The following is a 57,671-nucleotide window of genomic DNA, read 5'->3' as shown; positions in this document are numbered from 1 at the left end:
CCCAGGAGATAACCCTGCATATCCTGAAGGAACTACTGGTGATTGGAGTGACCACGCTCCATTTAAAGCTAAGGGAATTCCTTATGGTTATTTTGAAGCAACCAATTGGGCACTTGGAGACAAAGATGGATATATTCAAACGGTTGAGTACGGCCCTATCTTCCATACAGAACGCGACAATTTAGATTTTCTTGAAAGTGCATTCCCAGGAAGAGTGCAGGAGCATTTATCGAGCTTTAGCTTGTTATTGCAGGAGCTTTTGAAGTCGTTGGGCAGTAAATAAGTTTGATAGTAATAAAAACTAAAAGCCTACACGGAGGGATTATATCCGTGAGGCTTTTAGTTAACAATGTTAATAAGAGAATAAACCCACAATTTAAGTAGGTTTATTTTTTTTTGCAAATTATTGGGACTGTTAATATTACTAGGTTTTAAAGAACCTATCCCCTGCTCCCACTGTAATAATTTTAGTGACATTCCTCCTAAATTATTTATAATTAGGGGAATTAAGTAAATAGAACTAATGTTGACGGATCGCCGTATGCAATGAAAGTCGCCTGTCCGGTGAATACTCGTGATAAGCCCTTCTGGTATAAAGCGAGAATAGCGATAAAGAAGCACCAAGTTTAACGAATGCAATATCTGTGAGTGTACCAGCTTATGGTGGAGCTGCTGAGATCATTGCAGCTTTTGATGAGAAGGTTAATGGATTTAGACTGCAGTATGTATCTCCTAACGGTGCTAAAAATGATATTCATATTACTGACTTAGCAACTGGAACAGGTAGTTATACATGGGTAAATCCGGGTGAGACAAAAGAAAATACTACATCATTATTTACTAGAACATTCGATGATCATTACCAGGCTTATAATTATTCATTTATGCGAAATGATGGCACTTTCTATGAATTAAGATTAAAAGCGGGAATTGACAACTCTATCTCCATTGTTTTTCTAAACCCTGGTCTAGATGCTGATGATGTTTATGCAAATCAAGTAAGATTCTTAATTTCACAGACTACTTCTCACCTATATGTGACTGATGCAGCAGGAAATGTTTCCACTGATTTACTTCATATTGGAGAGTAACCAATAAGAAACAGAAACATTCTCTAATTGAGCATTAGCATTACGACTTAGAAATGCAAAGTTCTGGCCTCACCCTTAAAGCGGTGAGGTTTTTTCTTTAATTACATACCTCCTTTTCAATGCTCCTTATTGCTGATCTAATACTGTTAGAAACTGCAGCTACAAAGTTGCTTTGCTGAAATTAAATAAACCCGCCATTAGGCGGGTCTATCTTTATTATCAGATTGATCTGTTGTTGGGTTATGGAACCTGTCCCTCATTACCCAATTGGGTCAAAGAACCTGTCCCTATGACCCACCTAAAATCAACTCAATCCCAAATAGATTCCGCCCATTCTGGGTGGTCAATAAATGGGTTGCGGTTGCCTTGGATTTCGTGGATTTTGTCGTTTCTGCGCTGTTCGATTTCGTCAACTGGGTCTTGCTTGTGCCATTCAAGAAGTACGGAAAGTTTTCCGTGGTATGGCGCACTTCCGTTATTTAGTTTTTCGTTTAATTCTAAGTCGACTCGGTCTCCAGCTTCGTAGCGTGTTGCCATGTAAAATAACATTCTTGCTACGTCACCTTTTACGCGATCTGGCGGCTCAAATGAGTTTGAACTTCTTTTGCAGCCATCACAATTGTTCACAGGATTTCCGCCATAATCGAAATCTAGATTTCCTCTTGAGCTATTCACTTGCACATCCGTTGGGCGCAGGTGGTGAATATCAGTACCAGGACCATTGCTTGTTCCGAAATTTCCGTGAGATTTTGCCCAAACGTGTTCACGGTTCCAGTCCCCTACGTTTCCGCCATTGCTGGATTTAGAACGTGCTTTACCAGAATAGAATAACAATACATCATTAGGACTATCAGGGTGTTCATCCGTTACTTTTAAAGCATCCCAGACTTGAGAATAAGAAAGAACTTTTTGATCTGAAATAATATCATGAAGAGCTGATTTCAGAGCTTGGCCTTCTTTGCCCATAGCGGCTTGATAGTAATCGTTATTTTCATCGTTACTAGCTGCTGTTATTGTTACACTAAATCTTTCTGTTACACTTAATTTCCCATCAGTTGCAGTGACTGCAACTAGATGTGTTCCTTCTGCCAACTCTAAGGTTAAAGTATTCCCGTTTACTTTACCAAGTGTCGAAGTAAAAGAGAGTTTATCTTTGTCTGGATCAGAGAAATGCTCTGATAAATCAATTGTAACCGTTTCTCCTGCTGCTGCTGTTTTGTTCGTAATTTCTTTCGATACTACCGGAGCATGGTTCTCACTCGGTAAAGGAAAAGAAGGACCTTGAATAAGGTCCCCCTCTAAATTATAGAAATCAATTTGTTCAGGATCGGCACCGTTGATATATTCAATGCTCTCGATATCTAAGTTGTCTGCGCCTCTGATTTCACTTACATTTGTTCCGTCAATGATTAGCTTCTGTACTCCATTACCTTTGAAGTCAACGATTGCTCCAGCTTTTGCAGGGTTAATCGTCACATTATTTGTCTGGAAGCCTTCACCATGGAATTCCGCATATTCCCCTGTAAAGAAGATGCCATTTTTAATAGCGGAAGCAGCATCTAATGTTAGAGAAACACTTGGTTTTGTGATTGTCAGTTTGCTTGTTTTAAAGTTTTTGAAGTTGTATTCTTTTTCTGCTTTGATTGGCTCTAGCCCTGGCTGTTCCTCATCTTGATTTTTCAAATCAATTTGAACCATTACCGGGTCATGGTCACTTGCACGGCCAGCCATATCTGTAAAGTCTGCATTGATGTGCAGAATATCCACTTCTGTGTTTGCTGCTAGGTTATTAGATACTAAAATATGATCTAATACTTGAGAGTTACCTTGGTATAGATATGTGTAACGATCAGATGTTTCTACCTCGTTAATCATGTTGGTCATTAGTTCACCTTCATGAATTTTAAGAGCATCTGCAAATTGGTAGTCATTAAAATCTCCAAGAGAAACAATATTTGCTGATGGATTCTTTGTTTTCACATCTTCAATAAAGTCATAAATCACATTAGCAATTTGTTTACGCTGGATTTCACTATCGTATACTGGCGGTTGAATCGCACCAAATAATGGTGTATCACCCGATTTAGAATTCCAGTGGTTAGCAATAACAATTACATCTTCACCATCAAAAACAAATTCTGCTGCTAATGGTTTACGGCTATCATCAAATGCTGCATTGTTTGGATCGATTCTGCCTGGGTTAAGTGTTAAAGAACCATCTTCGTATCCTACTGCAGTAGTAGCATCTCCCGCTGGCTTACCTTCCTTCATTTGGACACGCTCAGGATTGTAAAGGAAACCAACACGAATATTTGCATTCGGTGCTCCGCCATCCTGATTGTTTACAGGGTCGATATTTGCGTATTCGTACTCTACGCCACTTTCAGCTTTAATTGCTGCAATTAATCTCTCATAACTTTCATTTGCAGCTGAATTTCCTGCAGATTCTCCATTGTTGTCTTGTACTTCTGTAACACCAACAATATCAGGTGTTTCCATATCTGTACCGATCGCTCTTGCTAGTTTGCGGGCTTTATCATCTGAAGAAGATGATCTGTTATTTGAGAAGTTTTCCAGATTATAAGAAGCAACTGTTAACTTGGCGTCATCTTTTACAATCTTTGTTTTTTCAGGTACTACTGTTCCTTTTCTATGTGCAGCTTCCATCTCATTTAATGGTACATAAATCTTATAGTTTTGGTATGAGTAGCCAACAACACCAGTGATCGGCCCTTCAAACGTATCGCCAGTTGCTACTTCGAAATCACGAGCAGCTCCATTTGGCTCCATACGGAAATGAATGCGGTTTGGATTTGCATTATCTTCTTCATATAATACGCCGCCGTGAAGAGAATTTGTTTCTTCGCTTTCAAGAACTGTAATAAGGTCGCCGTGCTCTTGTGGTGATACTGCTTTAACCGTATCCAGTTCAACGCGCATGCTTTCAATGCTTTCCCAGAAATCGATTGCATCTACTTCAGGGTTAAAGATTTCAAATTGGTCGCTGTCAATGTGATCAAAGTTGATATTTGACTCATCAAGCTTAATTGGTTTTGGCAGTTCAACATTCTCATCAATAACTTCTACTACTCCGCCCTGATCATTGCGAACATTGATTTGAGTAGACTTTAAATCTGTAGTTTGTCTGTCGCTATACCCATCGTAAGCATACTCAGATACTCTGCCAGTAACAGAAACTAAATTCCCCACTTCGATCGGCCAATTTCTTGTACCACTATAAAGCAAGATTCCTTCTGAAGTATTCGGGTTATCATCTGCTAGCTCATCTGGTGTCTGGATCGTATAATAGTAGCTGCCGCTTAATGTAAATGAATTTGTTACAATACCTTGGATCCCGCTTACTGTTTCATTCATGAATGGTGAATCATGTCCCTCACCTTGTAAATCATGAATTTGCAGTGCATCTGTGATCGTATACTCATAAGTAGCAACTTCGCTGAACTCACCTGTTGCTGCTTTAACGATTGCTTTTAAAACAGTATCTTCAGTAATTTCAATTGGAGTTTCATACTTAGTGCTCTCATCAGTTGGATTTGTCCCATCTAACGTATAGTAGATTTCAGCATCAGCAGTCGTCGTGCTGAGTGTAACTGTAGTCCCATCAACATATGTTCCTGTTCCTGGAGAAGCAGTTGCTTCTTTTAAAATCGTGCTGTCAGCCACAATATCTTCTTGGGAACGAGGAATAACTTGGTAATCATTATCGAACTGCTGCACAATACCCGTAATAGACTCATATGTTGTTCCAACTGCTAGATCAAGTGAGCCATTTTCATCGCGAACAATGAAGGTGCTGCCATCATCAGCTGTATAGTTTGCCCAGCCGCCGCCTGAATTTACAGCAGTCAATTCAACATTTTCTACAGTAACAAGCTGAGATTCATTATCTTCATTAACCTCTGCACCTGTCACTTTTTTAGCTGTTGGGGCATCACCAGCCGTTTTTTCTACAACTGTTGCACTATCTAATTGCAGAAGTCCACGGTAATCCGCTAATTTACCTGTTAACGTTACTTCATCCCCAACAGATAAGCCTAAGCTTGTTGGGCGTACTGCAATTCCGCCAGTTTCATCTTGAATCGAGATTGTATTTTTCAATCCAGCTGCTACTACACCTTTTACCGTAACGGTTTCACCTAAACTCATTCCACGAGCTGCTTCAATCGTGATTGTTTCAGGATCTGCTGGCTGTTCCGGATCTGGATCTACTGGTGGGTTTACATCTCCACCGGACATTTCATGTGTGCCTAGGTTGCTGAAGTCATCTTTCGGGTTTGTATTCCACTCTGTTGCAGCGTCAAAGCTATCAGTAGAATTTTTATCACCGGTTAGAATATTGCTTTTACGAACTAAAGTTACATCTGTTCCGTAATTTGCCTTGACTCCAACTTGTCCAAAGGAATCAATCACCTCTGAATCCTTTACTAATTCTAAGGCATCATCACCATTAAAGTTAACTGCCCCACTAGCTAAGTCTCCCTTACTCTTTAGATCTGCACTTATCTGGTTATGGTCATTATAAATGACATATGTCTCACCATTTTCTAAGGCACCAGATAGTTTTTCGCTAGTAGTTGTTGTTGTATTACCATTTGAATATAGTTTCAGTGTGTACTGACTCAAGTCAACCGACTTACCAGTCCCATTGTATAATTCAACTGCTTTATTGTATCCGCTGCCCTCAATATACTCCGAAATAATCAAATCCGAAGCCACTGTTTCTGCTTTAGCACTAATCGGTAATGCCGGAACTGCTGCACTGACTAGCAATGCAGATGCCAATAGAGCATTTACTTTGCTTCTAATATATTTTGTGCCCATTAAGTCAAATCTCCTTTTCTGCTATTATGTCTATCTACTTTAAAGGAAGAAGGCCCTCAACCTTAAGCTGAAGGCCTCTGCTAAACTATTGATTATAAAATTGTGTCACCTTCAACATTGATTCCATCAAGAATGACATCGCCGCCAAAGTCAGTTAGATCTAGATCACCTGTTACTGTAATATTTGAGAATGTTGCTTCTTCAGATGGTGTACCTGTTAAAACTAAGTCACCATTTACAATAGCATTACTTAAGGAATCGACGTTTGTCGTATCAACAGTAACGTTCCCCTTATATTCTTTTGGCTCTTCAGTTGTACCAGAGAAATCTGCAGCTGGAACTTCTTTAACTAAAACATCAACGATTCTGCCTTCAATTTCACCTGTAACTGTTCCAAGAGATTTCAAGTGCTCTGCGAAGTTTTCCCAGTCAGATAAGCCAAGGTCTGTTACGCGTCCTTCTTTATAGATTTTCTCGAATACATCATAGCCGTCTCCGCCTTTAGCAGTAAAGGCATTTGTAGCCACTACATATTCTTCACCATCTTGAACTTCAACGTATTCACCTTGTTCATTCTTGTAAGATACACTTACAACACGCTCGCCTGCTGGTTTCGAAGAATCATATTCTACTTTTCCGCCCGAAACATGAAGGAATCCTCCATTTTCTCTTGGCAGATTTCCTAAGCTGATTTCAAATGCTTGTTTTAACTCAGCACCTGTGATATCCATCGTTGCTAGTGTGTTTCCGAATGGAAGAACTGTGATCACTTCACCATTTGTGATAGGACCAGCTTCAATGCCAGCACGGATACCGCCGCCATTTTGCAGCGCCATAATTACATTTTCTTCATACTGTTTTGCTTTTGACAGCATACCATCTGTAATTAAATTACCTAGAACCGTTTCATTTTTACGAACGCTCTCTTTTGTGTTATCTCCATCAGTACGCGGGTTAGCTAAAGCTTCCGTTGCAGTTGCACCAATTTGAGTGTTAGATACTTCATCTACTCGATCTTTATAAGGCTTTAACATTTCTAATGCTTGTGCATCTTCAGGGAGATCACCAACTTCAATTAACTCACCTTGGTGTTCAACTACTACCCCATTTTCATCAAATGTTACATCTAAAGTACCTAGGTATTTATGATACTCTTGACCTTGTACAATGACAGTTGGTTCTTTAGCTTGTCCACTTCCATTTTCAGAAATAACAACAGGCTTTTCTAATTTTGTATGGCTGTGCCCGCCTACGATCACGTCGATACCTTCAACAGATTCTGCCAAAGTTAAATCGTTATCATATGCTGGATTATCATCATACCCAATGTGTGTAAGAGCGATAATTTTGTCTACGCCTTTGTCTTCAAAAGCTTTAACAGCTTTTTCGGCTTCTTCTAAATAATCCTCAAATTTCACATCGCCAGGTGAAGAGATATCAGCCGTTTCAGCCGTTGTTAATCCGAAAATCCCAACTTTCTCTCCATTCACTTCTTTAATGATTCCGTTGTAGATTTTTCCGTTCTCTGGATCACTTGATTCTAGGTCTGAGAACAATCCTTTAAGATTATCATCAGCTGAGAAATCAATATTAGAAGAGACAAATGGGAATTGAGCACCCTTGATAAAGTCAGCTAACGCTTTATGACCTTCTCCATTTGAACCAAGATCAAATTCATGGTTTCCAAACGTCATTGCGTCATATTTCAATAGATTCAAGAATTTCAAGTCAGCTTGTCCTTCGAATTCATTGAAATATAATGTACCAGAGAATACGTCCCCAGCATTTAGCAATAATGCTTCTGGCTTATCAGCTCTAACCCCCTTCACAGCTGTTACAAATTTTGCAACATCATCTAAATGTGCATGTGAGTCATTGTTATGCATCAATGACAATGTAAAACGCTTTGGTCCGCTATTCTCGTTTTATACAGAGCCATTCGCTCTGACTTATACCGAGCCTTCACCATACAGGCGGCTTTCACCGCATACGGCGATCCGCCAACAGCAGACATCTTTCTACTTATTTCCCCACTGACTATTGTAATGTATTTCATATATTTTTGAAATGTTTTTAATATTAACTCTTTGTTAATAGTTGGTTAAAGTTTGGTTAATTGTAGTTTACAATCCAATTTTTGAGAGTATATATAGTTACTCTCCAAGATAAAAAAAAGAACAGAGGGACATCGCTGTCCTCTCTGCTCTCTTCATTTATAAAACTTACTCAAACTCGTAAACTGCTACTGTACCTGAAACTTCATGTGTTGCAGCGAGTAAAGCTTTGCCTGTTGGACTTTGGTTCGCAGGGATAAACTGCAATCCTTCAGGAGAAACATCTCCAGCAAATTTTCCGGCATCATCGCCTTCAAGATCTCCAGCAAATTCTGTTACTGAGAAATCACGGCTGGAAAGCAATGATACAAAGTTAGGTGTAGCTGGGTTTGATACATCATAAACCATAATTCCGCCGAAACGCTCTAATGCGATAAATGCATAAGTTTTACCATTAATGACGCCTGTAACAGCTGTTTCCGGCTCAGGACCTTTACTGTTGCTTCGGTCATCTTTCGCTACTTCTTCATTGTCAGAGTTGAAGTATTCTGGAGCAGCTTCTTTTGTGATTGTTTCAAATTCATTGCCGCTGTCATATACCAATTCCATTGTTTCTGCATTGAAAATGGAGAAGCTTCGTCCGCCAAAGCCATATAATGCTTCATACTTACCAGTTTCCTCATTGTATCCACTTTCAGTTGTTACTTTAAAGTCTTCTAATAGATCTACATCAAATGTATCCAATTCTTCTTGTGTATAACCAGCATAGTTTTCTGCTTTTAATTCAATTTCCCCTAATTTGCCAACTTTCTTTTCCTCTGAGTATGCATCCCAATCGCGAGTATCGCCTTCGTTTGGAGTGATGATATACTCAGTTCCACCAATCGTAAACGTGCTAATGGCATCTGGTAAATGGTATGTTAAGATCGGTTGTTTTTCAATTTTAATCTCACCGTCTTTGATTGCGTCCATTTCATTTCCTTCGACCGAGTGATCAATGAAACCTAGCCCTTTCACACTTACAATCTTTTCTTCTACTAAATCAATTGTAGCAATTGCATTGTTTTCTTGCATTGCAACATAAGCTGTCTTGCTGTCTGCTGAAACTGTGATATATTCAGGCTCTAATTGCTCTAGCTTTGTTCCTCTTGAAGAAACACGAACTTTGTCATCAATTAAATCTTCTGAAAAAGTTAATTCTTTTGCTGTAAATTCAGCAGGAGCACCTGTTACATCAATCACTGAGATAGATCCTTCTGGGTCTACACTGTAATCTTGACTTGGTTCACCTTCATTCGCTACAAGTGCTTTTGTACCATCTGGAGTAAATGTAACCATGTCAGGTAAAGAGCCTACTTGTACACTTGAAAGGAATCCGCCATTCTTGTTTACAAAAACGATATAGCCTTTGTCTGTCTTATCGTTTCTTGCGGCAGAGATCGCTACGATATCCTTTGTAGGATGTACAGCGATGCTTGTGATATCTTTAACATCTTCTACTCCAAAATCTGCTAATAGTAATCGTTTTTGTGATTCCACTTCTGTAAATTTACCAGATTCTAAATCAGCAAATGATAGAATATCAAATCCGCTGACTGCTCCGTTTGTTACAAATGCTTTTTGTGTTTTTGCATCATAAGCCATAATTTCTGTTCCAGCTGCACCTTTTCCGCTATCGTATCTAGCAATTTGAGATACTTTTAAAAGGTTGCCATGCTGTAAAGTAAGTTTTAAAGCTGGTCCTTTGCTATTCCCGTCTTATACCAGTCTACTACCTGGCTTTCGTTTCGGGCCTACACCATACAGGCGACTTTCATCGCATACGGCGTGCCGTCAATTGTACTATCTCTTATTTCCCCAGGATTATATTACCACTTTGCAACTGATGTATTTTGGACGTGGAGTTAAAGTAGTGTAAATATTATGTAAAATTATTAATATACTGCGATTAAGGAGGTTTTTAAATATCATAAATAAGATTTAAAAAAAGGACTCCCAGCAATGGAAGCCCCTTTTATCTATCACTATAAAAATTTATTGAAACAGCTTATCTTTATCATTACCACCAATAAAAATATCACTTCCTGATACTTGAGAGGTAATTTTAAATTGAGTTATGTTCATTTTCTCTGCTGTAGCTTGTACTCCGTCTGTGCTTAATTTTGAGTTTATTAGAGTTATGATTTGGTCTATGCTGGTAAAGTTTCCTGTCAATTGAATAGTTGATGTTTTTTCTCCAACACTCACCGTAAAGCTGCGGTTTTTAGATGTATCCTGATCTTTACCAATGCTTCTATTTTCATCGAAAAAGTAATCCCAATCATTTCCTTCTAAGATAATAGAGGATGCGGAACCCGTCTTAAATGATTGAATAAAGAATGTATCACCAAACCCCATAGCATAAAGCGGTCTAGTCATGATTCCATTACTGCCGCCTTTTTTGAAATAGTAATCTTGTATAGCGCTTTCTACAACAGAACCCATTGCTGCCCCTCTAGAAAAATCGGTAGAAAGCTGCCAATACACATTCACTGGTATTCTATCTTGTCCATACACAATCGTAAAACTTTTTGCATTATTGGTAAAATTATCTACAGTAACTGGCTTACTATCAAGTTTTGCTGTTGTTGCTGCTACAGTCGAAAAATCAAGACTTGTTAACATTTGACTTTCTACTGATGAGTGTACTGGCGCTTCTTCTACTACTACCTCTATCGTAATAGAGTGACCATTTAAATCTACATCAGCTGGTACTGCGACAATCGCAGTAAACGTATAAGATCCACTCGCTGCAGGATCATATTGATCATTATCAGTCCATGAAGTAATATCAATCATACGTGTTAATCCATTTGCCAAGGTTACCTGCGCTTGAGCAGGCAATGAACCTTTAACATCTTCAGGTGCATTTCCGGCTTTGCCCACTATAATAGTATTTGAGCTGCCTACAGATGAAACAAGAACTTTTAAATTATTTAATGCATCCTGAATAGCCTGCGTTTTTACGATCACTTCATCATTCGTTGTTTCAGGTAAATTTAGCGCATTTATTATTGAATTAAAACTTTCTTGAGAGTAGTGCTCTTTAATCAGTTGATCTACTTGGCTTTTCACAGAATCCAATAATGATTGATCTGCAAAAATTAATTCTGCTATAGCTTCATTAATTGCCTCTGTTTTTGCAACCATTTCCGCATTGGTTGCTTCTGACATTTCCATTGCTAACTTTAAGGCGTTAAAGCTCTCAGTTGTGTAGTCAGCTTCTTCCTTTTCCTTAGCTTTAGCTTTTGCTGCGTATAGGGCTGATTGGCCTGCAAATTCTAAGCCTGCTAGGGCTTCCTGGATCGCTTCCGTTTTTGCTACTACTTCTGCATTTGTTGTTTCTGGCAGTTCTAATGCTGCTTTCAATGGGCTATAGCTTTCAGATGTATAGTCGGCTTCTTTCTTTTTCTCAGCTTTTGCTTTTGCTGCATTTAAAGCTGTTTGGCCGATAAATTCTAAGCCTGCTAATGCACTTTGGATGGCTTCTGTTTTTGCTACTACTTCACCATTTGTTGTTTCTGTAAGTTCTAACGCTGACTTTAGTGCATTAAAACTCTCAGAAGTGTAGTCAGCTTCTTGCTTTTCGTCAGCTTTTGTTTTTGCTGCATTTAAGGCTGATTGACCTGCAAATTCTAAATTTGCTAGTGCACTTTGGATGGCTTCTGTTTTTGCTACTACTTCACCATTTGTTGTTTCTGTAAGTTCTAACGTTGACTTTAGTGCATTATAACTCTCAGAAGTGTAGTCAGCTTCTTGCTTTTCGTTAGCTTTTGTTTTTGCTGCATTTAAGGCTGATTGACCTGCAAATTCTAAATTTGCTAGTGCATTTTGGATGGCTTCTGTTTTTGCTACTACTTCACCATTCGTTGTTTCTGGCAGTTCTAATGCTGCTTTTAATAGGCTATAGCTTTCGGATGTGTAATCGGCTTCTTCCTTTTCCTCAGCTTTTGCTTTTGCGGCATTTAAGGTTGTTTGGCCCGCAAACTCTAAGCCTGCTAACGCTTCTTCAATAGCTTCCGTTTTTGCTACTACTTCTGCATTTGTTGTTTCTGGCAGTTCTAATGCTGCTTTTAACGGGCCATAGCTTTCGGATGTAAAATCGGATTCTTCTTTTTCCTCAGCTTTTGCTTTTGCTGCATTTAAAGCTGTTTGGCCGGTAAACTCTAAGCCTGCTAGGGCTTCCTGGATCGCTTCCGTTTTTGCTACTACTTCAGCATTCGTTGTTTCTGGCAGTTCTAATGCTGCTTTTAATGGGCTATAGCTTTCAAATGTATAATCAGATTCTTGCTTTTCCTCAGCTATTGCTTTTGCTGTATTTAAGGCTGATTGGCCTGCGAATTCTAAGCCCGTTAGTGCTTCCTGGATCGCTTCTGTTTTCGCTATTACTTCTGCATTTGTTGTTTCTGGCAGTTCTAATGCTAATTTTAATGGGCTATAGCTTTCAGATGTATAATCAGCTTCTTTCTTTTTCTCAGCTTGTGCTTTTTTTGTATCTAATGCTGACTGACCGGCAAATTCTAAAATTGATAGTACTTGTTTGATTGCTTCCGTCTTTGCTTTAACTTCTGCATTTGATGTTACTGGAAACTCTAGAGCTGTCTTTAGCCAGTTATAGCTTTCTGTTGTATAGTCTTCGGGTGATAGAGCATATGCACTTTTCATGATTTCTTCAAGTTCTTTTTGGCCTTCAAAAGCTACCTGACTGTCAATCGGGATTTCTAAGACTCTTCCACTACCGCTTATATCTACGACTTGGCCTTGTGAAACTTCTAATTTCTTAATCGTTCCCTGAACATTAAGAGTAGTAGATTTTGTTACCACTACTTCATCAATAGTTCCTCCTACTGTCACTTTGCCAATAGTATCAATTGTTAGCAATCCACTAGTTCCATTATTGATAAATCTGGTACCATTTGAATCAACAATTCTGACCTTGCCTATTACACCGTTATTCGTAAATGTAGAAGCTGCTACATCTTCTATAATGGTAGTCCCAGTAACGTTTACAGATGAATCTAATACAACTGAAGCATTTGGTGTATTTATAATTAAATCTCCATTGATCGTGAAATTCCTGAGTTGTATTGTTGATGAAATTTCTCCATTTATGGCGACATTTCCAACAATGGTGCGAGTGTTATTTTCTGGTCCGTAATTAATAGGGTCTGTGCCTTGGGGATTAAGATTTAAGTTCCCCCTATAAATTCCCCCAGCGCTTATAATCTCTTCAATGCTATTCTCACCTTATAACCATAATGGTCTTTCGGATAAGCCTTCACCGTGCGAGCGACTTTCATCGCACACGGCGATCTGTCAATAATAGTTAACTAGTCCTTAGACCTAGTGCTTTTATCCCAATAATTCCCCATAAAAAAATGACCTATCAAACGATAGGTCATTATCAAACTTATTTTGGGGAAATAAGTTGTTTAAGATACTACTATTGACTGGGTTTCTTCGCTCCTGCTAGTTTTCTCCTCCCAACATGTTACCATGAAGGTGTATACGGCTAGCGATCAACACTACTACAAACCCGCAGCCATCTTGTTATCCTCATAAGTGCTAACTCACCTCTTATAACAAGACTTCAAACGTTCCATTACTGTTATCCCTTATTTTAATGGCCTTAGGTCCCCACTATTCAGGTGTGAGAAAGATCAGGTTAATAGTCAATTCTCTGATCTCCAATTAATCATTTCGGATTAATGGAAAGGCATTAAACTCCTAGCAATTCTTAATACCTTCTACCTCACCCTGCCTAAACATGGGTTCGTCTCCTAACCATAGCCACTTTTTATGGAGCCCCGCCTCAACTTCATGAGTACGACTTCACCTGACTTCACCCCTTCAGCTTGTTAGAGCCTCGATGGATGCAGGAGGATTAGGCACATGTTCCTGACTATTTAACATGCATGGGAATTTCACCTTTGTATTAACAGTAACAGTTCAAAGGTTACCCCATGCCCCAGATGGAACATAAGGTAACTGTTTTGACTTTTTTCACATAATCAAGAGACTATGCTTATAAAGTAACGTTTCGTTTAGTTTTATTGAGGAGTAACAACTTTTACTTTAAGATCTTTAGTTGCAGAACCAACTTTGATTTTCAAAGTAACAACTGATTCTTTAACACCATCACGTAATTCTACTGTTGGAGTAGCTGTACCATTACCAGTGATTTTAACTTCTCCAGCTTTTTCAGGTACTACAGTAACTGTATCTGCAGAGATAGCTGCAACTACTTTGTTACCGTATTGGTCAACAGTTGCTACGTTAACTGTATCTTCTCCTGATTTTAGTGAAGTTGCAATTGCGCTACCAGAAGCAAGTGTAGCTTCAGTAATAGCTTTTGCATCTGCATATTTATCAGTAGTTTCTGCAGCTGTGAAGAAGAAATCTTGTACAGCTTTATCTTTGTTAGATACTACGAATTTTTGCTCGTAAACTTTACCAGTAGCTTCAACAGTTACTTTTAAAGTGAATTCAGTATCGACTGGTTTGCCATCAGTAGTGTTTAAGCTAGTTTCTGCAACAGTGAACTTACCGTCTGTTACAGTTACATTTCCTTTTCCACCAGTTACAGTAGCAGTATACTCGCTATCATCTAGAGCAACTTTACCACCGTTTAATAATCCATTAACAGTGATAGATTTTTCGCTACCTGCTTTAGTTAAACCAATTTCAGCAACTTCGTAATCGCTGTATTGAGTACCATCAGTAACTTGTACTTTTACTTCAACAGCAGAATTAACGTTGTCTTTTTCTGTAACAAGAGAGATTTTCAATGTAGCTGTACCATTCTTTTCAGGTGATACTACGTTGCCTGCTAAAACATTAACTACATCAGATTCTCCAACAAGTTCAACCTTTACAGGTGCAGCTGAATCTTTAATTACACGGCCATATTGGTCTTCAATCACTAAGTGATCTTTAGCAGTAACAGTTACATCACCTTTAACAGTTGAAAGTACTAATGGCTTCTCAAGTCCGCGAACAAGAGTTGGCACAGCAGCTGCTTTCACGCTAATTGTAACTGTAGCTACTTTGTAAGTTGAAGATTGGAATACTAATGCTTGAGTACCTTCAGCAAGAGTAGCTTTGTAGAATACTTGACCGTCTTTTACTACAAGTTTATCTTCAGCTACTGGATTAGAGCCAACTTTGATACCTTTTGTAGGGTTAGATAATAATTTTTTATCTGTGATAACATTACCAGATTTATCAGTAACTGTTACAGGAATTAATGTTTCTTCTCCAGCTACAGCGATTTCTGGTTGAGATACAGAAATTGCATCAGACGTAGCAGTTTCTGCAACGTTAACTGTATACTTAGCAGATTGACCATTAGTTGTAGAAATTAATAATACGTCAGTGCTGCCTGCTTTTTTGATATCAGCGATTTTAATAACTAATTTATCTTTGTCACCAATTTTAACTTTTTCAACTGCATTAGCAACTGTTAAGTTAGTTGGGTTCGTATTAGTGATTACTAATCCAGAAGCTTTAGCAGCATCTGTGATTTCTTTGCCGTATTGATCTTTAAGGTTTAATACGATGAATGCTTCGCTAGCTTTAGAAGCATCGTTTAGTGCTACTTCTTCACCTTTAGCGTTGTAGATTCCAGCTACTTCAATAGAAGATACTGTAGATTCAGCTGATAGTTTAACAGTTTTAGAAGCAGATGTACCTGTTGCAGTATCGATTAATACCACTGGTACAATATCTCCAACTTTTTTGCCGTTAAGGCCGCTTAGAGTTACAACACCCTTAGAAGCTCCAACAGTCTTACTATCGTTAGTTGTTAAAGAGATGTTATCAGAAATATCAGTGCCGTATTGGTCTTTAACTTGGTAGCCAACAGTTGCTGTTGCACCATCTGGTAAAGCTCCAGCAGAATTAGAAGCTGAAACAACTGCTACTTCATCAAGGATTTCAATAGAAGCTACTTTTTGAGCTTCGATCTTTACTGAACCTGTTAATGTTTTTTCAGTTAAACCTGAGATATTAACTGTGTAATCAGCAGCTTGGAAGTTTGAAGCTCCAACTAATTGAACTGATTTCTTATCTTCAGACCAGTTGATTGTTGCGTTTTGCTTGAAAGCGCCACGTAGTAATTCAACTGAAGCTTTAGAAGTATCTTCTACAGCAGTGTTGAAGTCAACTTCGATTGTTTTAGCGTTGATTGCACTAACTTCTACTACTTCTAGCTCAGCATCAACGTTGCTAGCTCTGTGTAAGAAGATAGCGAAATCGCCACGCTTAGCGTTTTGAGTTACTCCGAATGAAGTTGCAGAAACACCATTAGTGATTTCGTTAGCAACTAATGCTTCAACAGCTTCTGCATAACGATCAGCAACGTCAGTGAAGTTGTGGTCAGCAGAACCTTCTAGGTTGAATGCACGGTCGATCCAGATAGCAAGTTCTCCACGAGTGATAAGATCTTGCGCACCGAATGAAGTAGTTGATTTACCAGAAGTGATTCCAGCAGCTTTAAGTGCGTTAACAGCACCTTGAGCACGAGCTGGTACATCTGTGAAGCCTGCAGCAGGAGCGCTTTCAGTGTCTAAACCGACAACTTTAGCAACCATAACAGCAGCGTCAACACGCTTGATGTTTTCGCCAGTTCCGAATTGAGTATCAGAGAATCCTTGGATTCCTTTTGATACTACGAAATCTACTGCATCTTGGTATCTTTCTGGTACATCTGTGAAGCTAGCAGCTGATACAGCTGGAGCTAGAACACCTGCTACTAAAGTAGCTGTCGCAGCTGTAGCTACGAACTTACGGTAAGACTTTGGTTGGTAAGCCATTGTAATATTTCCTCCCCGTTTTGTGAAAAAAGTTTGATTTTTCTAAATCGATGAGAATTCATCGCTTAGTAATGTAATTAATGTTTAACTCCTATCCGCTCTTTTATAGGTAATAAATTCATTATAAGAACAATCTGGCAGACTTGGAAAATTAAACTTGTCTTTATTCTACCAAATTAGTACTATATTTCAACCATTTTTTACAACCTTTGCGGTTGAAATTATTACCATATGTATCTTGGCGAATCATGGAGTTAAATATTCAAATAGTTTCCTATTTGATTCCACCTTTTTCATTATACATACTAGGTTCATAAATTGGAAGTTTTTTTATAAAAAAGTTAACGGATTCACAATACCCGTTCATTAACATTCAGGTAGGTTAATAGCCACAGCTATTTGTAAATTTTCTGTTAAGAAGACGCTTCTTTCCCTATTCTCTGAATATCTTATAAAAATCATAGGGGCAAATAGCTTATATTGAATTGTAACATCATGGAAACGGGGAGGCACTATTATGCTTCCAAATCCGAATAATTTGGCTATTTTTGTTTAAATATACATAAACGCGGATCATTATCTGTTTTAAGCTCGATTAACACGGGTATCATTTTTACGTTAATGATTATTTAATCATTAGGAAGTGTTACAAAAGGCACTCTTCTGCACAGTAGTTTAAAAACAATAAAAAAAAACCCAGCACACCATGTGCTGGGCATCTACCTTAAGCAACTTCCTTCCGATTCTTAGCTAAGAATGCCAGGACAAGACCTGCTGTGAGCCAGAAGATCATGTTCAGCTGCGGAATGAAGATTAGGTTGTTGGATAAGTTTTGGACCATATAGCAGACGCTTCCGACGAAGAGGCCGACTGCCATGACTTTACCTAATACATTTTGTTTTTGATCAAGGTATAGCTTAATGATCGTTAAGAAGTACACGATATAGATAAGAAGGAATGAGATTAGGCCAATAAAGCCTGTTTCTGCTCCAACCTTTAAGTAGGAGTTATGGACAGAGTAGCTGTCATGCCCGATGTATAGCTCCGGGTATTTTTCTACATATTCCTTGTAGTTCGCTGTGTAGTTTCCGACACCAAGTCCTAGAACAGGGTTGTCTCTCAGCATATACCAGCCTGTTTTCCATAGAGTAGTACGTGAGACAACAGCACGGCTTGTTGTGGCGTCCTCTTCTTTTACCTCTTCATCGACAACATCGTCCACATCACCCGTTTCGGGATCAGCTGGATCGCCTCCTAAGCTGATGTTTGAACCTTTTGGAAGAAGCTGTTCAATCGCGTAAAGCGCTGAGCTAGTACGGGACTGCACATCCGGCATAAAGTATACGACAGTAAATAGGATTAAGAATGATAATAAAATATGCGGTTTGATCGCATTTTTAATAAATAATTTTGGCATTAAGATAATCAGTAAGATTAATGCACAAGCCATTGTGACCCAAGCTGCACGTGTATAGGTTAAAACAACGTTCGCAACGTAGATGGCAAACAATGCAAACATAAGCAGCTGTGCTGTGCGGTTTTTGAAGTAAACAACCGCAACCAGCAGAATGGTCGGAATTAGATAGTTTAAGTAAGCAGAATAATAGTTTGGATTGACAAGGGTAGAATCAACACGGCCCTTTGCTTCCTGCAGTGCATACAACCCTGCCTTGTTCAGGGAGAAGTTAAATACATATTGCAGGACACCAAATACCCCAACAATAACAACTGCGGCACCAAACCACTTAGCAAAGCTCAAATATTGCTTCTTTGTAAAGTCTACTTTCGCCACAATTAGAAACAGCACGACGTACGATAGATAACGGGCAGTCTCCATAATCGCAGATTTTAAATCGATCGCATTGACAATGGAGATCAGCGATACAAGTAAAAATAGTGCAAAAGCAGCCGTAAGAGGCCAGATTTTAAGATCATTCAGTCTGATTTTGCCTTTGAAAAATTCATATATAGCCGCAAGTGTAACAAGCGGAACGAGAATAACCTCAGCTGATAACGGCAGCGGACCAATATACGTTTTGAAATATAATATAGGAATAAAAAACAGGCACGCTATCACGAGGTAATATGTCAGTGTATTTTTATTAGCCATTTTAAAGCTCCTTTTTCATCTTAAATCACGCTTTTCCTGTATAAGGTTACAATATTCTGCGGCATGTGACAATTTTAATTTTTTCCTGCTGCTAGTTTTTTATAATAATTCATCGTTGAATCTGCCAGCTGCTGCAGGGAAAAATGGCTTGATGCAAAGGAATAAAGCTTCGTGCCCATCTGCTTCAGCTCGCCGCTTTCCTTTTTTTCACAGGCAGATGCAAAGGCGGTCGCAAGCGACTTGTCGTCTTTAATCGGTACAATCCAGCCAGTATGCCCTGGTTCCACCAATTCTTTAACGCCGCCAACGTCGGTTGTGATCAATGGGACATGCTGATTGGCTGCCTCCAGCAGGGCAAGCGGAAAGCTTTCACTGTATGATGCGAGCAAAGCGACGTCTGATGCTGCGTAAATGCTATCTACATCTTGGCGGAAGCCCAGGAATGTTACTTGATCCTGAAGCCCCTCTTTTGCTGCCAGCTCTTCCAATTCTGCTTTGATGGGTCCGTCTCCTACTAAAATCAGCTTCATGTCCGGGTTATTAAGAGTTTTGATCGCCCTAAACACCACTTCATGTCCTTTAATCGGATGCAGTCGGGCTACCATTGTCATCACGAAGTCATTTTCATTGACGCCCAAGCTTTCTCTAGTAAGCGGTGCTGCCTTGTCTGCTGTAAACTCAATGCCGTTATAAACGGTCTGAACTTTAGCAGCAGGAATGCCAAGACTTACTAGATTTTGCTTAAACGTTTCAGAAACAGCAAAATATCCGTCCATTTTCTTTAGTGCAAACATATTCAGCTTCGTAAAGGCCCTTCCTTTCATACCCGTCTTCATAAAATCAAGCTTCGGATCACTGTGCACCGTTGTTACCCAGATAATATCCAGCCTGCTTTTTAAATACGTTCCAAAGAGGTTGGCGCGCGGTCCATGGGTATGCAGGATGTCAAAAGAGTTGTCCTTGATAAAACGGATCAGTTTATTTAGAACACTGAGGTCATACCGGGAGGATTGCTTAAACACATGCACATCGATGCCAGCTTCCTCAGCTTCCTTTGACAGTGCACCTTCCTGCAAAACGACGAGTGAGACAGAGTCTTTAGGAAGCTTGGAAAGCAGCGTAATCACGTGCTTTCTTGAACCGCCTGTTTCTCCTCCGCTAATAAAGTGAAGTATCTTCAACTTTGCTTCACCCCTTCTGCATTCCGGCTTTTCTGATACCATTCTTTTTTCAGATCTGCATTCTTCATAATGCCCCACAGTAAGGTTGCGGCTTTATTGACCTGTTTAAAGATACTGCTATATGAATGGCCTTCTGAGTCAATGACCCTGTATTGAGCCGGGAAGTGCTGCGCTGGAATCTCAAGAAAGGTTTCCACCGCCGCCACCCCAGAATCTTCCAGCATGTTCGTTTTTATTTTGCTCAGCTCGATAAATCCATCAAAGTCGATTGCCTGCGATTGAAAAATATCAACTGCTTTTTCCTTCACAGCTGATTCAGAAGAAATATCAATCACCGTATTAATCGCATTTGGCGAGATCGGGCAATTGATTTCGTATAAGCGGATGACCCCTTCATAGGAGGTGTCTGCAATCACATCAGCCAGAATTCTGCCTGTTGCGACATGGTCCCGGTGACAGTCAATAAAGGTTGTACAATAAATGATGCCTGGTTTTGTCTCATCTATGAGCTTCTCAAATGCCGCTCTTGTCTGCGCATTGCTTTCAATCGCTCCATCCGGAAAATCAAGAAAAACAAGGTTTTGAAAGCCCAGCAATTTCTGAACTTCACGGGCTTCATCTTTTCGCTTCTGCATCAGTTCGCTTTTGGAAAGGGAGGAAACACTACCAGCTCCATCTGTGATATAAGCAACCGTTACTTGCTGGCCGTTTTTCACATGCTTTAAAATCGTGCCGCCAAGACCAATCGTTTCATCATCCACATGCGGAGCAAGCACAAGTACATTTCCGTCGCCAAGTTCGGCAGGTTTCAGGCTGTTCTGATAAAAGCTATTCAGTTTTTTGCGTGTATAGGGAAGGACAAGCGGCTTTGCCGCATTCAAAACAGTCCTTTTTATATTCGAAGCCATAATGTCACCTCTAAAATGAATCTACATCTGCGGGCGTAATGTACCAGTTTTCGATTGAATCATCTTCATTCATCGAGTCATCCGCTGGTTTGCCGACGAGTGGCATCGGGTTGTCCTTATGAATAAAACGAAGTTCTCTTAATTGTTTAAAATAATTCGTATGCTCTAAAGCCCAAGTTTGGATAATCCCGGCTTCCTTCAGCTGCTCTAAAGCGGCATCCAGTAAAGCTGTTTGGACTTCCTCACTGTTTACACTGAGAAAATCTACAATCGTTCCGTTTTTCACGGTGCCGCGGCCAAAAGACTTTTCTTCAATAGAAGTAACGGCATAGCCGACGAGTTCTTCATTATCATAAAGGGCAATCATGTTATACTGCTTGTCCGGATGATGATGGAATCTCCAGTTCAGATAAGCTGCATCCCTTTTTAAAATAATCGGTGCAATGGTTTTTGCTTTTTCCCAGAGCATATCGAATTCTTCTGAGCAGTTTGTGATTTGTTTTACGGTATATGAACTGTCTTTTCTCTTTGCAGGACGATGTTTAAATGGAAGGTCCACAATTGAGAGGAGAGGTTTCACGAAGGAAAGAAACGGGAATTTCCCAAGCGCTAAGCTTGAGGGGCGATTAAATTTCATTAAGCGCGGTATTCTCGCGATCTCCTTTGCACCAGTGTAGCGAATAAATAACTGCTTCGCTTTTTCAGCTGGGTATCCATATAAATAGTTCATTCCTCTTTCATTGGCTTGAACAAGCATCTGCTTGTTCAGCTGCTTGTACAAACCTTTCCCCTGGTGTCTGGGAGAAACCATTGTGTCTGTTCTTGCTCCAAAGAGAACTTCCCTGCCATGCCACATTGCTTTTGCCGGCATAAGGGCGACATGTCCTGCCACCTCACCGTCTTCATCAGCAATTTTCATGACAGATTCTCCTGCCGGGTTATGCTTATATTTCCATTCCCAGTGATGGGCACTGCGCTCTTTCCCAAACACTTCATGGAACAGTTTATTGATTTCTTGCTCATCATGTTGTTTGTATGGACGAATCATCCTAAAAAACAACTCCTTAACGGCTTCTTAACACCTTTAATAAAAAGATTGGCAAATTCATTTGGCGCTTAAGCCTTTTCGGCTCTTTCAGCAAACGATACAGCCATTCGATTCCAAACTTGCGGAAAAATGCTGGAGCTCTTTTCGTCTTGCCGGAAAAAACATCAAAGCTTCCGCCGACTCCCTGAAAAACCTTTACGTTTAAAGAGCTCATATGTTCTTTGATCCACAGCTCCTGTTTCGGACTGCCCAGAGCAACAAACAAAAGCTGTGCACCTGAATCATTGATTTTTTTGACAAGTGCTTCGTTATCCTTCACATAACCATTTTCATAGCCGGCTACATTTAATGAAGGAAAACGATCTTCAATCTTTGTTTTTGCCTCTGAAACAATCTCTTCTTTTGCTCCATAGAAGAAGACCCCAAGGTCCTCTTCTGCAGCAAAACGCAATAGCTGTTCCATCATATCAATGCCCGTTACCCGTTCAGATAGGTCTCCGCCTTTGATTTTAGAGGCGAGGATCATGCCGATGCCATCGGGAATTTGATAGGTGGAATCATTGATCAGTTCTTTGACAAGCGGATTTTGATTGGCTGTGATGACCTTTTCAGGGTTTACAGCAATCACCGTTGACTGTTTTCCATCTTTGATACGCATGCGCAAGTCGTCTAATATTTCGCTGTACGTCATAACTGAAACGTTAACGCCTAAATATTGTTCTTTTTTCATCACGTATTCCTAGCTTTCTATTCTTGGATCGATTTAAGGTTCATTAAATTACCAATTCGATAAACCGTTAACTGTTCTTCGTTTAAGTTCGTGCAATTCTTCGTATCAAAAACAACTGGTGTCTTCATTAAGGAAGCTAATTCTTCGCTGTTCAATGACTTAAATTCATTATGATCGGCTAAAACAACAACCAGATGCGCATCTTTCACGGCTTCTTCAAAAGAAGCTAGAGGGAATTCTACTTGTTCCTGCTGCACGTGCGGATCATAAACCTTCAAATCATAGCGTTTATTGTCTAATAGCATTTCAACAATCTCGAGTGCCGGGCTTTCACGGACATCATCAATATTGCCTTTATACGTTAATCCGAATACAGCCACTCTTGGCTGATCCAGTTCTGCTGTTAAGCGATGCACTTGTGTTGTCACAAAATGCGGCATTGAGTTGTTAATATCGCGGGAAAGCTTAATCAGCTTCGCTTCCTCTGTCGCTTTTTCCACGATAAAGTACGGATCTACTGCCAGACAGTGTCCGCCGACTCCTGGTCCTGGGTGGTGAATATTCACTCGAGGATGCTTGTTGGCAAGCTCGATGACTTTATGGGCATCAACGCCAAGACGCTGTGAAATTTTTGCCAGCTCATTTGCCAGGGCAATATTTACATCACGGAACGTATTTTCCATTAGCTTTGACATTTCTGCTGTCACAGCTTCCGTTTCAATTACATCACCAGTGACAATTTTGCGGTATACATCAGCAGCTTGCTTCGCCGCTTCTGGTGTTGTACCACCAACGATTCTTGTATTTTCAACAAGCTCAATTAAAATGCGGCCAGGCAATACGCGCTCAGGACAGTGAGCTAAGTATAGATCTTTCTCTGTATCAAAGCCTTGTTCCCTTAGGATTGGAGCAACGACATCATCCATTGTGCGCGGAGGAATGGTTGATTCTACGATGACAATATTGCCTTTTTTCAAGAATGGCGCGATCGCTTTTGTTGCGCTGATCACATAATCTACATTGGCTGTTAAATCCTCATGAATTGGTGTCGGCACAGCAATGATGAAGACATCCGCTTCTTCCGGTGTAACCGATGCACGAAGTTTGCCTTCATTTACCACCTGTTTCACGATTTCCGGCAGCCCAACTTCTTCAATATGAATTTCACCACGGTTCAGCTTTTCGATAACGCGTTCGCTGACATCTACACCAAGCACATTGTAGCCTGCGCGTGCAAAAATCGCAGAAGTTGGAAGACCGATGTACCCTAAACCGACAACACAAATTTTCTCCATTTATAAGGACCTCTCTTTAATATGAAAATTTCTACATTATAGGAATTAATTTTGTTAGCTAATGAACATAGTAAAACATGTCATAGTTCGACACAAGTGAAGGTGGACTTAGTTCCAAATCACTCTCAGCCTGCTATAGTTTTTGCGTGCTGCAATACGCAGAATGTACATCATGCCTGCATTCCAGCAAAAAAACAGCGAAGCTATGCCGAAGTTCGACATAATCCTAACATAGTATAACAAATTCAACCAAACGTTGCACCAATTACATTGAATGTCCACCATGCTAATGTTAAAATAAAGTTTAGCTTTTTTATACTAACAAGCATTCTAACCTAATCAATAAGGAAGAAATTAGAATGAAGGTAAAGGAAAGCTATTTCCGCATGGATAAAATGACACAAGGAGGAAATACTTCTTTGAAAATAGTGATCTCTGGATTTTATGGACTTGGCAACACAGGTGATGAAGCGATTCTTGAATCAATTGTTGATAATTTAAAGGATGAGCTCGACCACCCTGATTTAACCGTCTTCTCTCTATCTCCGAAAAAAACGGCTGAAACGTATGGTGTTAAAAGCGTTTATAGAGGATGGCGCCATGATTTTAAAGGAAAAGTGAAAGCGCTCCGCGAAGCTGACTTACTAATCAGCGGCGGCGGCGGTCTTCTTCAAGATACGTACCCAACGAAGTTTTTGTTCGGCCCCCTTCCTTATTATTTATTAATTGTGTTTCTTGCCAAGCTTTGCGGCACTAAAGTCATGTTCTTCTCGCAAGGTATTGGTCCCGTGAACTCAACTTGGGGGAAATTATTAATGAAAGTATTTGCCAATATGGCAAACTTTATTACGGTTCGTGACCAGCACTCTAAGGACCTTCTCTATAAGCTCGGCGTGAATCGTCCTGAATCAGTCGTGACAGCTGATATCGTGTTTGCGTTTCAGAAAAAGGAGGATACAGCCTGCATCGATTCTCTTCCATTAAAGGGAGATGAAAAGCTTGTTGCTGTCTCTGTCCGTCCATGGTTCCAGCATACAGACCATTACAAACAGATCGGCATCGCACTTGATCAGCTGATTGAGGAAGAAGACATCACACCGGTATTTGTGCCGATGGAAGGTCATCATGATGTGAAAGCTTCCAATTTTGTATTGGAGCATATGCAGCATGGCGACCACTGCTATGTATTAGGACCAGACTTCTCGCCAAATCAATACTTAAACTTTATCAGCAATTGCGACCTTACAATCGGGCTGCGTTTGCATTCGCTTATCTTCTCCGCTCTTGTTGCTGTTCCGCATATCGGGATCAGCTATGATAAAAAGGTGGAAAGCTTGTTAAAGCGTTCTGGCATGTGGACATACTCTTTTCCGCTTGAAACATTGGATGCTGCACAACTTGTAGATAACAGCAAAAAGGTTCTTGCCAATCATGCAGAACTGAAGGCAATGATTGAAACAAATGCACAGGGCATGCGCAGGGATGCTCTTGAAAATATTGACTTGATGAAGGAACGATTTTTGAAATAACGCAAGGGAGAGGGCATTATGAAAATCCTAATTACGACTGTCTTCGATTACCCTCATGCTGGGGGATTATCGACACATGTAACGACATTAAAAGCAGGCCTTGAAGCAAGAGGACATGAAGTCGATGTTCTTTCCATCAGTGACGCGCCAGGCTGGCAAAAGAAATTTTATGCGCGCGGACCAAGTTTTGTGTTAAACAAAATGAAAAAAGGCAAAGGCATCATTTGGAGCCGAAAAGCACGTCAAAATATGCTTCACAAGCTGATTGTGGAAAATAAATCGAAAAACTACGACATTATCAATGCCCAAGACGCATTTGCTACCTTTGCTTCATTGGAATCTGGCATTCCGACGGTTTCTACTGTTCATGGCTATATGGCTTTTGAAGCTGTCAGCGCCGGTTCTGTTGTGGAAGGCAGCGAAGAAGCGAAGCTATTGCAGGAGATGGAAAAAAAGGCATATAGCTCTACTCGCAAAGTCATTACGGTTGATCAGCGCATTAAAGACTATGTGAAAAAGCAGGCAGGAGTGGACGGCACCGCGATCCGCAACTTCATTGATATTCACGACTTTCAACCGGCAACTGATAAGAAAGCTGAGCTCCGCAAAAAGCACGGCTTTTCTAATGATGACCTGGTTTTCTTTGTACCGCGCCGTTTAACAAAGAAAAATGGCGTCATCTATCCGACCCTTGCTTTCCCAAAAGTATTGGAGAAATTCCCGAATGCAAAGCTTGTTTATGCAGGAATGGGCGAAGCGTTTGAAGAGCTGAAGGCTCTAATCGCTGAAAAAGGACTTGAAAATCAAGTACAGCTGCTTGGCGCCGTTCCGCATGCGAAGGTAAAAGAATTCTTCGCGTTATCGGATGTTGTTCTAGTGCCAAGTGTGCACTCTGCTGGTGTAGAGGAAGCGACCTCTATTTCCGCGCTTGAAGCGATGGGTTCAGGGATTCCGCTTATTGCCTGTGCAGTTGGCGGTTTGAAGGAAATCGTCAACCATGAGCATGACGGCTTATTGGTAGAAGAGAAAAATGTGGCAGAGCTAGAAGATGCGATGCTGTTTCTGCTGGAAAATCCGGAAACGGGTGCACAGCTTGCGAAAAATGCCCGCCAAAAGATTGAAGACGAATACTCTCATTTGGCAGCAGCAGAAAAATACGAAAGCATCTATTTATCAGCATTAGAGAAAAACTAATTCACAGATCTTTTTATCAACTGAGACGTGCAGAGAATATGCTCTGCACGTCCTTTTATGAAATCGTCAGGAAGTGAAAAACGTATGGCTTCATTAAAAAAATCTGCTATTTTACTCACGTTATTAGCAATTGTCGTTAAGCTCTCAGGCTTTTTGCGCGAAAGTATCATGACAAGCCAATTCGGCGCCAGTCATTATACAGACGGCTATATTATGGCCTTTTCTTTTATTACCCTTGCCCTTGCTATGATCTCGGGCGGATTCAACAATGTGTTTCTGCCCCTATACGTTAAAAATAAAAAAGAAGATCCGAAAAAAGCAGAACAAAGCGCCAATGGCATTATGAATGCTACGGTCCTGATTTTCCTTGCTCTGTCTGTGATCGGCTATTTTATTGCTCCTTATCTTGTTCCGCTTATCTTCCCAAGTGCGCCAGCTGATACAGAAGCAATTGCAATCAGTATTACGCAATTCTTTATTCTTTTTATCAGTGCAATTGCGTTAAATGGAATACTGGACTCCTATTTGCAGGGAAGACGAATTTTTGTTCCTTCGCAAGTATCAAAGCTTGTCGCTACCATCATGGGTGTTGTGTTTGTCCTGCTCTTTTCTGAACAATGGGGCATCAACAGTCTCGCTTACGGATTTATCGCAGGAACACTCTTAGGTTCAGCCATTCAATTTTATTATCTGCGGAAAAGCGGCTATCACTGGCGGCCTACACTAAAGATTGAAAAGGAATTCGGCAAGACATTGCTCGTGCTGCTTGTTCCTTCTTTGCTGAATTCAGTTGTAGGCCAGATTAATATGTTCGTCAATAAATCCTTTGCTGCCAGTACAGGGCTAGATGGAGTTGTCACCTATTTAAATAACGCTTCGATGCTTGTGACCATTCCTCATGCGATTTATGGAACAACGATTGCTGTCATTATCTTTACCCTTTTATCTGAGCAGCTTGATAATCCAAAGAAATTTCAATCGACCTTTTTTACCGGCATGCAAATTTCGTTTGTCACATTAATGCCTATCGCTGTGGGATTACTGCTTGTTGGTGAACAGACCCTTTCCTTTATATTTGAAAGAGGAAAATATACTGCAGAAGATACACACAATGCCTATCTGGCTTTAGTTTTTTATGTGCCTATGATTGTCACACAAGGCTTACAGTATATCGTTTCAAGATCGATGTATGCCCGCGGCAAAACAGCCATCATTTTCCGCATCAGTGTAACGACTATCATCTTAAATGCTTTTTTAAACTGGCTATTATTAAAACCATACGGCTATACCGGCCTTGCTTTATCCAGTTCCTTTGTATCGGTTTATTATTTAGTGGTTTCAGGCTTTGTCGTGTATAAAGACTTTGATCGTTCTGAACTGTTCAAACTGCTGAATCTGATTGTCCGTGTCTTAATTCCAACCGTGATTATGGCCGTTCCCCTCTATCTGCTGCAGAAATTCACGGCTATTACGGAGTTATATTCGCTTGTACAATTAATGATCTTAATTCCATTAGGAGCTATTTTATATACGGGCGGATTATATGTATTTTATAAGGACGGCTTCAGACAGCTGCTTGCGATTGTGAAGAAAAGGAAAAAAGCGTAAAAGGAGGCATAACAGATGAGAAAATTAATAGCAGCTCTTATCCTCCTGATTGTTCTTTCTGGGTGTGAACAGCCAGAGGAACTGGAAGATTTTCGTCTTTCACTTGGAAATACAGATTTAACGGTAGCATCTGTTGTAAAAGAACAAGTAGAGGATTCCAGCCTGCTTCCGGTTTATGATGATCAAACCTATACACTCCAGCTTGAAGAGGCTGGAACACTCGTTTTAAAAACACGCCGTATCGATAACGGTGACTTTCTCGTCACGGCCCAGCTAACAGGTGATGAATCCGAGAAAGCGGCCGCGAGCCTAAAGCTATCAGTAGACGAAGCCAATCGGATTGAACTGAATGATTGGGATCAAACCTTTATTGACCGTCCTCATGATAAAAATACGGGCGAGGATCTAACCACCCAGCCGATTGGTTTATTTACTTCCAGTTCTTTTGAAGAACAGCGCAGTCAAATTGTGCTGGGCAAACAATATGTCTCTACTGCCTTAATCACGGATTATGAGAATGATCATAAAAGTACGGTTCGGGTGTTAGAGAACGAAACTAAGAATTACCAAGTACAGCAGACTGATGAATCAGTTGCGGTAGAAATCGAGTTGAAAGCGGAGCCTGGTGAGATCGCAGAGAGCTGGTTTATGGTGTCTGACGAATCATTCTTTTCCAATGCAGAAGAGGAAGAAAGCTGGATCACCTATATGCTTGAAGATTATAAAGAGGCAAACGGCTGGCTTACGCTTGGAGGACCGATGAAAAAATTGCCTTGGTCCATAGAGCCTTATACAAAGGAAGGTTATGGCCGCAATCTTGGAGTCATGGTCGACCGGGAAGCCATTGACCGCTTTGGTGAAACAGGCGAACGCTATTATTATAATTTGATGATTAATAGCGCTGCAGACCTTTATGAATACCGGAAAGAAAAAGGCACAGACGTATGGGAAACTGAATACACGAGCACGTGGCTAAAGGATGCATACGGTCTGACAGCGCCTTATATTGATACAAGACATAATGAATTCATCGGTCTATATTTAGCAATGATTGGTGATTATGCGGATTTACCGGATTTAAAACAGGCTCAATTGGATTATGCCGATTACCTGCTGGAGCAAATCGCGATTGACAATGTGATTCAAACAGAAAACGGCTTCTATATTGCTGATTATTTTTCGCCGTATGATATGAAGCAGAAAACACATGCTTCCATGAATCATGTGCTTGGCGGAGCCAATCTGCTGCTTGATAGTTATATAGCCACAAATGATGAAAAATATTTAGAGGCCGCAAAAAAAATCCGTACAGCGATTGAGGATCTTGCGGATGAATGGATACGTGATACAGGCGACCTCTGGTATCAGGTTAATCCGGATCTAACCTTTTCCGGCAATGACTATGAACAGCTTACTTTACTGGATTTGCTGAAACACCAAAACAAATGGGAAGCTTCCGGCGATACAAAAAGTGCTGTCATTGATGACTTTATCACATCAAAAACAGCGTACTTATTAGAAAATGATGTTGTGCTGATTGATGAGGTGCAGGAGCTTTTAGAAGAGCAGGGATTTGCCGCAGAACTGGGGATTTAGAAATTTCCCTCTATAGACAAAAAAGAACCAGATTCCCTTTATTGGGATCTGGTTCTTTTCATTTTAGTACGTTTCAATTTTATCTGCTAAGTCAGAGCGGATATACGCGTATGGATTTTTTCCAGTCGTATCTGCATCAGATAAAATTTTATACCAGACATAGCCGTCAGCTGCTTTTTCTTCATCAACGATCACAATTGGCATTTTTGCCGCTTTGTACGTATATACTAAGTTTGCTGTACCTACAGCTGATGATGGTGTGCTGCGAATATTTGTACCAGGTGTATTTGTCAGCGCCACTACTTGCTTGTTATTGTAATCTTTAAAGCCTAACGCTTTGTCGATTCGGTACATATGGCCAGCTAACTTAGAGCCCCAGTAAGCATCTGTTGCGTATCTTACGTTAAAGCCCATTCCTTTGTTTCCTGGTGCAGCACCGTTGCTTCTCCAATCGCCTTGGACTGCATATGCTTTGTTTAAATATTTGCTAACAAGCGCATCCACACTGTCAGTCGCCTTTGGATAAGCCTTCGCTCCGGATGGATCGCTGTCATACGCTTCAATTCCAAAGAGATTATTTAATCTTAATGCATTATTACTCATTCCGTACTGGCTTTCATGCATTGCCCATCCAAGAACTAAAAGTGCATTAATATTCGATTCAGCTTCAACCTTTTTCAGATATGAGCCAAGTCCTTTAACTTTGCTTTTTACTGTAGCATCTTTATAGACTGATAATCCCGTAGCTTCTAGTTCTGCTAGTTTATTATCAATGAAACGATCTAACTCTGCTGCCGTATAAGGTGTTTTTGTACGTGCAGATAAATACTGATAGTATGGGTAAAGTTCTTTTCCTACATAAGAAGTAGATGTGCCTAAATTGTTGGTATAGAACTTTGTGCCATCCCAGCTATAATATCTGACTCCTTGCTTTAGCGCTGAAGGAGCTTTGCCAATTTCATAAGAACCATACTGGTTTGTTCCAGGATTATAAATGCTGTGAACAAGCTCAACTCTTGCATTGACAGTATAGTAGTTTTGATTCTTAATCATTTTGGCAGGGACAAGATGGATATCCGAGTGTTTCACGTAAGCTGTTCGGCCGCCAATATATACTTTAACAGCTTCTTCAGTTGACTCAATATATTTTAACTCTTCCTGAGCTGGCACCGCAGCTTGAACAGATCTCAAATCTGATCCGCTGTATAAGCTTGTCGTAGCATTTCCGATTGAAGGACTCGCATATGCCAAGCCTGAAGCCATTTTTATAACTTTGCCTTTGAGGGTAATAACCTCTGAAGAAGAATTCCAGCTTGCTTCAGCTTCTGCAAAGGTTTTATATTTTTTAGCTGATTCTACTAATTCTCCATTTTGATCAATAGTAGAAATCACATAAGGTTTTTCTTCAATAGGCTGTCCAGGTTCGCCAGGCAGCTGATTTTCAAAGTCTTCCATTGCATGAATCATACGAATGATAAATGCAGCTGCTTCTGCTCTGGAAGCTTGTCTTGATTGCTCAAAACGATATGTTTTACCATCACTGTTCGGAAAACCAATTGTAATGTTAAGTTTTACGCTTGATGCAATCGCAAGACGTGAAGCTGATGATGTAACAGCATCAAAATCAGTCAAAATAGATGGTTTTTCAAAAGGCACGTCTATATTTTTATAATCAAGAGCATTTTTGATCATGATGACCATTTGCTCACGTGTGATTTGGTTGTCTGGCTTAAAGTTTCCATCTGTACCGCCTGCAATGATTCCAGCTTCTGCAGCCGCGTTGATCCCAGGTGCCAGTTTGGATGTTACAGCAACATCGGAGAATTTATGTGGTGCTTCCGGAAGCTTTAAAGCACGTGCAAGGAAAGTAGCAAACTCGCCTCTCGTTACTTTGTTGCCCGGTTTATATACACCTTCACTATATCCAGTCAGAATTCCTTTTTGAATCGCTTCTCTCAATTCAGTTTCGAGCTTGATACCCGTGATGTCATCCGTGGCAGCCTGTCCAATTCCTGCTGGCAATAACGACAATATAAGAGCGACGGCAAGCAACAGAATCTTTGCTTTTTTCAAAAGTATTTCCCCTCTCTTTTCCGTTGTAAAGTGGCAATCTAAAAATCACTAACTATCATTCTACCAGAAAATTTCCGTTTCATGGTCGTTTTCGGCTATTTTTTTATAGGGAAAATATCCTATTCTATTTTGAAACTTTTTTGCTTCTTCATACGTCTAATATAATAAGAAACAATCAAGTGAACTTTTTAAAAGAAAAAAGCTGACCTTAGCAGTTGCACTGCCCGAGCCAGCTTACAAATAATTATTTTTTAACATTCATAGAATTGAAGATCGCTGCTGTAAAGAAAGCTCTTGTCGCACGATGTGTTGCATAATAACGATCTGTATCAAAGATTGTCGTGCTATCGATACTGCTCATCGTTACGATTGCATCATGAGCCCAATATGCTGGAGTGATGTCACTATATGAACTCGTATTTGCTTCAGCAATTTTCATTTCATTCAATTTAAATGCGCCTTCAAGAATGACAGCCATTTCCGCTCTAGTCATGTAAGCATCCGGACGGAAAGTACCATCTTTAAATCCATTGATAATGCCTAATTCTTTTATAGCTGCAATATCTTTTGCAAAGCGTGAACCTTTTGGAACATCCTTAAATGCGCTAATATTCTTTGGAGTCTTCTTCAGTACGCGGTTAATGATTGCTGCAGCTTGTCCTCTTGTTACAGCTTGGTCTGGACGGAAAGTGCCATCTTCAAACCCTTGGATGATTTCGCTGTCGCTTAATGCATAGATTGCTTCAAAAGCAAGATCCTTTTCACTAACATCAGAGAATCCTTCATCAGCTAAAATTCTTGTTGCACCGTAATACTTTGGTCCCCAGTATGAGCTGCTTAAAGAATCAATCTTAATGCCGCTGCTTGAAGTTGCGCTGATAAATTCATTATTTCCTATGTATATGCCGGCATGTGTGATGCCTGCTTTGCTATATGTACGTTCAAAAAATACTAAATCACCAGGCTGCAGGTTTTTCTTCGCTACTTTTGTACCTGCATGATACTGACTTGATGAAGTACGAGGCAGATCATAGCCTGCTTTGCCGAATACATATGTAACGAATCCTGAGCAATCAAAGCCTCGTGGTGTTGTTCCTCCATATAGGTACGGAACTCCCAGCTGTGCTTTAGCAGTTTTAATGATTTCTTCTTGGGATGATTGTGCGAAAGCTGTCGTGAATGGAAGAACCGAAAATATCAATACTAGAAGGATCACCTTCGAAAACTTTTGTCTCATCTTGCCACCTCTGCTCATTTCATTTCATATTTACTCGTAAAATATCAAATCTTGGAGTATGTAGTTACATTCTACCAAATGAGGAAGGTAATTTACTTTACTATTCTATTACAATTGTAGTAGAGGTGTTTTTTTGTATGGCGAGTGGGTAAATACCCGTTAGGATAAGGGATAAGCGGATTTAGAGGATTTATTTTCTGAATTTATATTACAATTGTGTTACAGAAAGATCATACATGAAAAAAGATGCTGCCAAAGTTCTGCAGCATCTTTCTATTTTAGTAGAGTCCTTCTGCTCTCGCGATAAAGACGGAGAATGTGGATCTTGCCATTTTTTCGTAAGGTCTGAATGTGCCGTCGCTGTATCCTTCTGTAATGCTGGCGGCAGCTAAGCGGTCAATCGCCTCATAGCCTGTTACTTTTTCATTTACGTCTTTAAAGTTCATAGAGACTGAGTCTTGCAGGTCGTAAGCATTGGCAATGAGGATAGCCATTTCCGCTCTTGAAACCGGCTCATCCGGACGGAATGTGCCATCAGGATAACCTCGCAGAATATTATTTTGTGCTGCTGCTTCTATATATCCTGAAGCAGAATTGCCGCTCGCCACATCTTTAAATCTTGTTGATCTTTTCTCACCATCGTAGCCTAAAGCACGGCCAATCATGGCAACAGCTTCCGATCTTTTTACAAGCTGTGATGGACGCAGTTCATTCTGATCGTATCCTAATAGAATCGACTGATGATTTAAATACATCATATACCTGCTATACCAGACAGAATTATCAATATCTCTATATGTCGGCTTTGCTACATCGACATTCACAACAATGCCCGCTTTTCTTTGCTCAACACCGTTTTGCAGCGGAATAATGGTGTATTCAATGCTTCCTTTTAAACCATAGTCTTCGAATGTGTGATGAGATGCTGCAGCATTAATGACTTTATCAAAGCGCTGCACTTTATATTGACTATATTGCTTAAGAATTTCGCCCATCTCTAATGTCACTTTTCCTTTTTGATCGACATTATAAGAGATCGAATCAATTCCGCTGTTATCTTGCTCTAATTGTGCTAAACCAAAACCATAAAAACGGTCACGCCCTGTAGGTCCGAGATCTTTTGCTGTTTCTTGAAGCAGCTGTCTCATTTCAATATGTGTAAGAAGCGGATATTTTTCTTTATATAATGCAGCTAACCCCGTTACAAACGGAGCAGCCATTGAAGTTCCTGTCATTTCTGCATATCCATCTGCCTTAAGCGCTGTTGGATATGTACTATAAATATAATCTCCCGGAGCCGTCAATTCCACTTCCATTCCGGTGGAAGAGGTTGGGATTCTCGTCTGATTTTTGCCGATCGCTGATACAGCAATGACATTGGAGAATTTAGCCGGATACATGACCGTTTCACTTGTCCCTGATTCTGTTCCTTCGTTCCCTGCTGCTGCAATTACTAGAATTCCCTTCTGGTAAGCCTTATCAATCATTGCCTTAATTCCCAGGTCTTCCACATCTGTTGTTAAGCTTAAATTGATAATGTCTACATCTTTGGATATTGCCCAGTCAAGCCCAGCCATAAAGGTCGATGTCGTTCCTCTCCCTCTAGAGTTCAATGCTTTAATCGTATAAAGCTCTGCATCAGGGGCAACCCCCACAATACCAATGTAATTGTCCTTTGCTCCGATAATGCCAGCTACATGTGTGCCATGTCCATTATCATCGTTATAGGAATCCGTACATTGAGATAGAACACATACGCCATCCGTAATATTTAGATCCGGATGATTTAGATCCACACCTGTATCAAGAATTGCAATCTTAATGTTTTTCCCTGTTAAAACAGTGGACTGTCTTTCTGGGATCTGCATTGTTTCATGTCCCCATGGTGTTACTTGGGCACTCGTTTGAACAGGCTGATCGGGTTCCGCTTTCGTAATCATATTTTTATCTGTTAGTTCCTGGATTTGCTCCGACGTTGCTTTAACCGCTGCAGCATGTATGTTCTCAAAAGATCTAATTACGGTAAGACCTTCTGCCTCAAGTTGGGATTCTTCTATATCAGCAGATAAGAAAACAATATAATTTTCATAGCTGGTCTCGGCAGACACAGCAGCCGTGCTTGAAGCAAACCATACTGCCAGCAGCAAGCCAGCCAGCATTCCTACCCATTTTTTCTTCAAAGTCCAGTGCCCCCTTTTCTATTACGCTTATAATTTATAATAATAGCATATTTGTATCACTGCATTGGTCTATCAGGCGATGATTTTGATTTCCATTTGCCAAATCGCTGCTGCCTGATATGAAAAAAAACAAAAGGCTATCCAGTTGCCTAGAATAGACCCCAGTGGATAGCCTTTATTTAGAAACGTTTATTCACTTTTATAAAGGGTAGATTAATATAAATTAGAAACGTCGAAGCCTTTTGCTTTATAGTAATCTAGGATCCCATAATAGATCGCTTTTGCTGCTGCATCTCTCCACGAAGGAGATGCAAGCTTGGCGTTATCTCCCTTATTATCAATGAAACCTAATTCTGTCAGAACAGCTGGCATGCCGTTTTCGCGAAGAACATGGAAGTTGCCGTTCTTCACTCCTCTATCACTTAGCTTGCCGGCAGCAATAAGTCTCTCTTGAATTTTTGTAGCAAGCAGTTTGCTGTCTGCAGAGTTCGTGTTTTTCGCCGCATAATAATATGTCTCAGAACCTTTAGCTGAACCGTTGAATGCATTCGCATGAATGCTGACAAATACATCTGCGTCGGCATCTTCAGCAATATCAACACGCTCATCTAGAGTAAGGTACACGTCGGTATCTCTCGTCAGCTTATATTGGAACGGAGATTTTGCTAACAATGCTTTTACCTTAAGAGCCGTGTTCAGGACAACATCTTTCTCTTTCAATCCATATCCTATCGCTCCAGGATCGTGCCCGCCATGACCAGCGTCAATGACGATCATTTGCTGACTTAATATGTTATCAGCCGGATCATTTCCTTCATTTCCTGTATCAATGTCGGCATCCAAGTAAGCTGAATGTACTAATCCTTCCGTACTGCCCGAGCGAACATATACCCATTGGCCAACTGAATAAGCCACTTCAACTTTCGTTCCTTTTACTAGGCTGCCAACTGCAGGATAGGCAGTTGAAGGACCAGAGCGTACATTTAAAGATGATGCTGTAACTGTTCTCTCAAGACTGAAATTTTCAGTCGGGTTCAGTCTCAGCTTGTAATTGATGGCTCTGGCAAGAAATACAGAAAAGTCTGCACGAATCGTTGCTAATTCTGATCCAAACGTACCATCAGCCATACCTCCTGAAATTCCGCGGGTCATTAAGGCCTTAGCTGCTCCAGATAAGGTGCCTCCAAAGTTATAGTTAAACGCTTTGCTTAGGATGACGGCCATTTCACCGCGGTTTACTGGATTATTGGGCTTAAAGCTTCCATCTTTGTATCCAGTAATGACTTTGGCATCTGCTGCTGCTTGTATGTAACCAGAAGCAAAATATTGTGAACCCACATCCGAAAACTGTGTGCTTCTTTTGGTCCCGTTCAGATTAAGGGCACGGCCGATCATTGCTGCCGCCTCACCTCTTGTTACAACCTTCCCAGGGTTAAAGTAGCCATCAAGCGATCCAGTGACAATTTTACCATCGAACAGATACTTAATTTCTTTGTAAGCACGGTGGCCAGTGCTCACATCATTGAAGGATGAAGCTGCTTTGGACACGGTTTCTGACAAAGGTAGAAACAGCAAAGCTAGCACAACCGCGAGAACAATTTTCCTCATTAGCTTACTCCTTTCGGCATTTTCCTACATACTATCATACTATTATGATATTTTGAATCACACAAATTGGCTAGTTTTAGTAGAAATTTGTCTAATTCAGTCTCTATCTATATCGACATTGTTTTTAAGAAATTTATAGGTATAGTGGAAATAAGTAGAGTTATTTCCATATGTAATATTTTCCATCTTCATTTCCCTCTAAATATATGACAGGTAAAAAAAGTGACTGTGATAAATCTTAAAATAATATTTTTATAATCTAAACATTCAAAGTTATGGTTTGGGCAACAAGTCCGTTGCATTGCGCTGCGGACACTCGCTTTCCGAGGGGAGGAAGCTGAGCCTCCTCGGAGCACGTGCACTGGACCCATAAAATTGGACACTTATATTTAAGCTTAAGCAGCTACTACTTCAGTACTAACCCGATAAGCTACTGGACTTTTCCGATTTAATCTTGATTTAATTCTCAAGTGGTTGTAGTAATAGATGTATTTTTCTAACTCGGCTTTAAAATGCTCGATACTTTCAAACTCTTGTAAATAAAGAAACTCTGATTTTAAGATCCCAAAAAAGTTTTCCATGACAGAATTGTCAAGACAGTTTCCTTTTCTAGACATGCTTTGTGTAATCTTATGTTCTTTTAGCGTCCTTCGGTATTTGGGCATTCGATAGTGCCATCCCTGGTCGGAATGTAGTAAGAGCTCATCGCCTTCTTTTACGTATTTTAATCCTTGGGCCAACATCCTATCGACCAAATCAAACGTCGGCCTTGATTGGAGTGTATAGGTGATGACCTCGCTATTAAATAGATCTAAAATGGGAGAAAGATAAAGCTTCTCTCCAAACACTTTAAATTCTGTAATGTCCGTCACCCACTTTTGGTTCGGTTTCTGGGCACGGAAGTCACGGTTAAGGATGTTTGGAGCTGCTTTTCCAACTTCCCCTTTATACGATTTATACTTTTTCATACGCACCATGCATTTAAGCCCTAGATCTCTCATTATTCGAAGTACTTTCTTTTTGTTGATCTGATATCCTTTTTCCTGAAGCACGTCCGTAATGCGGCGATATCCAAACCGACCTGAGTGTTTGCGGTAAATGAATGAAATTCTTCTTTTCCATTTGCGGTCAGGATCTGGTTGATTCCACTTTTTTATGAAGCTGTAGTAAGTGCTTCTAGGCATCTTGGCTATTTTGATCATTTTAATCACCGGGAAGTCCTTCCTTAGTTCATATATTACTTTCGCTTTATATTGGTTGGTGATTGTTCTTTCTGAACTAAGGCTTTCAGCTTTTTTAAATACGCGTTCTCCATACGAAGGTATTCCAGTTCTTCTATCAGCTCTTCTACCGATGGATTCTGAGAGTTACTCTTGTCCTTATTTTTCCTCTGATTAGATGTCATAATAGAAAGCCCCTTTTCTTTTGGTTCAAGGGCACCTACTCCAGCTGTCTCCCACGTTTTCTTCCACTTGCGAAGCATAGATGGATCAGGGAGATGGAAAATCGCGGATGCCTCTCGAATGGAGTAATTCTTTTCCGTGATAAATTGAATTACCCTCATTTTAAAGGCAGAAGGATAGTTTGTATAGGGAAAGGAAAAAGCCTGATCCCCATGGTAACGAACGAGCAGCACCCAGTAACGGAGAGTGGAATGATCTACGCCCACCTGATTCGCTAGTTCTCGATAACTAATCATTTCGTTTAAATAACGTTTAGCAATTTGAAGTTTCTTTTCCTTGGTAAGATGAGTCATTTATGAGTTCGCCTCCTATTGTTGGAGTGTCCAACAATAGGGGGGCAGTGCAGATCAAGCTGCTGCAGTTTTTCTAGACATTTTTCAACACTGTCAGCAAATAATGTATGTTCCCAGTTCATCTGAACAAATTTCTCTAAAATTGCTTGCACAGTCTGCTTTAGATTTTGCCTTATTTGACTTGCCCAAAAATAATCTTCCTCTTCAAGATAATCAGACTTATATAAATCTAGGATTTTTAGCATATTCTTTTCTGCAGGTTCAGAATCATTCAGCAGTTCCTGAAGCTCCTGCCTGTCGCTTTGAAAATCAGCAGCCAAGGAATATGTATCATTAGCCAATATGATGGGGTTTGTTTCAAGACCTGCTTCTTTAAGTGTTTTGCGAAGCTGATAAACAGTGGTATGCAGCAATGTCATCGCCTTATCAGCATGGATATCAGGCCAAAACTGATCGATTATTTTTGCTTTATGAACTGGATTCCCGCTATTTGACCATAGATAAGCAAAAAGCTCTTTCACTTTTTTAGTCCGCCATTTAATCTCCATTCCGCTATTGTTCACTAAACGCAAGGATCCAAAAGAGGAGATATACATTCTTTGACTTTGAGGCTTTGTTTTTATAAATTCTTTGTAGATTTGTATTTTTTCTTTTACTCTTGAAATTGCCTTTTCTAAGCGTGCTTTTGAGACAGGCTTTAATAGATAATCAGCAGCATTCACCTCAAAGGCTTCTAACGCGAACTGAGGATGTGCAGAAACAAATATAATTTCTATTGGCAATTGCTTCTCCAGTAATTTTTCAGCGAATTGCAGGCCATGTTCTCCGCCTAACTCCATATCGAGGAAAATGACATCCGGCGGGTTCTTCCGCATTTCAGAAAAAGCGGCAGCTGGATCAGTAAAACTGCCTATACTATCTATCTCTTTATAGGATTTCAGCATTTTTTCAAGCATTTTAACAGCATACGTTTCATCATCTATTATGAATGCTTTCATTTCTTCTCCTCCCGCCGAGAATCATTCTCATTTTCTACTATTATACTATATTCTTATGAAAAATTTCCTTAATTTTCTATAAAAATAGGGGTTTTTTCGCAAAAAAAAGAGGAGAGAACCCCCTCCTCTAAATCAGTTTTATCTTATGCTTCGGCTTGATGAACCTCAGCACCTCGATATCTGACTCTCTTATTCTCCCGATGATGTTCACACGTTCATCTGCAGGCAGGTCCCGCAATGTAATCGAGACTTCCCCATTGTATCGTCCATACTTCTCATTATCAGCTGTAATACAGCCTGTTTTCCGTTCGATCGTATTAGCAGCTGGTATTGGCTGTGCTGTTCGTGTGTTCATGAAACGCAGCACATCACGGGCAAAATCCGGTCTTGGTGAATAAACGTCTGCCGCGAAGGAAGAATCCTCCATATGCAGCGTAACAATGTTTTCAACTTCTAAAGCAATTAAGTTCTCCAGTAAACCTTCTCCACTATCAGGGTCACCGATATAAATATCATCCACACCAGAATCCATCAATTCCAATACTGCTGACATTGGATTGTGCTGGCGATGCTTTTCAAGTGTTGGCAGGCCGTCAAATAGAGGACCGCGCTTTTCTCCAATACCTGGGATGAAGGCACTGATTTTAATTCCATAAGCTTGAAACAATTGATTTTGCTTTATAAAAAAGTTCTCATCCAAGCCTGTTTCTTTTTTCGGGTAAAAGTTATGCCAGGCGATGAGCTGCTCTGCTTTTAGTCCTCTTTCAAGCAGATCGATCAGTTCTCTTTCCGTCACTGTACTCGCATTAATTGCCAGCTTATACTGCTGTGCAAGACTGAGAACAAAATCAGTGTCGAAGAATTCATCAAGCCGCAATCCAGCGACACCCAGGTTCTGAAGCTTACTAAAATCGGAAATGCCTAAATGCTTTAATGTATGTTTCGAAACATCTGCATATACTTCCATTCCAGCTTCTTTCGCAGCGGCGAGCAGTGCTTTTGCCCGTTCTGCCAGGTTTCCGGTTTCTTCTGGGATGTGAAGCGAGGTAAACGCCTGCTTGACGCCGAGCTTTCCAGCTTCAGCAATGCGTTTCTCTGCCTTCTCATCGTTCAGGTAGAAGGAAATGCCGATCAATCAAATTCACCAGCCATTTCGTCTTTAAAGCCGAATAGGTAAGTGAAAATGAAGCCTGCTACATACGCAATCACTAATCCGATTAGATAGTAAATGACTTCTCCTGGCACAACGATAAAGGCAAGCGGCAGCCCGGAAACCCCTACAGCAACGGTTGCGACATTATAAATCGCCTGGAAAGCTCCGCCGACACCGGCACCAAGACACGCTGTTAAGAATGGACGTCCAAGCGGCAAGGTAACACCGAAAATCAGCGGCTCCCCGATTCCAAGGATTCCGGATGGAAGCGCCCCGCCAATTGCACGCTTCAAACGCTTTTTCTTTGTTTTGAAATAGATTGCGAACGCAGCACCAACTTGACCTGCTCCACCCATTGCAAGGATTGGAAGCAGCGGGTCATCACCAATCGAGTTGATTAACTCAAGGTGAACTGGTGTTAAACCTTGGTGCAGGCCTGTAACTACTAGCGGAAGGAATGTTGCGCCAAGAACAAAACCAGCAACTGCTCCTCCGATATCTAAAACAGCTAAAAGACCGTTCGTAATGCTATCAGAGATAAAGCCGCCAATTGGCATAAATACAATATAAGTTACAATACCAGTAATCAATAAAGCAATGGTTGGCGTTACAATAATATCAACAGATTGCGGAACGAATTTACGTACATTTTTCTCAACAATCGCAATGAAAATCGCTGCCATGAGGACCCCAATTAAACCGCCGCGTCCAGGCAGAAGTTCTTCGCCAAATAGAGTGATCGTTGCTGCAGCGGGGTTAATGATGAGAATGCCGGCCAAACCGCCCAATGCCGGTGATCCGCCAAATTCTTTCGCTGCATTTATACCGACTAAAATGCCCAGATACGTAAATAGTCCGCCGCCGATAACGGTTAAAATAATCGCAATCTGTGAATCTGCCGCCAGCCACTCTGCCTGAATCAACGCTTTTGAAATACCGGTAATTAATCCGGAGGCAACAAGGGCCGGAATCAGCGGGATGAAAATGCTTGCAATTTTTCTTAGGAAAAGTTTAAAAGGTGTTGCATTCTTTTTATTTATCTCAGATTTCACACTGGCAGCGCGATCTTTTAGATCAATTCCGCCCTCTGATTCTACTAATTTACCAAACTCTTCTGTTACAGAATTGACTTTTCCAGGGCCGATGATAATTTGCAGTGTTTCTTCTTCAACTAAGCCCAGTACTCCGTCTATTTTTCTTAATGCCTCTTTATTGACGAGACTTTCATCAGATGGCTGAACACGCAAACGAGTCATACAATGTGTATAGCTTGAAATATTCGATGCTCCGCCAAGTTGTTCTAGTATTTCTTTGGCTAATTTCTGGTTTTCTCCTGCCATTTTTTCTTTTCCCCCTTTTTGATTTGTCCTTCATCTGTGTAAACAACTGATTATTTGCTTACACCACCCCCCTTATTGATGATCCTTAAGAAATCGAATCGCTTCTCTAGTTTTATCAATGTGCTCAATGGTTTCACCGTATTCAGCGGTGGCCATGCATAAGAAAATAAAATCAATGATCAGAAGCTGGGAAAGTCTTGATGTAGTGGCTGCGCTCCGGAATGGCGCTTCTGTTGAGTCAGAAGTATATAGATGAATATCCGCCAAAGAGCTGACTGTGTTTTGTCCGTATTTTGTTAAGCTGATCGTTTTCATGTTTTGTTTCTTTGCCAGTGAAACGATGCTGACTGCCTCTGGTGTTTCGCCAGAATAAGAAATGGCGAAAAGTACATCGTCTTGATCAGCGTTGGCAATAAGTGTTGCTACGAGATGAACATCCGTAAAAGCAGTTGCCCTCCTGTTAATTCTCAGCAGTTTCTGCTGAGCATCAACTGCGATAATATGGGAAGCGCCAATGCCAAAAAAGTGAACATTTTTTGCCTTTAGGAGCACCTCTATTGCAGTTTCCAATTCATCATGATGAAGCAGCTCAGTCGTATCCTTCATGCTCTGTATACTGTTGCTCATCGTCTTTTGAACGATGGAGTAATACGATTCACCAGGCTCGATATCACGATAGCCCTGCTCCTCAGGTTTCATAAGGTCGCCTGCTATGCGCATCTTTAATTCCTGATAGCCTTTTAAACCAAGGGATTTGCATAATCGAATGACGGCTGCACCGCTTGTATTGGCTTCTTGGCCAAGTTCGCTGACAGTGCGGTCAATCACAGCCTGCGGATGCGCTAAAATATATTCTGCAATTTTCCGTTCTGAAGCCGGCAGCTGCTCCAGTGTGTTTCGTATAATCTTTAAACCTCCGCTTGCCATTTGGTAACTCCTTTTTCCTGTTCTTCAGGTTTATTTTGAGGATAGCTGGATCGCTTTGCGCACATAGCCGCCAGCTTCAGCGAGCAAGCTTTGCGCTTCTGCTTTGCTTACGTCTGCTGTGATCATAATGATCGCTATTTTCACCTGCAGATCCGATTCTGTCAGCGCCTGCTCTGCTATTTCCCTATCTGCCTTCGTGATTTTTTGAATAATGCCAATGGCACGTTCTTTGAGTTTGTGGTTGCTCACATGCACATCAACCATTAAATTTTCATATGCTTTGCCCATAAGGATCATGGAGGATGTCGAAATCATATTTAAAATCATTTTATGAGCCGTCGCTGACTTCAGGCGGGTTGAGCCTGTTAAGACTTCGGGACCGACAATGACTTCTATATTAATTTCTGCTTCCTTCCCGATAAGGGATCCTTTGTTGCAGGACAATGCGACTGTGCCGGCCCCAAGTGCACGGGCGTATTTTAATGCCCCAATCACGTAAGGCGTTCTGCCGCTAGCCGCAATTCCGATAACTGTATCGTTTGCAGTAAGTCCAATTTCTTTCAGGTCTGCTTCACCTAACTCCGGCTTATCCTCTGCTCCTTCAACCGCTTTTGTAAAGGCTCTTTCACCGCCTGCAATGATGCCTTGAACAAGTTCAGGATCTGTGCTGAATGTTGGCGGACATTCAACCGCATCAAGGACGCCAAGTCTGCCGCTCGTTCCTGCACCGATATAGATGAGTCTGCCTCCCTGCTTGAATGACTGAACAACCTGCTCAACCGCTTTTTCAATATCTGCTGTCACTTCTTTTACAGCAAGTGCAACCTTTTGATCTTCTTCATTAAATATACGTAAAATCTCCCCAGCGCTGGCTGTATCTATTTCCATTGATAACTCATTACGCGATTCAGTCGTAAGAGAAACTAGTTCACGATCCAATGTAAACGCCTCCAATTGTTCTTTCTAGCTGTTTCTGTTCTTGATGTTATTTTAACGTGATTGAAATATTAATTCAATATATTTTATTATATTTTAAAATTTTATTTCAATATATAGTTTTGAATGGCATAGGCAACTCCTGCCTCTTCGTTTGTTACAGTGGTGAAATTGGCGGCTTCTTTCACCTCTTCTGGTGCATTGCCCATGGCGATTCCCAGTCCTGCTGCTTTCAGCATGCCAAGATCATTATAATTATCCCCAATGGCGGCCGCTTCGTTTAAGGTGAAGCCCAGTTCTTCTACGACGGTTTGAAGTGCGTATTCTTTTGTGCCGTTTAGCGGTGAGATTTCTAGATTGGCATAATTTAAGCTGCTGCTGATGTGTATATTGAGTTTTTCCTCGTGCAGATCTCCGGCACACTTCATTGTTTTCTCTCTTTCAGCAAAAATGGCGGCTTTGCTGATGTTTGGTGTGTTTTTCTCTAAGTATGTGCGAAGGTTCTCCGTATGCTGCACTAAACATTGGCTGCGGTAATAATCGCATCTTTCTTTGCTGGCGCCAGACTGCTCCAGTGCTAAGATGTTGTGTTCAACCCAGTGCTCATTCCGGTTGTTTTTCTCCGAAACAATCAGCTGATCACCTTCGTAAAGCTGTAAGTATAACCCGTTTTCCTCACAATAGGATGCTATTCTCATCAGGTCATTCTGTTTGAAATGGAGGGTGCTGCGAATTTCTCCATCATAGTTTTGAATGACGGCACCGTTATAGGCAATGATGGGTTCTGCTAAGCCGATATATTCTGCCAGCCAGCGTGTTGATAGAGGGGACCGGCCGCTGCACACAATGACATGCCCGCCTTTGTTCCGATACTCCTGAATGGCTTCTACATTTTTTCTGCTAATCTCTCTGCTCTCGTCTAAAAGAGTGCCGTCCATATCAATTGCTAATACATGATAATTCATTACCTCTCCACCTTCCGATCTGCTCTGTCCATTTAATATGATGTATGCATAAATTTAAACAAATATTTCACTATCAGCATAATAGCTGTGAAAAAATATTTCAAATTGTGATTGGCGTTTTATTTACCTTTCAGCCAACTTAATCGATAGCGAACCGGCAGAACCGCTGCTTGGTTCCTGAAACTTTTTATTTTTGAGTTTCGTTGTATATATAGGAAGTAATTGTTAAAAAAGGAAGGCTCACTGCCGATGATTATGATTTTTTTTCGTGCTGTAAACTTTGCATGATATTGGATTAGAATCCCTTCTCAAAATATTAAGAAAACTTCATATTAATTTAATACAGTGTTAATGATACTGAACTATACTTTCTATGGATTATCTGTATTTTTTAAGCATTAAAACTGGGGGACTACAAAATGAAAATTTTGATTACGACTGAATGTTATTCTCCTGTCATTAATGGAGTGGTTACTTCGATTGTGAACCTGAAGAAGGAATTAGAAAAAGCAGGGCATGAAGTCAGAGTTCTCACATTATCAGATGAAGCAAAATCATACATAGCAGACGACGTCACTTATATAAGTTCTTTAGGGATTGACAAGATTTACCCTGGTGCACGCATCACGCTCTTTAAGAATTATAAACACCTTCAGGAAGTAATCAATTGGAGACCGGATGTTATTCATACGCAATGTGAATTCAGCACCTTTCGTTTAGCAAAATATATCGCAAAGTGCCTTCGTATTCCCATTGTGCACACGTATCATACCGTTTACGAAGATTACACCCATTATTTTTCACCAAACCAAAAATGGGGCAAAGCGATGGTTGCCCTTTTTTCCAGAAAGGTTCTGAAAAACGCCTCTTATGTGATCGCACCAACTGAAAAAGTCAGCACTTTATTAAAGGGTTATCGGGTAACACAGCCAATTAAAGTCATTCCAACTGGCATTGACTTATCGAGCTACACGCAAAACAAATCCATAGAAAACAGAAATAAAATTAGGGAAACTCTGCAAATTCCCGAGCAGAATCGCTTACTGGTGTTTGTTGGCCGTTTAGCTAAAGAAAAGAACCTGGAAGAAATCTTGTCCTATTTTTCACAAATTGACAATCAGAATTTGTCTTTACTCATTGTGGGCGATGGACCGCATAGGCAGTTCCTTGAAAAATATGTAAGGAATCTAAACATTGAGCATAAGGTGATCTTTACAGGGATGGTGGCCCCAAAGGATGTTCCAGCTTATTATCAGGCAGCTGATCTTTTTGTGAGTGCATCAAATAGTGAGACACAGGGCTTGACGTATATTGAAGCGCTGGCGAGCGGGCTGCCTGCACTCTGCAAGAAGGATGCTTGTCTGGAAAATGTAGTGGAAAACGGAGTAAATGGCTGGCTGTTCGAGACATTCAGTGAGTTTGAACGCTATATAAATGATATTTTTATCGATTCTAATGAATACAAAAAGCTGTCCGCTAACGCTGAAAAGAAGGCTTTTGATCATTACTCTTCTGTTGCGTTTGCCAAGCATGTTGAGAGTGTGTATGATCACGCCATCTCTTTCTATCAGAATCCCAGAACAGAAAGAATCTTGTTTACTTGAATCAAAGTGAATTGAATCAATGAATGAAGCCACAGCTAGCATAGTGCTAGTTGTGGCTTTTTCGTTGCCAGAGTTATTTCAATAAAGGGATTCTATCATGATATTTTTGGATGAGTTTTTCGTTATGTTCATCGGATCCGTCGATGTTGCCGCTTAGGAAGATGGGCGGCTCGAAGCCATTGTCGGCCATGAGTTTGATGGCTTCGGCAAAGATGGCATTTAGAATGACAGATCCAACTGCGGTTGAAGTTGGAGCAAAAGGCACCTTTACTTTTTCATAGGAAAGGATCGCGTCTCCTTTTACAGAGTAGTTGTCGATGGCTAAATCGACAGAATTATAAAGATGCTTGCCACTATTATGTCTGGACGGCTGGCTCTTAGAATATTCCATCGATGTGAGAGCGATGACATACGCTCCATTCTTTTTCGCTTGCAATGCAACGTCGACGGGTACAGGGTTTCTGCCTGAAGTTGATAATACAAATACGATATCCTCTGGCCGGATTTCAAACTGTTCTAGAATGGGGGCAACATAATCGTTTTTACGCTCTAACTGAGAAGATCTTAGCGCTCCCTCATGAAGCATGAGCGGCTCAATGAGGATCGGATTGATTGGCACAAGACCGCCTGCGCGATAAAATACTTCTTCAGTTAAAATATGCGAATGCCCACATCCAAACAGCTGGACGATTCCGCCGTTTTGGATAGAAGCCGCTACCTTTTCAGCAGCCTTGATCATCTTTTCCTTTTCATTTTCCTGGACTAGCTGAATTCGTTGGATTGCTTTTTGGAAATATTGGTCGAGCATGTATGTATTCCCCTCCTTGGGTGGAAATTTTGTGTTTTTTACTGAGTTGAATGGAAAGTTTTTGATGGTACTTTGGCTTTTAAATGACAGAAAAGCGCGTATCGATGGGTTTCGGTCATTTGTATGTGCTTTTCGGTCATTTTGGTTTGTATTTCGATCATTCTGGAGAGCTTTTCGATCATTTTGATTTGTATTTCAATCATTCAGGAGAACTTCTAGATCATTTCCGTTTGTTTTTCGATCATTTTTAGAGATTTTTCGATCATTTTAACAGTTTTACGCCTTTTTTGGCTAATTTAAAAGCGATAGGGCTCAATTTTATTATTCTTCTCTTAAAAAAGCGGGAGGATACTCCTTTTTAAGGAAGGGCGGGACTCGGTTTCTATCAATATTTTAGGTTTTTCCATCAAAATTTTCGGTTTTCCTATCAAAATTTTTGGCTTTCCTATCAATTCGCAGCCGTTTCCTATCAAATTTTTCATTTTTCCTATCAAACTGCAAAAATCCCCCCAACCAAACGCAAAAACATCCTCATCCATTTATCCCCCAACAAAAAAACAAGCCAAGAGTTTTCCTCTTGGCCTATCCGTTTAGAACCGCTCCATATTCTTCTCAAATACATTTTTCACTTTTTCCACAACGATTCCGGATCCGCCTGCGTCTTCTACACTTTCAATCATCATGGCAATGAGCAGCTTTGGCGAATCTGGATTGTAGGCAACAAACATCCCATTTTCCTGACCTTTCATGCCTACATTTAACTTAAGCTCGGCTGTGCCGGTTTTTCCGGCGAGCGGGTAATCGTCCATTTTGGCAGCACGGCCTGTTCCGCCTGGCTCTTGGATGACTTTTCGTAAAGCCGAATTCATTATAGCTACGGTTTCTTCACTAATGATATTTTCTTTCCAAACTTGGTTTTTTTCTTCGTTTTCTAACAAAACCGGCTTAATGAGTGAACCTTTATTTATGAATGGTGTGTAGCTGGCAGCAAGGTGGAGGATATTCATTTCCACTTCACCTTGACCATAACCGGAATCTGCCAGTTTTATTTCAGTGTCCATGTTGCCTGTATGTGAAGATTGAAGCGGATACACATATGGGATTTCTTCTTCAAAGCCAAATGCTTTTAACCCTTCCATGAAAGAATCCTTGCCTAACTGCAATGCTTCTTGAGCAAAATAAATGTTGTCAGAGTACATCATAGCCTGGTCGAAATTGACTGGTGAACCCGGATCTTTTACCCGTGTGACTCGATAACTTCCCCATGAGGTGTCCTTTTGCCAGCGCAGACCTTTAATATCCTTTGTTTCGTCTGCTGTTGTGATTCCCTCTTCAAGGCCAATCGCTCCTGTGATTGGTTTCATAACTGAGCCTGGCACATAGTTATGACTGAAACGGTTAAGGAGCGGCTGCTGCTCATTTTCTTCGAGCGTCTTCCACTCTTGTACTGTTAATCCTAATGAAGCAGCATTTGGGTCAAAGCTTGGACTGCTCACTAACGCCATTGTCGCACCTGTAACTGGGTCAATGGCGGATGCAGTGCCGGCACTGCCCTTCAATTCCTCATATAGATCTTCTTGGACAGTTAAATCTATTGTCAGCTGAATCTTTTCTCCATTTTCAACCGGCTTCTCCGCCAGCACTGCCTCTGATCCGTCTTCTTTCGTAATGCTGATTTTAATGCCATTTGTTCCTTTTAGCTGCGTTTCCAGTACTTGTTCAAGGCCCCGTTTTCCAATTAGATCTGTACTGGAGTAGCCTTTGTCTTCATTTTTCTCCAGTTCTTCAGCAGTAATTGGACCAACATACCCAATCAAATGTGCTGCTGATTCTCCAGCTGGGTAGACTCTGCCTTTCACATCCTGTTTTAAAACACCAGGCAGAGAAAATACTTCATTTAGAAGCCCTTCATTATCAGGAGAAACCCTTTTGATCGGTACAAAATGACCAGGCTGCACCCAATCTGCATTCAAGGCATTTTCAATACTCTCCTCGGAAATTCCTAAGCTCTGAGATAGTCCTTTAATGGTTGTTTCCTCATCATTTCCCATTTCCTCCGGCACGATGCCGATTTCATATAGCGTGCCATTAAAAGCAAGCATATCGCCGGTGCGATCAATTATATCACCGCGCTGGGCAGGGATAGAGGTATAGTTTATTTTGTCATTAGCGCCGAGCTCTGGAAAAATAAGGGTCGTATCCCACTCTACAAACCAATTTTCCTCATTCTCATGCTCTTCCTTTATAAGTGTTGCATCATGTGTGAATTCTATTTTTCCTGCAGCACTATTCATTGACGCTGAAAAGGGAAGTGCTGAGCTTTCTTCCTCAAATTCCTGTTCTTCGTCTGCATTCGATGTAACCTCTATATCAGAGATTTGCAGGTCATTATACACTTTTTCATATCGATCTACAAAGTCATCCTCTGATATGGTTTCCTTTGCTTTTGCAGAGAGTAAACGATACATATCGGTAAATTCTTGGTTATTCCAATGTTTAATATATTGCGAAAACTGATCTTGAGGCATAGGTTCTTTTGAACAGCCTGCTAAAACGATAAAAATCAGGAAAGAAGTAGCCAGTAACCATCTTTTTCTCATGAATCCCCCTCCTACTGTATTCTATTTTATCATTCTCATTAGACAAATTTCTACAAGTTGCTCATGCTGAAAATGAACGTATGATGAAAAGTTTTCACTAATGAAAAAAGCTGAACCTGCACAGGCAAATACTAGATGTCTGGGCAAGTTCAGCTATTATATATATGCGCTAATGGCATTCTTATTAATGAAAAATAGGAAAAGTATAAGTTCAGTAAATTTACGTTTCTAGCAGGGAATCTTTTCTAGCTTTTGATCCGTGGCTTGAAGCAGTTTCTCTGAAGCATGTGAAAGATTTTGCAGGCATTCTTTTCTTAAGTCTTCATGGCACACGAAGTTAAACTTAAGATCTAATTCCAGATTTTCAGCAATCTGAGCAATTTTATTTTTCTCTTCTTTTAAAACATGACGCTGAATTTCCTGTTCAAAGTAAGCTACTGTTCCAAATAGTACCTCCATCGTCCTCTCTCCTTGTCTATTTTTTTAACACCCGTTCATGCTGGCAGCCCGACCATCATAGTCCAATATAATTAGAGATACTCCTTCTTTTCGGCAGAAAGACTAATAGCCTTTACTTTCATGCCAAAGGTAAAGAATGTCTATCAGACCTTAGATTCGCGGCTTTGCGTCCTTATTTTTCAATAAGTTTGCCTTTAAACATCTGTTACTTTTATCTTAAGTCTTTATTCTCATTATTACAACAACTTTCAACCATCTTCAACAATTTCCCCGGAAATATTTAAAAAGAGTGATATGATGCACAAAAGATAGGAAATAGTGCCGATATAATAGAAAGGACGACCATAAATCATAGGGATTGGGGTAATAACATGCTGCTGATAGGAAAGAAGAATACAAAAAAGCTAGAGTTAGAACGGAAAGAGTTAGAAGATTCTATTCGAAAGCAAGTTGAGGAAGAAATGGCACATAAGGAAGCCGCACTGCAAGAGACTATTTTCGATTTTCTCCATGACTTACAGCACACCCTGCATCAGCACGAAATGGTAAATGGACAGCATCATACACTTGGCTCATTAGTTGGCAGCATTAAAACTCACTTTGATCACGTTAAGTCATTAAGTGAAGATTCAGTTCTGAATTCAAAAGACCTTTCACAAAAAGGAGAGGTTCTCATTCATTCTGCTGGGGAAATGGTGTCGCGGTCAAACGATGGCAGAGCTTCAATCTTAAAATCTGAAGAACTGATGAAGCAGCTTGGCGCTCAATTGGAGGAAAATTCCCGTAAAATGGAGCAGCTCAATGAGCGATCGAAGGAAATTGAAATGATTGTAAAAGTAATTAAAGAGATTGCTGATCAAACCAATCTGCTTGCCTTGAATGCTTCAATAGAAGCTGCTCGTGCAGGAGAACAAGGGAAGGGGTTTGCTGTTGTTGCAGAGGAAGTTAGGAAACTGGCGGAAAATACAGCTGAGAGTACAGCCAATATTAGCAGTTTGACTAAAAACATTCAGCAGGATATTGGGGCAACTCTACAATCAACCCTGCAAAGCTCCCATCTCATTCAAGAAGGAATGGAGATCAGCAGCGGTTCAACTACAGCGATTGATTCTATCAGCAGCATCATTAGTACCGTACAAAAAGAAGTTGGTGAAGTCATGCAGCAAATCGGCAAGCAGACATATCAATCTCAGGAAACAGCAGACGAAATCAGCAAGACTAAACATATTTTTGATGAGGTAAACGCTTTGCTGAAGCAGCATATTGACGATGCAAGTGTTGTAGACGAAAAGCTTGAAAAGGTTATTGATCAGCTTTCCAATAAATAATAGCAGAAAAAAGGGCACCCAATCTGGATGCCCCTTTCTATTCATTGATTTACGCTTCAATTGTTTCTAAACGATTCTGTACTTCTTCCTCGCTCAATTCATGCTGAATAATATAGCGGTTGCGCGGATTTGTACGGCATTCATCTGAGCAGCTGCGCATATATTTATGCTCATTTTCTTCAGAGCATAAGATTTTTTTGTTGCAGGCAGGGTTTGCACAGTTTACATAGCGCTCGCAAGGTTCGCCTGAAAAATAATCGCGGCCGACGACCACATGCTCTTTCTGATTAACAGGTACGCCAATTCTTTCATCGAATACATACAGCTGACCATCCCAAAGCTCACCTTGGACTTCCGGATCTTGGCCGTATGTGACGATGCCGCCGTGAAGCTGAGCAACGTCTTTAAAGCCTTCCTTCAACAGCCAGCCTGAGAATTTTTCACAGCGGATTCCGCCTGTGCAATACGTAACAATCTTCTTATCTCCAAGCAATTCTTTATTTTCACGCACCCATTGTGGAAGGTCACGGAAGTTTATGATATCCGGTCTGATCGCACCGCGGAAATGACCAAGATCATACTCATAGTCATTGCGCGCATCTAAGACCACAGTGTCTTCATCATTTAAACGCTCGTAAAACTCTTTTGGGCTTAAATATTGCCCAGTCAATTCATTCGGATTCACATCATCTTCAAGACGAAGTGTAACAAGCTCCTTGCGATGGCGAACCTTCATTTTCTTGAAGGCATGTTCCTCTGCTTCATCAATTTTGAATATCATTTCAGCAAAGCGAGGATCAGCTTTCATCGCAGCCATATATTGATCTGTCTGTTCAATTGTACCTGAAACTGTTCCGTTAATGCCCTCATCAGCGATTAGAATTCTTCCTTTTAAACCAAGCTCCTGGCAAAAAGCAAGATGCTCTTGCGCATACTCTTCAGCATTTTCAATTGGGACATACATGTAATACAGTAATACTCGATAATTCTTTTCACTCATTCTTTTTTCCACCTATCAATTGTATATTTGCAAGATATATTTGTATTCAATAGGTTTTAAACACAATTCTTACGTTTTACAGTATAACAAAAGTGTATATAAGTGCGCCAGATTACACTCCAAGTAATTTATGCCACCCATTCCAGCCATCAATGGCTCCCCATAACCCACATTTAACAGTAATGGTTAAAGAATACGCAAGCGTCAGCAAGCCAGAAAGCTGCAGCCAAAGGTTTAGCTGCACCCCTATTTTCTTCTAAAATAAGCAGATTTGTGATCTTTTTCCCAATAGATTATTATTCGATAGTACAAAAAGAATGAAATTTTTTATGAAAATAAACCTATTTTCAGTAAAACTTTCCACTTTTATGCCGATATTAGGAGAAAACACCCGATCTAATAGAAGGAGAGATTAAGAGAAGTGAAAAAGGAAATCGTATCTATTGCTGCAATAGCGATCATCTCTTCTGCTTATGCTGCCCATGCTTCCGCCGATACACATGTGGTTCAAAAAGGAGATACACTTTGGCAGTTATCAAAGAAATATAGTGTTTCTGTTGCAGAGCTTAAGAGTATAAACGGATTATCTTCAGATTTTTTAAAAATCAATCAGCCTATTAAAATCGCTAAAACTGTAACAGCTCCTGCCACAAAACCAGCTCCTCCCGCTGTAAAAGAGCCAAGCAAGCCAAGCAGTAAACCCGTAACACATACATACACCGTTGCATCAGGCGACACTCTATCAAAAATTGCTATAAAACATAATATTAGTCTGCAAACATTGATGAATTTAAATGGTCTGACGACACATCTTATTTTCCCAGGACAAACATTGAAAGTCACATCTTCATCCAGCCAGGGACCAAAAGAAGAAGTGAAGCCTGCTCAGCCTTCACAGCCAGCACCTGCTCTTACACAGTACATGGTAAAAAAGGGTGATACATTAAGTAAAATTGCTGCACAGACAAAAACAAGTGTAAGCGACTTGAGAAAGTGGAATGGCTTAAGCGGCGATTATATTTTTGTTGGACAAGTGCTGATGCTTCAGAAAAATGAGGCAATTGCTCCTGAAGGTCCTGCTGTTCAAGTTCCAAAGGATGTACAGGATATCATCTCAGCTGCTAAAAACCTTCTAGGCAAACCTTATATTTGGGGTGGATCAACATTAACAGGGTTTGACTGCAGCGGATTCATCTATTACGTACTAAAACAAACTGGGTCACAAATGGGCCGGTATTCAACGGATGGCTATTATAGCCGCTCCTACTATGTATCCACGCCGCAGCCTGGCGATATTGTCTTTTTCGAAAATACGTATCGCAAAGGAATATCTCATATGGGCATATACTTAGGAAATGATGAATTTATTCATGCAGATTCAACACTAGGAGTCACCATATCAAACATTAATAATGCTTATTATCAAAAACACTTCGATGGGTTTAAACGTTTTTATTGAATAAAACAGTCTTTGCTGCCTTTAGTAAGGCAGCTTTTTTTGCGTTTGGTCAATGGTTTTTTGTCTTCCCTTCTACCTCCCACTTTGAAATGTTATAATAAAGAAATGCAGAAAATGAGGTGACCGTCACCTTCAGTTTTCATTATTGAACGTGGAATTAAAAGGAGGCTTGGCAGGATGAGAGGAATTCCAGAGCATTTAGAGGAGCCATTGCAGCTTGCTTCTCAAGAACTTAAGGGCATGCTTCATGCAGATGCCGAGGATGATGTAAAGCTTGTCCATAAAGGTCTTATGCTTTATCGGCAAGGGCTTGTCGGCAGCCTTAGTGTACAGGGCGAAATCATTTCGGCCGTAGTTCAGGATGTGACGCCAGCGAATGTATTGCTCGATCTTGATTTTTTTTCAATGAGTGAATGCTCCTGTCCTGCCGATGGTTTTTGCCGGCATCAAATGGCTGTGTTTCTTCAGCTGCTTTCACGGGCACACAGTGTTTCCGAATGGGTTGAAGAATGGCGCAAACCGCTGAAGGAAATGCAGGATGCTAAAGGCTGGAGTCTGCAGAAAGCACGCGACTTGCTGAAAACAGCAGGCATGATGAAGCCCTCTTATGATAGATGGATTGAAACGTTTGAAGTTAGTTTTGAGGAGCTTTTTTATAGCAAAGGAATTATTAAACCTTACATTATTCCTGAAATCTATTCTATTTATATACGCCGCTTACGAGCAGGAGCGCCTACTGAGCGGGAATGGCGCCTTCTATACGAGCTGATCGGCTCTATCTACACGTTCCGGAAGCTCGCAGATTTATCACAGCGATTAGAATATGAAGAAGCTGTCATTCACCGTTATTATGGCCATGTGTTTCAGTCGATCATGGACGATGTTTTCGAACGAATGAGGACTCTATCCGCACAGTCTTTTCCATTTGCCTTTGATGACTTTATTGAGCGAATGAAGGATGATTCCATAGAGATTTTAAAGGGAGATGCTCCATTAGAGTATGAACGGATTCATCTGTATCGAATTCTCTGGACGACCTTCTTTACGAAAAAAAACTGGCGTCAGGATGAACGTGAAAGGCTGCAGAAAATCAACACAGATCACTCCTTCTCTCTAAGTGCAGCAGCAATTCATATTGATTTTCTGCTGCGGCAGGATGAGGATGCCTTACGTGCCCTTAGCGAAAGGGATTCAAGCCTTACCACCTATATGCTTTATTGGATCGAGACGCTGAATTCGCAAAAGGATTGGAAGCGGGCAGGCTTATATCTAGAAGTGTTTATCAGTAAGCTGCACGATTACTTGCAGCAGCAGCCTGATTACTATACATGCCGGGATTTCACCAGATTTGCCATTAAGGTTATTTCTCCATTCTGCACAGAAACCGGCAGCATGGACCTTTTCGAGCGTGCACTTGAAGAAACTCTGCCATATAGTTATAGCGAGTATGAATATCTTCTTTTTGAAAATAAGGAATACGAAAAATGGGGCGATTTGCAGGCGTATATTGGTTTTGATATGGGAATCCTGCAAAACGACCGGATTAAAACACTAGAAAAGGCCGATCCAATCGTCCTTCTTCCTCTATATCATCATGGAATTCAAAGTGATATTAATATGAAAAACCGTGATCATTACAAAGCGGCTGTCAGAAAGATGAAGAAACTGCGCACGCTATACAAAAAGCTAAAGCGTATGGATGACTGGTCGCTTTATCTGGATGAGATTTTACTTAAAACAAAGCGCCTTCGCGCCTTTCAGGAAGAGTGCAAAAGGGGTAAGCTGATTGATGCTTAAAACAAGATATCTTCATATTAAATTGGATAGAGACGCTGACGGCCGTTACTTCCTTTATGCCGTGGACGAATATGGTGCTCCATATGATCCTCATCACTGGAAACAGCTGCTCTTTGGCCGTCATGCAGGCAGCTTTTATGGAACCATGCTGACGGAGGAGAGCCGAAACGGCGTCAGCGGTGTCATGTTAAACGGATGGGAGCTTGTGTCGCTTTTTTCCGCAGAACAGTTCAATAGGCTGATTGAATGGGATTGGGATGAATATACACAGCTTTGTCTGGCAGCTGCTCCAGCCTTATATGATTCGATTATTCATAAGGATTGGATTCCCGACTTTTCCGTCTGGGAACAAGATGAGTTCCGCTGGGAGCTTCCTAAGAATGTATTGCATGAATTTGATCCATCCTTTTGGGAGCAGAATGTGGAGGATATCCCTGTACAAACCTTCATCGGTGACATGTTCCATTATGCACTCGGAGAATATTTAAACCGCAACCGGGAAGCAAGAGCAAGCTTTGGCGAAAAACTTGAGAAGCTGAACAGTGAACATTTATCCGCAGCGCATCTTGCTGCCTATTTTGATGAAGAAAGCTTTCAGCGCTGGATGGGGATCAAAGAAGACGATACGCCTTTTACGATTGGTCTTAAGCTTGAGGAGCCTGGTGAAGCAGAACTTCATTGGAATGTGACGGTTTTTCTGCGCGGAAAGGCTGACCCTGAACTTTTTGCTGATTATAAAGATTACTCTAATTATCAAACAGATTGGCATGATCATGAAGATAAAGTAGAGCTTGAGCTCCAGAGATGGCTAAAGCTGTTTCCATGGCTTAGTAATGGCAAAAATGGGATTACCACGTTTCTGACTGAAGATGAGGCTTGGATGTTCCTAACAGAAGCAAGTGAAACATTGCTTGCACTAGGTGTTGACATTCTGCTTCCTTCCTGGTGGCAAGCCATGAAAAATGCGAGCATGAAGGTAAAGGCACGGGTAAAGAGCTCGCAAAGTCATCGCCCATCCTTTGTTGGCCTGCAGTCGATGCTTGATTATGACTGGCGTATTTCAATGAATGGAGTCGATTTGACCGAGGAAGAATTTCACGGCATGGTCGAAGAAAAAAGAAAGCTTGTATACATTCGCGGCCGCTGGATCAAGCTCGATCCGCAGTTTATTCGCCATATTCAAGATATGATGAAAAGAGCGGAAAAGGAAGGCTTGCATGTACGGGATCTTATTGAACAGGAGCTTTTAGCGGAGGAAGCTGGACATGATGAAGAGCTTGAAAACCCGCAAAGCTTTGCACGTATTCAAATTGAATTAAATCGTCAATGGAAGCAGATGATCAAGCAGCTGAGAAATCTGAAAGAGATTCCTTTAGCTGATAGTGCTGAAGGCTTCTACGGCGAG

At 40.7% G+C, this 57,671-nt stretch carries 39 protein-coding genes, 1 pseudogene and 1 riboswitch (2 of these 41 only partly in view); of the genes and pseudogenes, 12 read left to right on the top strand and 28 right to left on the bottom strand.

The window, feature by feature from the left end; all coding sequences use genetic code 11:
* Positions 1-283, top strand: partial view of a M20/M25/M40 family metallo-hydrolase gene (locus A6754_RS02775; protein WP_082851585.1) — the 3' end only. The gene continues 575 nt to the left of window position 1, outside the view; the window shows 283 of its 858 coding nt (coding positions 576-858); the start codon falls outside the window, past its left edge; the stop codon is at positions 281-283.
* A gap of 361 nt (positions 284-644) precedes the next feature.
* On the top strand, positions 645-1,091 hold the full coding sequence (locus A6754_RS02770) for a hypothetical protein (protein ID WP_066442412.1): 447 nt from the start codon (positions 645-647) through the stop codon (positions 1,089-1,091).
* Positions 1,092-1,400: 309 nt separating this feature from the next.
* Here the strand turns inward: A6754_RS02770 and A6754_RS02765 are convergent, their stop codons facing one another.
* The 4 genes and pseudogenes from A6754_RS02765 to A6754_RS02750 form a co-directional block, all read right to left on the bottom strand.
* Positions 1,401-5,933, bottom strand: a complete 4,533-nt coding sequence (locus tag A6754_RS02765) for an endonuclease (RefSeq protein ID WP_066442411.1) — start codon at positions 5,931-5,933, stop codon at positions 1,401-1,403.
* A 92-nt stretch (positions 5,934-6,025) separates the two neighbouring features.
* Positions 6,026-7,834, bottom strand: a pseudogene (locus A6754_RS02760) (bifunctional metallophosphatase/5'-nucleotidase); the annotation flags it as partial.
* A gap of 321 nt (positions 7,835-8,155) precedes the next feature.
* Positions 8,156-9,631 carry a choice-of-anchor I family protein gene (locus tag A6754_RS02755; RefSeq protein WP_066442409.1) on the bottom strand — a complete coding sequence of 492 codons (1,476 nt, stop codon included), beginning with the start codon at positions 9,629-9,631 and terminating at the stop codon, positions 8,156-8,158.
* Between the two features lie 390 nt (positions 9,632-10,021).
* Positions 10,022-12,907, bottom strand: coding sequence for an Ig-like domain-containing protein (locus tag A6754_RS02750; RefSeq protein ID WP_066442408.1), 2,886 nt, complete (start codon positions 12,905-12,907; stop codon positions 10,022-10,024).
* 16 nt (positions 12,908-12,923) lie between these two features.
* On the opposite strand from A6754_RS02750, the gene A6754_RS22645 reads away from it, so the two are divergent.
* Positions 12,924-13,184: a hypothetical protein gene (locus tag A6754_RS22645; protein WP_156495666.1), complete on the top strand. Its 261-nt coding sequence runs from the start codon at positions 12,924-12,926 to the stop codon at positions 13,182-13,184.
* An 892-nt stretch (positions 13,185-14,076) separates the two neighbouring features.
* Here the strand turns inward: A6754_RS22645 and A6754_RS02745 are convergent.
* From A6754_RS02745 to A6754_RS02715, 7 genes are all read right to left on the bottom strand, one after another.
* Positions 14,077-16,839 (bottom strand): S-layer homology domain-containing protein, encoded by a 2,763-nt coding sequence (locus A6754_RS02745; protein WP_066442407.1) that lies wholly within the window; start codon positions 16,837-16,839, stop codon positions 14,077-14,079.
* Positions 16,840-17,563: 724 nt separating this feature from the next.
* Positions 17,564-18,949 (bottom strand): O-antigen ligase family protein, encoded by a 1,386-nt coding sequence (locus A6754_RS02740; protein WP_066442406.1) that lies wholly within the window; start codon positions 18,947-18,949, stop codon positions 17,564-17,566.
* A 74-nt stretch (positions 18,950-19,023) separates the two neighbouring features.
* Positions 19,024-20,130, bottom strand: coding sequence for a glycosyltransferase family 4 protein (locus tag A6754_RS02735; RefSeq protein WP_066442405.1), 1,107 nt, complete (start codon positions 20,128-20,130; stop codon positions 19,024-19,026).
* On the bottom strand, positions 20,127-21,038 hold the full coding sequence (locus A6754_RS02730; protein WP_066442404.1) for a PIG-L deacetylase family protein: 912 nt from the start codon (positions 21,036-21,038) through the stop codon (positions 20,127-20,129). Before A6754_RS02730 ends, A6754_RS02735 begins: the two co-directional genes overlap by 4 nt.
* Positions 21,039-21,048: 10 nt before the next feature.
* Entirely contained in the window at positions 21,049-22,086 is a 1,038-nt protein-coding gene (locus A6754_RS02725; RefSeq protein ID WP_066442403.1) for a GNAT family N-acetyltransferase, read from the bottom strand.
* A 16-nt stretch (positions 22,087-22,102) separates the two neighbouring features.
* Positions 22,103-22,816: a WecB/TagA/CpsF family glycosyltransferase gene (locus tag A6754_RS02720; RefSeq protein WP_066442402.1), complete on the bottom strand. Its 714-nt coding sequence runs from the start codon at positions 22,814-22,816 to the stop codon at positions 22,103-22,105.
* Positions 22,817-22,833: 17 nt separating this feature from the next.
* Complete coding sequence (locus tag A6754_RS02715; RefSeq protein WP_066442401.1) at positions 22,834-24,111, bottom strand: nucleotide sugar dehydrogenase; 1,278 nt, start codon at positions 24,109-24,111, stop codon at positions 22,834-22,836.
* A gap of 419 nt (positions 24,112-24,530) precedes the next feature.
* Between A6754_RS02715 and csaB the strand changes: the two genes are divergently transcribed.
* The 4 genes from csaB (at position 24,531) to A6754_RS02695 (ending at position 30,038) form a co-directional block, all read left to right on the top strand.
* Entirely contained in the window at positions 24,531-25,640 is a 1,110-nt protein-coding gene (gene csaB / locus A6754_RS02710; protein ID WP_066451293.1) for a polysaccharide pyruvyl transferase CsaB, read from the top strand.
* Positions 25,641-25,658: 18 nt separating this feature from the next.
* Positions 25,659-26,834: a glycosyltransferase family 4 protein gene (locus A6754_RS02705; RefSeq protein ID WP_066442400.1), complete on the top strand. Its 1,176-nt coding sequence runs from the start codon at positions 25,659-25,661 to the stop codon at positions 26,832-26,834.
* A gap of 84 nt (positions 26,835-26,918) precedes the next feature.
* A complete protein-coding gene (gene murJ / locus A6754_RS02700) occupies positions 26,919-28,442 on the top strand; it encodes a murein biosynthesis integral membrane protein MurJ (RefSeq protein ID WP_066442399.1) in 1,524 nt (507 codons plus the stop codon).
* A 15-nt stretch (positions 28,443-28,457) separates the two neighbouring features.
* Positions 28,458-30,038 carry a glycoside hydrolase family protein gene (locus tag A6754_RS02695; protein ID WP_066442398.1) on the top strand — a complete coding sequence of 527 codons (1,581 nt, stop codon included), beginning with the start codon at positions 28,458-28,460 and terminating at the stop codon, positions 30,036-30,038.
* 63 nt (positions 30,039-30,101) lie between these two features.
* Here the strand turns inward: A6754_RS02695 and A6754_RS02690 are convergent, their stop codons facing one another.
* The 11 genes from A6754_RS02690 to A6754_RS02635 all read right to left on the bottom strand — a co-directional run bounded on the left by A6754_RS02690 (position 30,102) and on the right by A6754_RS02635 (position 45,211).
* Complete coding sequence (locus A6754_RS02690) at positions 30,102-32,111, bottom strand: S-layer homology domain-containing protein (protein WP_082851584.1); 2,010 nt, start codon at positions 32,109-32,111, stop codon at positions 30,102-30,104.
* 244 nt (positions 32,112-32,355) lie between these two features.
* On the bottom strand, positions 32,356-33,348 hold the full coding sequence (locus A6754_RS02685; RefSeq protein WP_066442397.1) for a C40 family peptidase: 993 nt from the start codon (positions 33,346-33,348) through the stop codon (positions 32,356-32,358).
* A 278-nt stretch (positions 33,349-33,626) separates the two neighbouring features.
* The gene (locus A6754_RS02680; RefSeq protein ID WP_066442396.1) at positions 33,627-35,528 is read right to left on the bottom strand and encodes a S8 family peptidase; all 1,902 of its coding nucleotides are present in this window, start codon (positions 35,526-35,528) and stop codon (positions 33,627-33,629) included.
* Positions 35,529-35,741: 213 nt separating this feature from the next.
* On the bottom strand, positions 35,742-37,136 hold the full coding sequence (locus A6754_RS02675) for an N-acetylmuramoyl-L-alanine amidase (protein WP_066442395.1): 1,395 nt from the start codon (positions 37,134-37,136) through the stop codon (positions 35,742-35,744).
* A gap of 395 nt (positions 37,137-37,531) precedes the next feature.
* A protein-coding gene (locus A6754_RS22245; RefSeq protein ID WP_371806953.1) for an IS3 family transposase occupies positions 37,532-38,892 on the bottom strand; the annotation gives its coding sequence in 2 pieces (ribosomal slippage) (positions 37,532-38,427 and positions 38,427-38,892; 1,362 coding nt in all).
* Positions 38,889-39,890: a response regulator gene (locus A6754_RS02660; RefSeq protein WP_066442393.1), complete on the bottom strand. Its 1,002-nt coding sequence runs from the start codon at positions 39,888-39,890 to the stop codon at positions 38,889-38,891. Before A6754_RS02660 ends, A6754_RS22245 begins: the two co-directional genes overlap by 4 nt.
* 127 nt (positions 39,891-40,017) lie before the next feature.
* The gene (locus A6754_RS02655) at positions 40,018-41,025 is read right to left on the bottom strand and encodes a MupG family TIM beta-alpha barrel fold protein (RefSeq protein WP_066442392.1); all 1,008 of its coding nucleotides are present in this window, start codon (positions 41,023-41,025) and stop codon (positions 40,018-40,020) included.
* Positions 41,022-42,383 carry a PTS transporter subunit EIIC gene (locus tag A6754_RS02650; protein WP_066442391.1) on the bottom strand — a complete coding sequence of 454 codons (1,362 nt, stop codon included), beginning with the start codon at positions 42,381-42,383 and terminating at the stop codon, positions 41,022-41,024. Before A6754_RS02650 ends, A6754_RS02655 begins: the two co-directional genes overlap by 4 nt.
* Positions 42,384-42,455: 72 nt before the next feature.
* Positions 42,456-43,310, bottom strand: coding sequence for a MurR/RpiR family transcriptional regulator (locus A6754_RS02645; RefSeq protein ID WP_066442390.1), 855 nt, complete (start codon positions 43,308-43,310; stop codon positions 42,456-42,458).
* A gap of 30 nt (positions 43,311-43,340) precedes the next feature.
* Positions 43,341-44,249, bottom strand: a complete 909-nt coding sequence (gene murQ, locus A6754_RS02640) for an N-acetylmuramic acid 6-phosphate etherase (RefSeq protein WP_082851583.1) — start codon at positions 44,247-44,249, stop codon at positions 43,341-43,343.
* 101 nt (positions 44,250-44,350) lie between these two features.
* The gene (locus A6754_RS02635) at positions 44,351-45,211 is read right to left on the bottom strand and encodes a Cof-type HAD-IIB family hydrolase (RefSeq protein WP_066442389.1); all 861 of its coding nucleotides are present in this window, start codon (positions 45,209-45,211) and stop codon (positions 44,351-44,353) included.
* A 419-nt stretch (positions 45,212-45,630) separates the two neighbouring features.
* Here A6754_RS02635 and A6754_RS02630 point away from each other — a divergent pair, with 419 nt between their 5' ends.
* Positions 45,631-46,815, top strand: coding sequence for a glycosyltransferase family 4 protein (locus A6754_RS02630; protein ID WP_066442388.1), 1,185 nt, complete (start codon positions 45,631-45,633; stop codon positions 46,813-46,815).
* 73 nt (positions 46,816-46,888) lie between these two features.
* Here the strand turns inward: A6754_RS02630 and A6754_RS02625 are convergent, their stop codons facing one another.
* From A6754_RS02625 to A6754_RS02610, 4 genes are all read right to left on the bottom strand, one after another.
* On the bottom strand, positions 46,889-47,623 hold the full coding sequence (locus tag A6754_RS02625; RefSeq protein WP_066442387.1) for an SIS domain-containing protein: 735 nt from the start codon (positions 47,621-47,623) through the stop codon (positions 46,889-46,891).
* Between the two features lie 332 nt (positions 47,624-47,955).
* A complete protein-coding gene (locus A6754_RS02620; protein ID WP_066442386.1) occupies positions 47,956-48,162 on the bottom strand; it encodes a hypothetical protein in 207 nt (68 codons plus the stop codon).
* A gap of 51 nt (positions 48,163-48,213) precedes the next feature.
* Positions 48,214-50,223 carry a penicillin-binding transpeptidase domain-containing protein gene (locus A6754_RS02615; RefSeq protein ID WP_066442385.1) on the bottom strand — a complete coding sequence of 670 codons (2,010 nt, stop codon included), beginning with the start codon at positions 50,221-50,223 and terminating at the stop codon, positions 48,214-48,216.
* A 228-nt stretch (positions 50,224-50,451) separates the two neighbouring features.
* Positions 50,452-50,682: a hypothetical protein gene (locus A6754_RS02610; RefSeq protein WP_066442384.1), complete on the bottom strand. Its 231-nt coding sequence runs from the start codon at positions 50,680-50,682 to the stop codon at positions 50,452-50,454.
* A gap of 39 nt (positions 50,683-50,721) precedes the next feature.
* Positions 50,722-50,885: riboswitch (cyclic di-GMP riboswitch) on the bottom strand.
* A 168-nt stretch (positions 50,886-51,053) separates the two neighbouring features.
* On the opposite strand from A6754_RS02610, the gene A6754_RS02605 reads away from it, so the two are divergent.
* Entirely contained in the window at positions 51,054-52,010 is a 957-nt protein-coding gene (locus tag A6754_RS02605; protein ID WP_066442383.1) for a methyl-accepting chemotaxis protein, read from the top strand.
* A 49-nt stretch (positions 52,011-52,059) separates the two neighbouring features.
* Here A6754_RS02605 and trhO read toward each other — a convergent pair whose 3' ends face one another.
* On the bottom strand, positions 52,060-53,010 hold the full coding sequence (trhO, locus tag A6754_RS02600) for an oxygen-dependent tRNA uridine(34) hydroxylase TrhO (RefSeq protein ID WP_066442382.1): 951 nt from the start codon (positions 53,008-53,010) through the stop codon (positions 52,060-52,062).
* Positions 53,011-53,122: 112 nt separating this feature from the next.
* The gene (locus A6754_RS23120) at positions 53,123-53,254 is read right to left on the bottom strand and encodes a hypothetical protein (protein ID WP_257297386.1); all 132 of its coding nucleotides are present in this window, start codon (positions 53,252-53,254) and stop codon (positions 53,123-53,125) included.
* A 177-nt stretch (positions 53,255-53,431) separates the two neighbouring features.
* Between A6754_RS23120 and A6754_RS02595 the strand changes: the two genes are divergently transcribed.
* From A6754_RS02595 to A6754_RS02585, 3 genes are all read left to right on the top strand, one after another.
* The gene (locus A6754_RS02595) at positions 53,432-54,469 is read left to right on the top strand and encodes a C40 family peptidase (RefSeq protein ID WP_066442381.1); all 1,038 of its coding nucleotides are present in this window, start codon (positions 53,432-53,434) and stop codon (positions 54,467-54,469) included.
* 177 nt (positions 54,470-54,646) lie between these two features.
* Positions 54,647-56,266, top strand: a complete 1,620-nt coding sequence (locus tag A6754_RS02590) for an SWIM zinc finger family protein (RefSeq protein WP_066442380.1) — start codon at positions 54,647-54,649, stop codon at positions 56,264-56,266.
* A protein-coding gene (locus A6754_RS02585) for a DEAD/DEAH box helicase (RefSeq protein WP_066451284.1) crosses the window boundary here: on the top strand, positions 56,259-57,671 show its 5' portion. It continues 1,404 nt past the right edge of the window; 1,413 of the gene's 2,817 nt are visible here — the first part of the coding sequence; the start codon lies at positions 56,259-56,261; its stop codon lies beyond the right edge, outside the window. The genes A6754_RS02590 and A6754_RS02585 overlap by 8 nt, the downstream gene beginning before the upstream one ends.

This window comes from Cytobacillus gottheilii, from assembly GCF_001636345.1.
Lineage (GTDB): Bacteria > Bacillota > Bacilli > Bacillales > Cytobacillaceae > Cytobacillus > Cytobacillus gottheilii.
This window is presented reverse-complemented; position numbering and strand designations above follow the sequence as displayed.

Bases quoted from the DNA above. Each gene is read 5' to 3' on its own strand.
- A6754_RS02660 (WP_066442393.1), bottom strand. From the start codon at position 39,890: ATGAAAGCATTCATAATAGATGATGAAACGTATGCTGTTAAAATGCTT.
- A6754_RS02620 (WP_066442386.1), bottom strand. From the start codon at position 48,162: ATGGATGAGGATGTTTTTGCGTTTGGTTGGGGGGATTTTTGCAGTTTG.
- A6754_RS02715 (WP_066442401.1), bottom strand. From the start codon at position 24,111: ATGGAGAAAATTTGTGTTGTCGGTTTAGGGTACATCGGTCTTCCAACT.
- A6754_RS02590 (WP_066442380.1), top strand. From the start codon at position 54,647: ATGAGAGGAATTCCAGAGCATTTAGAGGAGCCATTGCAGCTTGCTTCT.
- trhO (WP_066442382.1), bottom strand. From the start codon at position 53,010: ATGAGTGAAAAGAATTATCGAGTATTACTGTATTACATGTATGTCCCA.
- A6754_RS02705 (WP_066442400.1), top strand. From the start codon at position 25,659: ATGAAAATCCTAATTACGACTGTCTTCGATTACCCTCATGCTGGGGGA.
- A6754_RS02650 (WP_066442391.1), bottom strand. From the start codon at position 42,383: ATGGCAGGAGAAAACCAGAAATTAGCCAAAGAAATACTAGAACAACTT.
- A6754_RS02730 (WP_066442404.1), bottom strand. From the start codon at position 21,038: ATGGCTTCGAATATAAAAAGGACTGTTTTGAATGCGGCAAAGCCGCTT.
- A6754_RS02625 (WP_066442387.1), bottom strand. From the start codon at position 47,623: ATGCTCGACCAATATTTCCAAAAAGCAATCCAACGAATTCAGCTAGTC.
- A6754_RS02720 (WP_066442402.1), bottom strand. From the start codon at position 22,816: ATGAAAAAAGAACAATATTTAGGCGTTAACGTTTCAGTTATGACGTAC.
- A6754_RS02725 (WP_066442403.1), bottom strand. From the start codon at position 22,086: ATGATTCGTCCATACAAACAACATGATGAGCAAGAAATCAATAAACTG.
- A6754_RS02685 (WP_066442397.1), bottom strand. From the start codon at position 33,348: ATGAGACAAAAGTTTTCGAAGGTGATCCTTCTAGTATTGATATTTTCG.
- A6754_RS02630 (WP_066442388.1), top strand. From the start codon at position 45,631: ATGAAAATTTTGATTACGACTGAATGTTATTCTCCTGTCATTAATGGA.
- A6754_RS02610 (WP_066442384.1), bottom strand. From the start codon at position 50,682: ATGGAGGTACTATTTGGAACAGTAGCTTACTTTGAACAGGAAATTCAG.
- A6754_RS02605 (WP_066442383.1), top strand. From the start codon at position 51,054: ATGCTGCTGATAGGAAAGAAGAATACAAAAAAGCTAGAGTTAGAACGG.
- A6754_RS02755 (WP_066442409.1), bottom strand. From the start codon at position 9,631: ATGGCTTATGATGCAAAAACACAAAAAGCATTTGTAACAAACGGAGCA.
- A6754_RS02645 (WP_066442390.1), bottom strand. From the start codon at position 43,310: ATGGCAAGCGGAGGTTTAAAGATTATACGAAACACACTGGAGCAGCTG.
- A6754_RS02675 (WP_066442395.1), bottom strand. From the start codon at position 37,136: ATGAGGAAAATTGTTCTCGCGGTTGTGCTAGCTTTGCTGTTTCTACCT.
- murJ (WP_066442399.1), top strand. From the start codon at position 26,919: ATGGCTTCATTAAAAAAATCTGCTATTTTACTCACGTTATTAGCAATT.
- A6754_RS02635 (WP_066442389.1), bottom strand. From the start codon at position 45,211: ATGAATTATCATGTATTAGCAATTGATATGGACGGCACTCTTTTAGAC.
- A6754_RS02740 (WP_066442406.1), bottom strand. From the start codon at position 18,949: ATGGCTAATAAAAATACACTGACATATTACCTCGTGATAGCGTGCCTG.
- A6754_RS02695 (WP_066442398.1), top strand. From the start codon at position 28,458: ATGAGAAAATTAATAGCAGCTCTTATCCTCCTGATTGTTCTTTCTGGG.
- A6754_RS02615 (WP_066442385.1), bottom strand. From the start codon at position 50,223: ATGAGAAAAAGATGGTTACTGGCTACTTCTTTCCTGATTTTTATCGTT.
- A6754_RS02765 (WP_066442411.1), bottom strand. From the start codon at position 5,933: ATGGGCACAAAATATATTAGAAGCAAAGTAAATGCTCTATTGGCATCT.
- A6754_RS02745 (WP_066442407.1), bottom strand. From the start codon at position 16,839: ATGGCTTACCAACCAAAGTCTTACCGTAAGTTCGTAGCTACAGCTGCG.